The sequence below is a fragment of the Tunturibacter psychrotolerans genome (assembly GCF_040359615.1).
GTDB classification, from domain to species: Bacteria; Acidobacteriota; Terriglobia; order Terriglobales; family Acidobacteriaceae; genus Edaphobacter; species Edaphobacter psychrotolerans.
This window is the reverse complement of sequence record NZ_CP132942.1, coordinates 1383005-1440675: the sequence shown is the minus strand read 5'-3', so window position 1 is coordinate 1440675 and position 57671 is coordinate 1383005. Positions and strand designations below refer to the sequence as shown.

Genomic DNA, 57671 nt, shown 5'->3' with positions numbered 1-57671 from the left:
AACCGAAAGCTCCGGCAATCCGGTCACCGTCTTTCATTAGTCGCGTGATCGCACACTCCATGTACACATCGATGCCTAGGTTCACGCCGCGATCCTGTAAGGTGCGGATCATCTCCAGTCCGGTGCGGTCACCCACATGGCACAGTCGTTTGAAGGAGTGGCCACCAAATGCCCGTTGCAGAATCTCACCATTCTCGGTGCGATCAAAGAGTGCGCCCCACTGTTCCAGTTCCCGCACTCGTTCCGGAGCCTCCTGTGCGTGGAGCTGAGCCATGCGCCAGTTGTTTAGGAATTTACCGCCGCGCATTGTGTCGCGAAAATGCGCTCGCCAGTCGTCCGATGCATCCACGTTCGCCATGGCAGCGGCGATACCGCCTTCGGCCATAACCGTATGCGCTTTGCCGAGCAGCGACTTGCACACAACGCCAACGCGCACACCCTGGGCCAGGGCCTCGATTGCTGCCCGTAGGCCCGCGCCACCCGCGCCAATGATGAGTACGTCGTGTTCGTGAGTTTCATGCGCTAGGGTCACAGGAGCCGAATATCCTTCAGGAGACCTGATGAGACCATGCGTACGTAAAGATCAGCCGCGCCCACTGAAATGAGGCTCATCCATGCATAGAGCATGTGTCGTCCATTCAATCGGCTCAAACATCGCCACGTCGTGTGACGCGCGGGGCCAAACGAGGTGCAGGAGAAGCAATCGAGTTTTCCTCCAGCCAGGTGACGCAGGGAATGACACGAAAGAGTGTAAAGAGTCAGCAGGACGATGTTTGCCGTCAGAACAAGTGAGCCCACCCCAACTCCCAACCCGTCCTTGAAAAAGAAACTGTGAATTGCGTCCCGCCAAAGGAAGGCAAGAAACACAATTGCCACGTAAAAAAACCATCGGTGGAGATTTTGAAGAATGAATGGAAAGGATGTCTCGCCGCGGTAACGCCGCTTGCCCGCTTCGCCTACCGCGCATGCGGGCGGATCCAAAAAGAAAGCGCGATAATACGCTTTTCGATAGTAGTAGCATGTTGCCCGAAATCCGAGTGGCCCTGCCAGTACCAGGAGCGCTGGAGAAAAACGCCACCAATGGTGCTCTGGATCGATCAGCGGAGAATAGAAAGGAGACAAGTAAGGTCCCCAGGCATAAAACTTCCCTTCGAACGCTCGAAAGGTGGCGTAGATGCCAAATGTTCCCAAAAGTACGACGACCGGCACAATTTCAGCCCACCACGCATCCCGCCGCAGCGTGCTGCCGAAACCGCCGATCTGGACCACTTCGGACGACTTTGCCATGGGTTACCCCCACGTCGGTCATATAGTAGCCACAAAAAATACATTTGCAAATCAAAATCTTGTAGTTCCCGCGTCGTTGAAGGGGATGGAGCAATCTTCAAATGCGCAGAAGACGTCGTCAGAGCATTCAGTCACAGAGTTTCACCCCCGCGCGGGTTAGGAGGGTTCCAGTCGCCCGACTAACTTTCGGGTTGGCCTTCAATCGAGAGTTGTTTTGCCGATTGCCACTCAGCGCCGGAACCATATCCGATAGATTGCATGGTCAAGACTTCGAGCAACGAGGGGGGGTGGCCTCATGGATCTTTGCGACAGGCTGACAATACGGGACCTTATATAAATCTCGACACCGGAATAAAATTCGCCTCATGTAAGGCGCGAATGGGCCGGAAAGTGACACTAGTGAGCCTAAACAATTGGTTCGCGCGCAGAGCCTGTTTCTGAAGTTCCTTGGCAGAGTTTCCAAATCAAAGTCCGATACCCCGTCACGAAAGCTAGCGTTTCAAGACCGTCGCGCGGAAGGGTTCCGAAGTAGGTAGGTATCCATCACCCATCCATTTTTTTCCCGTGCCGCGCTGCGGGCCACTTCGATGGTTTCCAGTTTTTCGGTAAGTCTTCCAGACAAGAGAATCTCTTTATCACTACCGACGTATGCTCCCCAATAGATCTCGACATCCTGATCCAGAACTTCCCTGAAAGAACACTTTCCATCCAACATCACAACCACGTTCTCGGAACTCGCGACTAGTCCAGGTGTCAACTGACGACCCGTCGTAATACAAATCGACTCGCCTATGCCGTTCAGAGTTATCTTGTGGCGAGCCGCCAAGGCCTGAATGCTGGTAATTCCAGGAATAACTTCATGATCGAAGTGGACTATTCCACGAGCGATAATGTGATCTATAACTCTAAGAGTGCTGTCATAAAGTGACGGATCACCCCACACGAGAAACGCTCCACACTCATCATCTTTTAGCTCTCTTCCAATCAAGTCTTCGTAGATTACTGCGCGCTCTTGGTGCCACGCCTGAACCCTCAGACTGTAGGAAGCTATCGAAGGGTCCCGCTGAGGATCGACGACCTCGATGGTTCGGTAGGATGGATCGTCTATATATCGCTCGCAGATCTCTTTACGGAGACGTATAAGATCACTTTTCGAGCTTCCTTTGTTCAAAACAAAAAAAACATCTACGTCATTCAACGCCTTGATGGCCTGCACAGTAATGTGTTCCGGATTTCCTGATCCGATTCCAATGATGTACAGCTTCCTCATTTAACATCCTTCCACTGTTTCTCATCCTGTACGGGTCGCGTCAAGAGCTCCGCAAGCTCAGTGACGACTTCGCCTACGGTGTCAACCGTTGGAACTGTATGTTTTGTGGGACGCTCCACCATTACCACCGGAATTTGAAGAAGTCTAGCGGCTTCAATTTTGGTGTAGGTTCCTGAGCCCCCGCTATTTTTGGAAACGATGTGATCAATAGAGTAATCCCGCAACAATTGCAACTCTCCTTTGAGATCGAATGGGCCGCGCTGTAGGAGAATCTCGTGATGCTGAGGTAACTGCCCCGTCGGCGCCTCAATGGCACGGATCAGAAACCATGCGTCATTGCAAGCAGCAAACGAACCTACCTCTTGCCTGCCGATCGAAAGAAAAACCCGTCCTCTCTTTTTATTAACAAATTCGGCCGCGTCCACGTAAGTTATCACTTCATGCCACAGGTCGTCTTTTTGCTTCTGCCAGGTAGGACGAACCAAAGCGACGAGCGGTAATCCTAATCGAGCACAAGCCGCTTCTGTATTTCGACTGATCCCCACGGCGAAGGGATGGGTAGCATCAACAACCACACTAATGCTCTCCATTATCAGATAAGAGATCAGTCCTTCAATCCCGCCGAATCCTCCCACCCTGACGACTCCTATGGGATATTTAGGGCAACTTACCCTTCCAGCGAACGATGAAATGAACTCAAGATCATTTCTGCTTGCGAGTTGCGCGGCGAGCTCAGCTGCCTCTCCTGTTCCACCAAGGATCAGTATCCGCGGAATTGCATCTGGAGATCGACCGAGCCGATCTTCGATGCCATCTGATATGGGATTTAGCTCGCTCAATTCGGTATTCAACCTCCCTGAACACTACTCTTCAGTCACCGATTGCGGGTCAAGCTCAATGGCGACGGGCACGCTTGAGTCACGCTCTCTGGAAGCGGAGTACAGATAACTCTCGCCAAAAGCGGGACCGCTGAGAGATCTTCCAACCAAGATAAGTGCATTTCGGTCTACTCCGGATCTCGCAACAATCTCTCGAATGGTTGATAGAGTCCCTCGCAGAATCATCTCGTCCGGCCAACTTGCTCTAAACACTACAACTACTGGACATCCTGGCCCGTAGAGTGGCAATAACTGCGACGTCACCATGTCGAGGTTCACAATGGATAAATGAATCGCCATTGTTGCACCCGATTGCCCCAGCGTCGCAAGATCTTCTCCAATCGGCATTGCCGTAGACCGCGTTGATGTTCGAGTCAAAATCAAAGTTTGCGCAACATCTGGAAGAGTTAACTCCTGACAGAGAGCAGCGGCAGCACCCGCAAATGACGGAACGCCAGGAGTTACGTCGTACGGAATACCAAGCGGCGCAAGGCGGCGAATCTGTTCCGCCATTGTGCTCCAGATCGACAGATCCCCTGAATGAATTCGGGCGACGTCAAATCCATTCTCGTGGGCCGCAGAGATCTCTGCGATGATCTCATCAAGATTCATCTCTGCTGAGTCGACAATGCGAGCGCCAGGTGGGGCATGTGCGATCACCTCTTTCGGTACCAAAGAACCGGCATACAAACATACAGGGGAACGGCTAATCAGATCCCTTCCCCGCAGCGTAAGAAGGTCGGCAGCTCCGGGCCCAGCACCGATAAAATGAACTGTCATGGCAGCACCGCTACTGCACAAGTGCAGAAACGTCCCGTTTGGCGAGGCAAAATAAGACGCGCCGCAGGCCCGAGTGAAGCCAACGCCGCTGCTTCTGCAACATTGGCGGTCCCCACTGTTGATGCTGCCAGGAGCGAATGACTTTGGATTCCACGAACATGCGAAAGAACGCTTGCCGGAAACAGCACAAGTCGCAGCCCGAGAACTGCTGCAACGGCCTCTGCGATGCTTGAACACCGATCCAGCGTTGCAACCACGCTATCGGGAGCTATTTCACTCACACATCGCTGAATAAGCTCAATCACATCCGAAGCGACCGCGCGAGAGGAGCAGCCAATCCCAATTGAACAAGACATCATGACTTCACCACCGCCCATTGGGTAATCGGCATTAGCTGCCGCCAACCTAACGCACCGCCAACCGGCTCAGCGTGGGCAACGAGAATTCGCACAAGCTCTCCCCCATACGTTTTCTGCCACGTTGCTAAAGCCGCCTCGCTCTCAATCGTCACCGCATTGGCAACAAGCCTTCCGCCCTTGGTAAGTCTATTCCAGCAGGCTTGAAATAGGCCATCCTTGCTGATACCTCCACCGATGAAGATTGCATCTGGTGAAATCAAACCATCGAGAGTTTCCGGAACGCTTCCTGCAATGACCTCCAGCCCTGGCACACCAAGTCGTTTCGCATTCGCCAAAATTCGGGCGATTCTATCGCCGTTCCTTTCAAAGGCAATACAGGAACAGGAAGAGTGAGAGCGCATCCATTCAATTCCTATCGTTCCCGAGCCGGCGCCGATATCCCACAGTAGTTGACCAGGTACTGGGGCAAGACTGGCAAGCGTAACAGCACGAACTTCGCGCTTTGTCATTTGGCCGTCTGTGAAATAGAACTCGTCGGAAAGCCCCGGAACAATCGGCAACGACCTAGTTCCGGAGTCTAGACTGCAACCGACAGCGATCAAGTTCAAGGCACCACATCGCTCTGTAGACCACTGCTTTGCCAAGTCGTCCCGACGCTTCTCCGCAGTACCACCCAGATATTCGAAAACGGTTAGTTGGCTTGACCCATACCCGCTACTAGTTAGCATGCGCGCGACAGCTGCGGGTGTAGTGCCGTCTTCGGAGTAAATCACCAACCGTTGACCCGAGTGGAGATGTCGGTGCAATTGCTCGATAGGACGGTTTACGAGCGATATCAAGACCGTTTCCCAAATTGGCCAGCCGAGGCGCGCGCAAGCAAGGGAGAATGCGGAAACCTGCGGGATAACAAAATATTCCGTTGGCTCCAATTCGCGGGTCAGTGTCACACCAACCCCAAATAACATAGGATCACCGCTAGCTAAAACGGAGACTCTATTTCGCCGACGATGGTGCGTCAGAATCTCGTGCACCGCTGCGGACATAGGAGACGGCCAGGCGACCTTTGTCGCCCGGCCCGTTGATATATGAGCCAGATGTCGAACTCCACCATAAAGAAATTCGGCAGACTCCACCGCTTCCCTCGCAGCCGGGCTGAGGCCCTCCCAGCCATCTTCTCCGATGCCTACAATTGATAGCCAGCGCTCATTCCAATCAAACCTCGCAACTTCAGATGGAGTAGTCAGCATCGGTTTAAGCCTCATAGCTCCGGGGAGTGTAGATCATCTCCCGATCATTCGAAAGCGCAAGACTGCGAGTTGTCGAGGAACCAACGATAATCAGCGTCTGCATATCAGCTGCGGCCGGATCGAATCGTCCGAGATCTGTGATCACAATCCTCTCATCTGACCTACCAACGGCACGGGCGAGTACAACTGGGGTCTCCGCAGCCCTATAGCCGGCGAGAATCGCCTTTGCCTCTGCTAGTTGCCATTTCCGCTCAGACGAGATCGGATTATAGATAGCAAGCGCGAAATCAGCGGAAGCCACCGCGTGCAGTCGTTTCACGATTACTTCCCATGGCTTTAGACGATCGGATAGCGAAAGAACACAAAAATCGTGCCCTAGAGGAGCCCCCATTCTGGCAGCGGCCGCTTGCATCGCTGATACCCCGGGAACAATCCTAATATCGAGAGAACGCCATACCTCCGGCCCTTCATCGACTGTCTCCAGCACGGCAGCAGCCATTGCGAAAATACCTGGATCTCCGGACGAAACGACGCAGACACGCCTGCCAGTCTCCGCAAGAGAGAGGGCATGCCGTGCGCGCTCCGCCTCCACCTTGTTGTCCGAGCCGAAACGTCGTTGGCCAGATCGAATCGGGACACGGTCCAGATATCGCTGGTAGCCCACCAAATCAGTTGCTTCAGCCAGTGCTTGCTGGGCCTCCGGCGTAATCCATTCAGCTGAACCAGGACCCAGTCCAACAACCGTAATCCGACCCGCGTCTTTCACGGGGTTGCTGATCCGGCTCTGCCGCGAATCGGGAACCAGGATAAGCGAAAAGTAAGGAACGCTTGCCGGATCTACGTCGTTCAGTTTGGCTATCCGTTCCTGGCTCATAGTTGCACGTTCAATGTAAAGGGCCTTGTCGAGAACGCCTGCCCTGGACAGCGCATTTTTTACCTTCGAGAAGTTGCGGCCAAGTTTCATGATCGCGAAAGCGTCATATGAATTTAGTCTAGCGGCCAACACATCTTCAGAAAGAGTGGCGGGGAGCAACGTTAGCTCTGAATCCCTTCGGACAAGAGGAGTCGCGAGCCTTGCCGCGGCGGCCATCACCGATGGTATTCCGGGAATTACTTCGGTGGGAAAGCGGTGAGCAAGTCTGTCGTGAAGATACATAAAAGACCCATAGAGAAAGGGGTCGCCCTCACAAAGAACCGCCACATCGCGCCCAATAGAAAGATGAGCGGCAATCTGCTCAGCCATTTCGTCATAGAACTCTGCGATTATTGCCTCATACTCCCCACTCTGATCTGCCGGCTCGGTTGTGAGCGGGTAGATCATCGGCAGCTCAATCTGCTCGATTGTCAACTCTGAGCTCACGATGCAGCGGGCATTGCTTTGGCCACGCTTGGCCATTGGATAAGCAATCACTTGAGCCTGTCTGATGATACGCAGCGCCTTGATAGTGATAAGCTCTGGATCGCCAGGTCCAAGTCCCACACCAAATAGTCGGCCTGGCATCGTGCTCTTGATCATTCTTCCTCACTTGCCAGAGCGTTGACGGCAGCCGCCGCAATGGCACTTCCACCTCGACGACCTCGTATAGTCAAATAAGGAATATTTTGTCTGTTGGTTTCAAGAGCTACTTTGGATTCCGTAGCGCCCACAAAACCAACAGGAACTCCAATGATGAGCGAGGGTTGCTGCGCGCCGTCTTCGAGCATTTCGAGCAAGTGGAACAAAGCGGTCGGTGCATTGCCGATCACAACAACGGAACCGCCTAGTTTCTCGCGCCAGAGTTCCAGCGCCGCCGCACTTCGGGTCGTTCCGAATCTACTCGCTAGTTCGACGGTACGGGGATCATTGAGTGTGCAGATCACTTCATTGTCTTTGGGAAGCCTGGACCGCGTGATCCCATTTGCCACCATATTTGCATCACAATAGATGGGCTTTCCCGCAAGGAGTGCCATCTCCCCGACTTCAATCGCTGTTGGTGACGCGGCGACATACTGTGGCAGGTCCGTCATCCCACACGCATGAATCATCCGCACAACAACGCGGGCAAGACGCGGGGAAAAGGCGGATAGATCTGATTCCGTTCTAATGATCTCAAAGGATTCTCGATAGATCTCTTCGGCACTTTTTTTATAGGTCATCATCGTGAAGAAACCTCAGAGCGCAGTTCGGACCGGCACGCAAGCACCGCATCTAGGGCAGAGTCACGCGAACAATTCGACGCTATAAAACGCCCATTAGTCCGCAAGTCGTAACCCGAAACAGTTGCGATTAACTCGGCTGTCGCACCGTTTCGCATAGCACACTGCTTTTCACATCCTGAGATGTTGACTTTCCATCCGGGCTTCACAACTTGCTCAGACAGCAAGTGCGCCAAGAGAGACGCGTCATTCCTCACATCAGCCAAAGACGCATCACAACCGGTTCCTGCACAGACAAAGACTCCTCCATATCCACTTTTGTTATCGAGCGACAAACCCACGGATTGGAGCCTTGCAGCAACTCGACGAATCGCGCATTCGGGAATGGATCCGATTATGATGCCTCGCCACGGGGCTAGCCGAAGATCTCCATCCCATTCCGTTGCGATTGAGGCAATGCACTGTGTCTGCGCTGACGTCAGCCGTCCGAGAGGAACCAAGGGCACCAGGTTTACGAAACCGGCCTGCTTCGTCAAGTAAACTCCTACAGGCGCCTCGGCCACAAACTTGCGGTCATTCGAACAGGGACAGTCCACCAGAAAGTGAGATAGTTCACTAAGTAGATGGTTCATAGCCTGCGACATTGATGCAATTTTTCTTGCCCTTGCAGGCACGTCAAACTTTTTCGAAATATAGAGGCATACCTGTGCCGCCTCAAGAAGGCAGTCAACTGCCTTATCAATCGTCACGCCGAAGCCAGAAAAAATACCACCGATCACTAGATGAAATAAATGAGAATCGTCGACCGTTATTACTCGCAAGGCCAAATCGTCATCTTCATGGTTAAACCAGCTTCCCCCGCTATCGATAGCAAAGCTGAACTTGGGCGGTAGACCAGCCATCCCTGGGTCTCTGGTAATGCGGCTATCTAGCTCTCGAACAAACGGCCGCGAATCTAAAATCTCGTCGAAGCCTAAGCCGGCGAAGGGGTTTGTCACTACATTGCGAACGCGGTCGTGATTCGGTGAAGGCAAAAAGCCTGCGGAATCAAGTCCCCGAGCCAAATAGTTCAAATTCTCATTTTCAATGCCCCGCATCTGCAGATTTGAACGTGAAGTAATCTCCACATGTCCATCTGAAAATGCGGCGGACAGTTTGGCAATAGCAGAGAGTTGGCTGGGAACAATCATCCCACCCGGAACTCTGATCCGAGTGAGTAGGCCATCCTTTGCCTGAACGGCATGAAGAATTCCAGGGCAGAAATTCTCTCCAACTCTCATCGTAGAACTTTCTTTCTTAACTAGCGGTAAAACGGATCGCTTAGAAATCACGTTTGGCTATCTCGTCGTAGTCCGTCCTGAACGTAAGCCATAATTGCTACTGTCCTCGCAGAGGTCTTAGTTTTTCAAACCTCCACCATCACGCCCATAGCCTGGATGGGAATAACGTTCTTATCGCCACAAGAGGAGTGGGGAAACACAGCCTTGAGAGGTACGCTGTGGTCGCCCGGCCTTCCCCTCGGAGGCGTGTGCAATTCTGCCCATATGGGCAGCGTTTACGGCAGGTTTTCGGACTTACAGGCTGCCTATTCACTCCAGCTTCCCAGTTCACAACCGAACCAGTGCCAATGTGGAGTTTTCGTTCCTGATTACCGCTGCGGGGCAGTTCCGGGATCTCACCGGATTCCCTTTCAGCCTGCTTCTTGGAAGCAGACACCGGAAACATTTTGAGTATAGACCAGATAAATATTCCTAACAACGTGATCCATCACCATTAGGCGATAGATGTCAACGCTTTGTCACGATCGCTATCCCACTCTCGCCTCAGCCGTCTTCCCGCTGTTATCTGTCGTAGCGGATCCTAAGAAGGCCTCTTTATTTTGGTGACAGTTGCCTTAAGTTATCCGATTTACTTTTTCGCTGTTTTAAGAACAGGTGGGTGCCCCACCCGTTCCCGGTGATCAATCTTACTGATCCTCAGCTGCGGGCTCGACCAGTGAAATCGACGGTCGCTTTCCCGCTGCATCATCCGCGGTCTGAAGTGGATGGTGGCCCGGGGCAGAGTCCAACTGCCGACCTTCGCGTTAGGAGTGCGCTGCTCTATGCAACTGAGCTACCGGGCCACGTTTTGCTAGTGTATCGCGTAGGTTGTTGGTGCTGCGGTGGTAAACTTGGGGGTGGAGAGTTTATGCCTGAGATACAGCGTCGACGTGCGGTTACGGTGAATATTGGTGGAATTCGGGTGGGTTCGGATTCACCGGTTGTGGTGCAGTCGATGACGAATACAGATACGGCTGATGTTGAGAGTTCGGTGCAGCAGATTGCGGCGCTGGCGCGCGCCGGCTCCGAGATGGTGCGCGTTACTGTCAACAACGATGAGGCGGCGAAGGCTGTACCTGCGATCGTCGAGGAGCTTGCGAAGAAGGGCTGGTCAACTCCGATCATTGGGGACTTTCACTACAACGGTCACCTGCTGCTGAAGAAGTACCCCGAGACGGCGAAGGCGCTGGCGAAGTACAGGATCAATCCGGGCAATGTGTCGATCGGGCGGAAGGATGATGACAACTTCCGGACGATGGTTGAGGTTGCGGTCGAGCATCAGAAGCCGGTTCGGATCGGCGTGAACTGGGGTTCGCTCGACCAGGCGCTGCTGACGAAGATGATGGACGAAAATTCGAAGAGCACCAATCCCCTGCCCGCTCGCGATGTGATGATGGAGGCGATGGTGGTGTCGGCTCTCGATAATGCTGCGGCTGCGGAGCGTTATGGATTGCGGCGGGATCAGATTATCTTGTCGGCGAAGGTTTCGGGGGTGCGGGACCTGATCGATGTCTATACCGAGTTGGCAAGGCGTTGTGACTATGCGCTGCATCTTGGCTTGACCGAGGCTGGGATGGGGATGAAGGGCATCGTGGCTTCGGCTGCGGGTCTGGCTCCTTTGCTGCTTTCGGGGATCGGGGATACGATCCGGGTTAGTTTGACTCCGACGCCGGGTGGGGACCGGTCGGAGGAGGTTCGTTGCGGGCAGCAGATTCTGCAGTCGCTCGGGATTCGCAGCTTTATGCCGCAGGTGACCAGTTGCCCTGGTTGTGGGCGGACTACCTCGACCTACTTTCAGGAGCTGGCGGAGCGGATTCAGGGTTATCTGGTGGCTTCGATGCCGGAGTGGAAGAAGCAGTATCCGGGAGTCGAGGAGTTGAAGCTGGCTGTGATGGGCTGCATTGTGAACGGGCCCGGTGAGTCGAAGCATGCCAATATCGGGATCTCCCTGCCTGGTACGTTCGAGGAGCCGAAGGCTCCCGTTTATGTTGATGGCAAGCTGTTCACCACGTTGAAGGGTGATCGGATCGTCGAGGAGTTTCAGGTAATTCTCGATGAGTATGTCGAGAAGCGATATGGCCGGGTGCCGGTCGAGGTCTAAACACTTTTTCTCATTGATAGCCGATTGCAACGATGTGCACTACAGCGTCTTGCCTTATGTCGCGGGTACCCCCTCCCCCCTTAGGGGGTATTTTGGACGTAAATTACTTGTATTCAATAGCTTACAGCGTGGCTGTGTCTGCAAAATATTCATAACAAACGAGTTACGCCTAAAATACTTGTTATCAATGAATTAGCCCCGGACCGAATCCCGGGACCAGTTTGTTTGGTTCTTAGTAACAAGTATAGCTTCTGGTGTGGAACTAATGCGCCACGCGGAAGTCACTGTTTTGAAGAGGTTTTGTTCGATTCAAGGGCTTGACAGGTTTTGATACTAGATGCAACGGTATGCCGCCACCCAATGCAACGATATCTCGCCACTAGCGGCATATCAATGCACAGTTGTCCCGCCAGCCACTACATTGGTTTCCCCTGAATTATTGCGGTCGCGGACGCTTCGAATCCTGCTCCAGTGGAATCGGTCGTTTTCAGGCGCAACTCTCTCCCGTATTCGCATCACCCATTGCAGAACAGACGCAAAGTTGCAGGCGTCCTGTGACCCCGAGAAGTGGGCATAAATCCAAATGTGTGACCGTTTGTGAGACGTTTTAGGCCCGCGAGATTGGCTGTGAAAGCAGTTTACATACCATCCTTAGGTCAAAGTACGTGCGAAGATGTGCAGCCCAGTGCATGTGTCTCGGCCGGGCATTTGAAATCCAAGTCATCAAAGTAAGTAAACTTATACCCCGTGAACAAGATCGTTGATGGGATGAATGGGACTTATTTGTCCGTGCTAGGACTGCGAGCAGATTGGTCCTTCAACTATCCGAATTAGAAGAAGTTGCGATAAACGCTCGCGCGTTCCAGCAAAGTAACCTTCGTCAATTACTACTGTGTACACACAGTTGGACTCAAATGCATTACATTTTGCCCTCAACGTGCACTGTGAGTCGGCACGTTAAGGGCCCCGTGTCGCAGGGCGCGAAAGGTCTTGCTGCAGTTCTGTCGTTGAGTCTTGGTTGAAACTCGTTAGGAATTTGGATTCATTCTCCTCTCTCACCACGAATCAACCACGGGACGCTGGAGGTGAGTCGTGTCGCTGGTTAACTCTGTGTCTACTGGTTTGGCCATATCACGTCTTCCACCCTGCATTTCAAGCAGGTTTGAAGCGGCCGCGAAGTCCTTGCTAAGAGCAACGCTTTTTATCTGCGTATTGATTGCTGTGACTAAGTCGGCGTTGGGCCAAATAGCGACTCCGGTAAATGTGCCTACCTGGCGATACGACAATAGTGAGGCGGGAGCAAATACTCAGGAGACACTGCTAACTCCAGCTAATGTGACTGCCTCATCGTTCGGATTGCTTTTTTCAAGATCCGTAGATGGCTATGTCTATGCTCAGCCTCTCTACATCAGTGGCCTTACGATGAGTGATGGGCTAGTACACAACGTTGTTTTTGTAGCGACCGAGCACGACTCCGTTTACGCTTTCGATGCTGATTCGAACGCTGGCACAAATGCGCAGCCACTGTGGCAGATAAGCCTACTCAGCTCAGCTTATGGCGCTGCACCTGGCGCAACCACGGTTCCCAGCGCGGATGTTGACACAAATGACATTGTTCCTGAAATAGGGATCACTAGTACCCCTGCGATCAACGTCGCTGGCAACACGATGTACGTCATTGCCAAGACGAAGGAAGGTGGAGGATATGTACAGCGGCTGCATGCGATCAACATACTCACCGGAGCAGAGCAGCCAAACAGCCCGACCATTATTCAAGCGACAGCGTTGGGCACCGGAGCTGGTAGCTCAGGCGGTCAAATCGCGTTTAGTCCGTTATGGCAGCTGAACCGCCCGGCCTTGGTCTATTACAACGGCATAGTGTATGCCGGCTTCGGTTCTCACGGTGATAGCGGCCCATGGCATGGCTGGTTGCTGGCATATGATGGCACAACACTTGGCCAGACTGGGGCTATCTGTCTATCTCCTAGCGGTTCTGGAGCTGGCATCTGGGCGTCAGGTGCCGGAATGCCAATTGACAATGGAGGGACCAGCGGACGAATGTTCCTTTCAACGGGCAACGGCTTGAACACTACGTACCCTCCGTTCAATCCGAGTGTCAATCTCGGGGACAGCGTCGTGGAAGTTAGTCTGGCAGGCGGCAGTCTTGCTGTGACTGATGCCTTCACAACTTTCAATCAGGCCGCGTTATCCGCGGCAGATCACGATCTGGGGTCCGGCGGGGTTCTTCTGTTGCCCGATCAAGCAGGTCCCAATCCTCATCTGCTGATACAGGCGGGAAAAGAAGGACGCATCGTGGTTTTAGATCGAGATAATCTCGGTGGCTATCTACCCGGAGGTACTTCGAACACAAACGCCTTGCAGGATATTCTGGGCGCAACGAAGGGCATCTTCAGCACTCCCGCCTACTGGAATGGAAGTGTTTATACATGGGGTAGTGGGGACTATCCTAAAGCGTTTAGCCTCACTAATGGTGTACTCGCATCTACCACTTCCAGCCTTGGCACTGTTACCTCCAGCTTTCCGGGGGCCAGTTTCGTCATATCTTCAAGCGGGACACAGAACGGTATAGCGTGGGCTGTACGGCAGACCGGAAGCACTACTCCCGAGACCCTCTACGCCTTCGATGCCACCAACCTGTCGAAGATTTTGTATGAAAGCGATAAGCAGCCGCGCGACAATCCTGGTCTGTCCAACAAATTTGTTGTACCTATCGTCACGAATGGCAAGGTGTACGTCGGAGCGCAGCATCAGCTTGATGTATTTGGCTTACTCAATGGCGAACCAGTCGCTGCAGTACCAACCATTATACCCAACGGGGGTGTCTTCGAGGCGCCCCAGCAGATATGGCTCACTACGGCAACACCTTCTACGAGCATTTTTTATACGTTAGATGGAACGGTTCCTACAACCGGCTCCAATCTCTATACTTCGCCCATCACGCTGACGGCGGCTACAACGGTCAAAGCGATGGCGAGTGGAATCAACTACCTTCAGAGCTCGATAACCTCCGCAGCGTTCACTCCGTCGCCATTGACGCCGCTGCCGGTATTCACCCCAGCTGGAGGCACCTATACCTCAGCGCAGCAGGTTGTGTTGTCCGACAGGGACAGTTCCGCCACGATCTACTACACGCTGGATGGTTCTACTGCTACAACCTCATCTGCGGTCTATTCGAGTCCCATAATGGTGGGAGCAAATACAACCGTAAGCGCCTTGGCAGTAGATCCGGCGCTGCAGACAAATCACGCTGTCTCGGACGCTTATGTCATACAGCCCGGCGGTTCGAGCATAAATTTTGGCAGCGGCTTTGCAACCCCTGCTGGGATTACCTTCAACGGCACAGCTACTACCAGCAGTGACGCGTGCCTTCAGCTCACGAGCGGAGGCATCAATCAGGCGGGGAGCGCCTTCTATAACGTACCCATTGACATACGCGCCTTTACGGCAGACTTTGCATTCCAGATTCTTAATCCGATAGCAGACGGCTTCACGTTCACGATACAGAATGCAAAGGCCACTGCACTGGGAAACAACGGCGCGGCCCTGGGTTATGGAAACACGAAAGCCATGCCTAACAGCGTTGCTGTTAAGTTTGACTTCCACAACAACGCGGGAGAGGGCAACGACTCTACGGGGTTTTATACAAATGGGGCGATGCCCACGATTCCTGCTGTCGATATGACGTCGAGCGGAGTCCTTTTGAATAGTGGCAACATCATGCAGGCCCATCTGTCATATGACGGCACCACTCTAACCTTAACTTTGACCGACATCGTCGCTGCCAAGACATTTACGTACAGTCAGGCGATTAATATTCCCCAGATCGTGGGAGCCAATACGGCATATGTAGGCTTCACAGGCGGATCCGGCGGAAGCACAGCAGTTCAAAAGATCCTGACCTGGACCTACAGTGCCTCGGTGGCCGCAGTTCCTCCTTCATCTCCCACCTTCAGCCCCCCAGGGGGCAGCTATACGACGACGCAAAACGTTGCGCTCAGCGATACCACTTCCGGTGTCGCGATTTATTACACGACGGACGGCACGACTCCAACAACGTCCTCTGCGGTGTACAGCAACCCTATTGCGGTTAGTGCAGGAACGACGACAACCTTCGAAGCATTTGCTGTTGTGCCATCTGGATTGGAAAGCGCAGTGACTACTGCAACCTATGTTATTTCCGCGACGGTACCTAGTGTTACCGCCGCGCCAACGTTCTCCCCCGCGCCAGGCACATACGCGAGTGCGCAAAGCATTACACTCTCCGACTCCACAGGGGGCAGTGTCATCTACTACACAACGGACGGCACAACACCCAGCACCAATTCTTCGGTGTATTCCAACCCCGTTCTGGTTGGGTCAACTGAGACTATTCAAGCGATGGCTATTGCTCCTGGTCTTTCGGTAAGCTCAGTGTCGAGCGGCGGGTACACGATCAATCCGACTCCTGAAGTGATCAATTTCCCAAATGGTTTCGCGGGTGCCGCAAGTAGTTTCGTCTTTAACGGAGTTGGGCTTCTGAGCGGTTCGACGCTGCAGTTGATGACTGCAAGCCAGACATCTTCCAGAAGTTCGATATGGTTTACACCGGCTGTCAACGTTGCTACATTTACGAGCGACTTTGATTTTCAAATTCTCAACGGGGTCGCAGATGGTTTCACCTTCGCCATCCAGACTAAAGGACCCTCGGCCATCGGATCGATAGGAAGTGGACTCGGATTCGGAGGCGGAACTGCTGGAATAGGAAAAAGCCTGGCAATCAAATTTGATATTCACAACAACTCAGGTGAAGGATCAGATTCAACCGGATTTTATACAGATGGAGCACAGCCAACGATACCTGCCATCAACTTGACTACTTCCAATATCGTCTTGGCTAGCGGGCACATCCTGCATGCGCACATCACTTACGACGGTACGAACCTTACGTTAACGCTTACGGACGCTTCAACATCTGCGAGCTTTACCGCGACGGAAGCTGTTAATTTAGCCAGCGTACTTGGTGGCACTACTGCTTATGTGGGCTTTACAGCAGGAACTGGCGGTTCAAGCATGAACGCTAACATCCTTGATTGGACTTATCACAATTAGTAGACGCAAATTTTACATGCTTTCGTTTCTGGTCACGGATCGTCAATTGCATTGTTTGCACGTTCGCCTTGACGAACGGATCGTAACCACCACGCGTGAACGAATTTCCACTACGCGTAGTGCCGATGCGTTGTTGCTGATGATCGGCGCGACCGCGAACACATCCTGGCTTCCGCCGAACCTGGAGCGTGATGCCAAAGGCTATATTTACACGGGAAGAGACCTGACCGCGTGGCCTCTTGATCGAGAGTCGTTTCCCTTGGAGACAAGCCTTCCGGGCGTATTTTGCACTGGCGACGTTCGTCACGGTTCGATCAAACGTGTAGCCAGCGGTGTGGGCGAAGGCAGCATGTCGATCGCGTTCATCCATCAATATCTGGCGCTCACCGGCGGGCCTGATCTTACCCGCGTTTGAAATTCCAAGACCCTTTGAAATTTTCGAACTCAGTCGATACTTGATGCGTGGCCATTTCCGCCGTTGGAAAGTCTGGAGACATTCCCCTGCGCTGGCTCTAATCAGCATCCTTCATTGATGAGAGAATCCATCGAGGGTGAGCTCATGGCCAGGACGAAGAAAGTTGTCATTACTGCGTTCGGCGACGAAAGCAAGCTTGCGATTGTCGAGAGTGATCTGAACGATCCTGCAGCCGGCGAAGTTCAACTGTCGGTCGAGTACACCATCGTTTCAGGTTCCGACGTGAACATGCGTCGCGGCACGTATCCGCTTCAAAAGAAGCCGCCCCTGACTCCTGGTTATAGTGTCATTGGCAAGGTGCGATTGAATGGCCCGGGCTCCGCAAAGTTCGGTATTGGTGACTGCGTTGCATGTCTTTCGAAGTATGAGGGACAGTCGGAACTAATCAACCTTCCGGAACAATTTCTGGTAAGCGTGCCCGAGGCCCTGGACAAAAAGGCTGCTGTCGTCCTCATCCTGGACTGGGTCACCGCGTATCAAATGCTGCACCGGGTGGCGCATGTTACAGCTGGCCAGAAGATCTTCGTTCATGCGTTGAGTGGCGCCGTGGGAGGCGCGCTCCTACGGCTCGCAAAACTACAAGGAGCCCAGGTCTTCGGTACAGCTTCATTGAAAAAGCACGACGAACTGCGGCAACTCGGAGCAATCCCTTTCGATTATTTGAATAAGAGGTGGATCGCCTCCACGCAAGACCTCGGTGGGGTAGACGCGGTCTTCGATCCACTCGGATTTGAGAGTTTCGACGAGTCCTACTCGATCTTGAAAAGGGGAGGGGTTCTAGTGGGGTATGGCATGAACTTGCCGGCATGGACCAATACTCCTGAACGTTCGGTGATCCCTTCAGCTCTCAAACTGTTCTCGAAGAACTTGTTCTTTTGGTCGGGAAAGCGCACCACCTTTTTCGGCGTGAATCGCGGGTCAAAACACTTCGCTTCAGATCTGCAGCAACTTTTTGAATGGCTCAAAGACGGAAGGATCTCCGTACCAATCAAAAACACCTTCAGGCTTAGTGAGATCCAAGAGGCACATCGGGAGTATGCCAGCAGCGAACGCATGGGTTCTATTGTGATTGAGGTTAGCCGATAGCAGCCCACAGGATTTCTTGCTTTATCCGGAGTCGGGTTCAGTCCTGGCAAAAGCTCTTCTCGTCACCTGGCCGCATAGTCGGCATCTCGGACAAGTGACGTCCCGTAGTTCCTCAGAAACGGGGTTATCGGCACTTCACACTGAATCAGCGCTCCTTTCGCGCCCGGTTAGCTCTCAGCAATAAAGCGAGGCCCACTGCAATGGCCATACCACCATAAATCGCCCACTTAGTCTGTCCAGTCATGAAACTACCAGGCAGTACATTAATCCCTTGTAGGAACCAAATGACGCCCGCTAGAACCAGAAGACTAGCAGCGATATTCAGTGTGATCCTCATCATTCCTCCCGTGCCCGCACTTCGGGCCATTGTGGCCGCAGAGCTGTATACAACGAGGCGGCAATTTAGGCTCTCCAAGATGATCGCTTGGAAAACCTGGATTCAGTTAACAAATACCAGTTTTCCGGAACTTTCGGCTTTCGTTTGCGCAACTGGCTTTGCAGTTCTACGGATAGCCGGTCATACACTCAAGTAGTTCTGGCCTTTCGAGTCCGCACGATTTCCATCTGGTCTCCGCTCCGAGTCGGCGGTCGGAAAGTAAAATTACCAAACTAAAGGCGTCGTGTTCTTGGATTAGGAATATGCTGGTTCCGTCAAACTAAGCTCATCAGATGCTGGGTGCCCTTCTTGGATAGAGAGAAGACAATGATCAGAAATTTCCTGAAACAGCTCCTATCGGCTACCTTATCCTTCCTGCTGGTCATCAACGCCGTGCCCTTTGCAGCCCAAGGGCAGGAACCGGCACAAGCTCCGGCAGCGAACGGGTATTCGGGACAAGGCACCCCCCTCTCTGCGGATGATCTGGGGAAACTTGTGGCGCCCATCGCACTGTACCCGGATGCCCTGGTTGCCCAGATTCTTGGGGCCGCAACCTTTCCCGACCAGGTTGCTGCCGCCGCCGGCTGGCTTCAGCAGAACAAGAGTTTGACGGGCACCGCTCTAACCCAGGCCGTCGATAAGGAGCAGTGGGATCCCAGTGTGAAGGCGCTCACGCAGTTTCCTACTGTACTCGACAACCTGGCCGGGAATCTGAGTTGGACCTCTGGCCTCGGAGAGGCATACCACACGCAGGCCGCCGATGTGATGACGGCGATTCAGACATTGCGTGCCCAGGCAAAAGCTGCCGGCAATCTCAAATCCGGCTCACAGATCACGGTGGTGCAACAATCGCCGCAAACGATCGTGATTCAACCTACCAATCCACAGGTGGTCTACGTCCCGCAGTACAACCCGACCGTCGTCTATGGCACTCCGTATGTGACGCCGGGATACAGCACAGCAGCCGTCGTCACGACCGGGCTGCTAGCATTCGGAGCTGGAATCGCGGTGGGCATGGCGATAAACAATTCCGGATGGGGCTACAGCTACTGGAACTGTAACTGGCATGGCGGCGCTGTCGTGTACAGGAGCAATACCTACTACGGAAACAACGCATGGCACGGCGGCTACTATGGTTCCAGCGCAACTGCCTACGGCCCGAATGGCGTCGCGCGCGCTGGGAATGCCTATAATCCGTCGACCGGAACCTATGCCCGTGGCGCATCCACCACGACCGCTTACGGAACGCAAAAAGTCGGTCAAGCGTACAACCCGAACACCGGCGCGTATGCCGCCACGCACCAGGCTTCCAACGCCTACGGGAACTATGGAAGTTCGGTGGTCTCCAAGAACGGCAGCACCGCGTACACCCAACATCAAACTACCGCGCAAGGGTCAGTTGGAACGGTACAGACTTCGAATGGCGGCAAAGGAGTTGCGGCGTCCGGCGCGTACGGCAACAATGTAGCCGCGGGCCAAGCCGCCAATGGAAATAAATATGCCGCAGCAAACGGGAATGTCTACAAGAACACCGGGAGTGGCTGGAACCAAACCCAGGGGACCCCGAAAACTCCCTCAAGCTACTCTGGAGCCAACTCCGCTGCTGCTCGCGGCTATGGATCGCAGGAGCGGTCCGGCGGATCACCGGCCTTTGGCGGCGGCGGAGGAGGTGGTTGGGCATCCCGCCAGGAGAGCGCTCGTGGTTCGGTTAGCCGCGGCGGCGGTGGCGGCTGGGGCGGTCGCAGATGAAGCTATCTTTGGCGAGCAATCTTGGTAAAGAGCTTACAGGCGAAGTTTTGGAGGATGGAATGTCGCTCAAGCCCCGCAGAATTGCGTTGACCACCCCGTTACTGCTTCTGGCGCTACTTCTCCCCCTTGCCTCGTGCAGGAAACCCGAGACGCCCGAGAAACCTTCCATCACTGTATTTGCCACACCCGACGAAGCGGGTAACGCTCTGCTGACGGCGGCAAAATCAGGCGATCAAAATGCGCTGCTGGCGACGTTTGGCCCGGATTCGAAAGCGGTTCTCTATTCCGGCGATCCCGTGCAGGACAAGAATGCCGCCGCAGCCTTCGTGGCCGGGTATGGGGCAATGCACCGCTGGCGCAACATGCCGGATGGCGCCCAGATTCTGCTGGTCGGACCTGACAATTTTCCTTTCCCGATTCCCCTGAAGAAGAATGGCGATGGAAAGTGGTATTTCGATACGGCCGCAGGCAGGGATGAAGTCCTGAACCGCCGCATCGGCCGGAATGAGCTGGCAATTATCGATGTCTGTGGAGCAGTGGCGGACGCTGAGGCTGACTACTTCTCCCACCCTCACGATGGAGAAAAGACGAAGCAATTTGCGGCGAAGTTCATCAGCGACCCGGGCAAGCAAAATGGCTTGTACTGGCAATCGCCGAACGGGATGCCGGCGAGTCCGCTCGGGCCGTTGGCGGCCAACGCAACCGCCGAAGGATATACCGCAAAGCCCGAGGGACACACCCCGTTCCATGGCTACTACTTCCGCATGCTGCAAGGGCAAACCGACAAGGCGCCTGGCGGCGCAAAGAGCTACATGGTCAACGGGAAGATGACAGGCGGATTCGCCTTCATCGCCTATCCGGCGGAGTACGGCAACTCGGGCGTGATGAGCTTCATGATCAACCAGGATGGCGTGCTGCTTGAAAAGGATCTCAGCAAGACCACCACAGAAACAGCAACCGCAATGACCCAGTTCGATCCCGACCCCGGCTGGATCATCGTCCAGCAATAATCGTAATCGTCCGCTCCCGCCAGCAACACGGAGATGTCAGCCATTGTTAGGAGATTCGGCGCTAACAGGTCCCAGGACTTGGGCGGTGGAGAGTTCCTCGGAAGCTTAGCCACAGCTTTATCAAGATTCTTCTGTCTCTTGTCCGGGTCCTTCGGAGGATTCAGCGTCATGGTGGCAGATCCCGCCACAACAGCTGCTTGGTTTGGATCTTCTGAGATGACTGTGGCTGGATAGTTGGTCGGGGCGGAGGGATTCGAACCCCCGACCCTCTGGTCCCAAACCAGATGCGCTACCAGACTGCGCTACGCCCCGACTCTTTTTAGTTTATCGCATCGAGCGGGTTACCGCGATCAGAGCGTGCGAAAGAGGCCGTGGCTACTCGTTCCGAAGAGCGCATGGAAGAGCCCGTCAAAGACCCAGGTGAGCAGAAGCAGCGGCAAAATCACCAGTCCAGCCAACACGAGACACACCATGCCGAGAAAGAGCCAGCTTTGCAGCGTATGTTTTCGCGGCTCATCGACACTGCCAATCAAAAGCGCGTAGTTGCGGCGGTTGGCGCGCCACGCAATGTCGAACATATCGCCGAGAACCGGGATAGAGCCGACCAGCACTTCGATCGCGACGTTCGCCACCATGCGGGTTACAGTGACGTAGGAAACACCGCGCACCCATGCCGCGACAATAATGATGCACGAGGCTATTCCGCCGATCAGATCACCGACGCCTGGGATGAGGCCCACAATACCATCCAGACCGAAGCGGATCGAGGTGCCGGGGATCCTGATGAAATCGTCGAGAACGTGCGACAACAAGTCGAGATTTTCATCATCGAAAGCTCGCCCACCGCGTTTCAAACGGGGCGACAAGACCTCGGGTTTCGCGGTAAATGGCATCGGACCCCTTCCCGCCCCGCCCAGAGATTGCCCTGTTGGCGGCCAGTGCTATAATTCCATTATACGGCGGCTATAGTTCAGTGGCAGAACGCCGCTCTGTGGCAGCGGATGTCGTGGGTTCGAAACCCACTAGCCGCCCCAAACTTCTCAAAATCTTCAGACTGCGGATCAACCTTGTCCCGCGTACCCCAAGCTTCCTCTACGCCCGTCCCGGTCGCCGCTAACAGACTCCCGGTGCGTCTCTATGCTGGCACCTCAGGCTGGGCGTATCCAACCTGGAAGCCGGAGTTTTATCCTGCCGGCACCCCCGCGAAGAAGTTCCTTCAGTTCTACGGAACACAACTGACTTCGGTCGAAGTGAACTACACCTTCCGCGCCCTGCCGACAGCGAAGATGCTGGAAGACTGGCTCGCCGCGACTCCGCCAGACTTTCGCTTCAGCTTCAAAGCGCCGCAACGTATTACTCATCTCAAGCGGTTGCGTGGTTGCGACGAACTCGTATCTCAGTTTGTGGCGACGCTTGAGCCAGTCCGTCAGGCCGGCAAGCTCGGCCTGTTGCTGTTCCAACTTCCCCCTAATTTCAAGGCAGACGCCGAGCTTCTCAGTGCCTTCTTGTTTCTTTCCAAGCTTCACGAAGAAGGCGCTGCACCGATTGCGTTCGAATTCCGCCACGAGTCGTGGTTCAGCGAGAACATCTACACGATCCTGCGCGAGCACAACGCGGCGCTCTGCATTGCCGAAAGCGACGATCTATTGACGCCCGACGTGCATACCGCTGCGACCCACACTTCTTACCGGCTCCGCAGAAGTCAGGGTTATTCGGTGACCGAGCTTGACGCGTTCGCACAACGTTTCTCAGCACTCGCCGAACAACGCGACGTCTATATCTACTTCAAGCATGAGGACGAACCTACCGGCGCACTCAATGCCGTACAATTTCTCGCCCGCATCCAAGCTCAGGCGGCCAAACAGTAATGGAGACAGACGAGATCGAGAGTATCGCGAGCCACGCTGTAGAGTTTCAGCCCCGGCGTTTCATTATCAATGGACATCTTCAAACGATCATGGGCAACTACCTGCCTCGGATAAACGGGCTGCCCACGCCTGAGGCGACGCTGGTCGAAGTATCACCTGCTACCTCCACACAAATTGCAAGCCAGGTCCTCTGCCACTGCCATTGGCAGCCAGAAGAGGTGCGTGCGTCGCGACCGACAGCCATCCTTGTGCATGGACTGGAAGGTTCGTCGAACTCTCAGTATGTCATCGGCAACTCGAACAAGTTGTGGCGCGCCGGCTGCAACATCATCCGCATGAACATGCGCAACTGCGGAGGCACTGAAGCGCTCTCGCCGACGCTTTATCACTCGGGTCTCTCAAACGATGTGCTCGAAGTGATGAATTTCTTCGTCGCCCAACATGGTCTGCAGTCACTGTCACTGATCGGTTACTCGATGGGAGGAAATCTCGTCCTCAAACTCGCTGGCGAACTGGGCACCTCTGCGCCGCCAGAGCTCCGGTCGGTTATTGGCGTATCCCCCGCGCTCGATCTCGGCGCCTCGGCTGACGCTCTTCATCGCCCGCAGAATCGGCTCTACGAGCTGAAGTTCCTTCGCGCTCTTCTACTTCGATATCGCCGCAAGGTCGCGTTGTTTCCGCATGTTTACGATCCAAATCTAGCCACTGGTATACGCTCCCTCCGTGAATTGGACGACCGCATCACCGCCCTCTACTCCGGTTTCACCGGCTCGGATGATTATTACTATCGAGCAGCTGCCGCCCGCGTCATCGACCATATCGCCGTGCCAACGCTCATTCTCCACGCTCTGGACGATCCCTTTGTTCGTATCACCGAAGAGAGTTGCAGCAGACTTGAAGCGAACCCGAATATTCATCTGATTACGACTCACCACGGCGGCCACTGCGCCTTTCTCGCCCAACCCGACGCCGACACTGGCTACGACGGCTATTGGGCCGAGCACACGCTACTTCGTTTTCTGCTTGCCAATGCATCAGTCGCGCTCCCAACGTCTGCCCACCAGTAACGCTAAGATAGTTGCTAATGCTCTCTGACTGGTCCGCCGAATGTTCCTCAGACGATCCCGTGCTTGTCGTTCCCTGGTCTGACCCCTCCGATCCTTCTGGCAATCGCCGTTTCATCGATCTGCGCGAAAACCCTTACGATCTCGACCATCTCCCCGAAGTTGAACAGCATCCGCCGCTGATGCATGCTCTGCGCGCGCTCAACGCTTCCAGATCGCCCGTCTTCACCGCCAAGTGCGATGCGTGGCCGCTCGACGCAGAGCCGCTCGACGACCTCCGCCAAAATCTCGACGTGACGGCCGACGAGGCCCCCGCCGGCTTCGGCAGCTATATCGACATTGTTTGGCGCGACCGATCTCTCTTCGCCTCCTATCATCAGATGGAGCAGATGATGCACCGTCTCACACGCCACTCTTCTCCTCTGGACCATTCCCTTGCCATGCTCGACTGCGTAATCCGCCCAGCGCTGGTTGATCTTACCGGCCCGCAGGAGGGTTTCGCCGTCAGCCTTTACATAAAGGCTCTCGGCCACGATTCTCAAACCGCAGAGCAGAACTGGGCTTCAGCGTTGGACGCGGTAGTCGCCTTGTTGCGCAGCAAGGATCTCGCCTTCGGTTAGGCCTCCGCCAATTTTGAAACCCGAAAGCTCTCGATCCCGCTACAATCAATTCAGGACACTCGCGGGCGAGTAGCTCAATTGGATAGAGCACGAGCCTTCTAAGCTCGGGGTTGTGGGTTCGATCCCCGCCTCGCCCACCACCCGCACCTTGCGTCTGCGGTCCTAAGGCTTCGCTAAGCCTCCAGTAAAAGATCTTCTTCCGACGTCACAAGGTGATCTTCTCCAGCATGCCGGCTACCGATCGCATGCCGCAGGCCAGCCAGCGCGATGAACCCAATCGCCAGGCAGCAGACGCCGTTCCATCTCCAATGCGCCCAGGCCATCGTCGCCAACGCCGACCCAACTGCCGCCCCGGTAAAGTACACCGTCATATAAACCGTGTTGAGCCTGCTGCGCGCCGACGGAACTAACCCGAAGATCCTCGTCTGATTGGCCACCTGCGTCATCTGCGCACCAACATCGAGCACCAGCACTCCGACTACGAGCGCAATAATGTGGAACGTGGTCGAAATCCCCGCAGGCTCCTCCACCCAAAGCAGAATGTACGAGAACGCGAGCAGCCCCATACCCAGCGAGATGACCCAGCGCGATCCGTGACGGTCCGATAACCTGCCTGCCAGTGGCGCGACCAAAGCGCCCGCCGCTCCAACCACGCCAAAGGTTCCGGCGACGCCCGCACCAAGCCCGTAATGGCTCTGGAGCAAAAAAGCCAGCGTGGTCCAGAAGCAACTGAAGGATGCAAATACAAGTGCTCCGACAATCGAAGACTCGCGCAGCAGGGGCTGAGTGCGAAAGAGCGTCCAAAGCGACTTCATCGCGTCGGCATATCTTAGTTGTTGCTTCGGAGGAAGTTTCGGCATGACCTTCCAGATGAGCGGAACAAACGTCGCATTTATTACCGCAGCCACCACGAAGACCCACCGCCAGCCATGAATTCCACTCACCCATCCCGCGAAGGTGCGCGCCAGCAGAATTCCCAGCAACAATCCGGTCATGACTGTGCCAATAGCGCGCCCCCGCTGCTCCTGCGAAACCAGATCCGGCGCGATCGGAAGAACAACATGAGTGACCGAGGCAAAGAGCCCAAGCAGCAAGCTCGCTGCGATAAGCCAGCCCAGTCCGGGAGCAAGCGCGACCAGCAACAGTGCGACTGTCACCGCGCCATACATCCGCATCATCAGTGCGCGTCGTTCCAGCACATCGCCAAGCGGAACGAAGGTAAATAAGCCGATCGCATAGCCTACCTGGGTCGCAACCGCAACGAAACCGACATGTCCGGCTGTGACCCCGTAACTATGGCTCATCTCCAGCAAAAGAGGCTGGTTGAAGTACATCGTTGAAACGCTGACGGCACAGGCAAGCCCGAGAAAAGGCAGAGGTGCTCTTGGTCCGGATTTTGTCGAAGTTATCGAAGTGGTCATACCAATACTCTTCCTCTAGTGTAGAACCAGGGAAGCGATTGGACCAATCGGGGCGGATCGTACGAAGAGGCTAACTCTTCCCTAATGTCAACTTAGCGATCGTGGCCAACTGCATGAACGAGGTTCCCTCGTAGATCTTTCCGATCTTTGCGTCGCGATACAGCTTCTCGACGGGGTAATCTTTCACAAACCCAGACCCCCCATAGACCTCGACCGCGAGGCTGGCGACGCGCTCCGCCACCTGCGACGTGAAATATTTGCACATCGCAGCCTCTTTCAGAAAATCGAGTCCCGCATCCTTGAGTCGCGCCGCGTTATAGACCATCAGCCGTGCCGCCTCGATCTCCGTCGCCATCTCAGCAAGCTGAAACTGCATGGCCTGAAACTCAACCAGTGTTTTGCCAAATTGTTTGCGCTCCTTGGCCCACTTCGCCGCGTGTCCCCACGCGCCCGCCGCCAAACCCAACATTTGCGAGCCGATGCCGATGCGGCCTTCGTTGAGAGTTTCGATCGCTATCTTGTATCCTTTGCCGGGCTCGCCCAGTACCTGAGCAGCCGGCACCACACAATCACTAAAGATAAGCTCGCATGTACTCGAGGCGCGGATGCCGAGTTTGTCTTCCTTTTTGCCCAACGTGAATCCAGGCGCATCTTTTTCGACGAGGAAAGCTGTAATCCCCTTGTACCCCGCCGTTGGATCGATCGTCGCAAAGACGATGAACAGTCCAGCCTCCTTCGCGTTCGTAATCCAGAGTTTTTGTCCGTTGAGAACATAGTCGTCGCCCCGCTTCACCGCCCGCGCCTGTAGAGCAAACGCGTCCGATCCAGAAGAAGCTTCGCTAAGCGCATAAGATCCTATGGTGTCGGTCGCAAGGCGCGTCAGATACTTCTTCTTCTGGTCTTCATTGGCCCATCGCACAAGCGCATTGATGCACAGCGTGTTCTGAACATCAACCATCACCCCAACCGACGGATCAACGGCAGAGACCTCCTCCACCGCCAGGATTGCATTGAAGAACGTCCCACCTGCCCCGCCATATTCTTCGGGAATCTCGATACCCATCAACCCAAGTTCGAAGAGCTTACGGATAAGCCCGGCATCCATCTGCTGCGACTCATCCATCCCGCGTACCAGCGGACCGATCTGCTCCACCGCAAAGCGTCTTATCGTGTCACGAAAGAGCTGTTCGTCTTCCCCCAACTGCGTCAACGCCATCGGACCAACCTGCTGCGACATCCACTCACCTCAAACCGTATTAAGGAACAGGTGAGTCTAGCATCTTGAACACACAACTGAATAGCCATTCACTCAGTCTGAGAGTGTATGGCGAATCCGTCTAAGCCTGCCTCGAAGAAGAATAAATCGCTACCCGGCAATTTTTACTGAGCGCCCACGGCGGCTAACAATCGAAAGCTTCTCGGTGTTCAAAATCTTACGAGCCTGTTCTTTCGCGTGATTGGCCCACGGCCCAATCGGATCGAGCCGCACATAGGCCAGCCAATGCCGCAACGCTCTTCGACGCTGTCCCTGCCGCTCGTACGCTAGTGCCAGATTGTAGTGCGCGTCGGCGTACTGCGGCACCAGTGCGACAGCCTTCTGATAAGCCGTTGTCGCCTCGGCCAGTCGCTGCATCTCGTCCAGCACATTGCCCAGATCGAAGAACGCCAGCGCATACTCCGGATCGGCCAAGGTAGCGCGCCGATAGAGCCCTTCGGCATTTTCAAATCGGCGAAGGTTGTAGTGAATCGTCCCAAGGTTGATCAACGCCGGCGCATGCTGCGGTCGCAGCACCAGAATCGCGTCATAGATCTCAGCCGCCTCTTGGATCGTGGCCGGATTTTCCTCCAGCTGCACCGCCCGCAAGAACATCTCCTGCACCTCAGCGGCCTGCCGTAGAGCAATATCCCCCGCCCCCACTACACGAAGCTGACGAGCCGGCGCAGTCTCAAAGTCGAAAGCAAGCTGCTGCGTAAGCGGATCCATCAACGCGCCGCCGTGCCGAAAGCTAAGACGCGATCCACGACGCACAAAGCTCGCTTCGAGCAGTGGGTTTCGTACCCCTCCGAATCGCTGCATCGCATCGACCGACGCGCGAATACTTTTCGCCGAGATGCGCGTCGTAGCTTGCAGATCGCGCAGCCTGCGCAACTGGCCCAGAGCGTCAAAAGAGTAGTCGTTGTTGGGAGAGATCAATCCCGCTCGCTCCCACGCCACTAACTGGCGTGCCTGCAAGTGAAGGATCCGAATTACGTCTTGACGGCTATATCGGGTCACAGGTGTGTCTCAGTTGGCACCGTCTTAGAGGCTCATCCATCCAACTCTCTCTGGAGTATGCCTACGAACCCCGCGCCAATCAAGACCTAAGTCACCTAACCTTATCAAATAGCAGTGGATAACGCGTACCAAAATGGGTTCTCTCTACTTCAACGAATATTCATACTCACAAACAGTTCTCGATTCACGTAAGTCGGGGTTGGCGGCTTTTGAGATCTTCAAGAAGACGCTCGATCCTATCCTCCTTTTCTAAGCCATTGAGTTGGTCTTCAAGAGACTGGGCTTCGAGGATCATGTGGCTGGCCGAATTCGTTGCCTCGTTGCGCTGGATGGTAGTGCGTAGTCGGTTCAGGACGTTCGATCTCTCGTGCGAGGCGGCAAGCGTGCGGGCGGCATTGGCTTTGCCTGCAGTTCGGGCGCGGCGGTGCTGCGCTATCAACACCTCGCAAGTGGATCGCGTCTCAGACAGTTTCTGTTGAAGGCGCCCGAAGGCGTTGCGAAGAGTCTCTGTCTCGGCATTCTGATCTTCCAGTTGCTGCGCGAAGCTTGCCGCGACCTGCTGGCTGCTCAAACTACGCTCGAGCGCAGCACGGGCCAGATCATCCTGATGCTTCTGAACGGCGAGTTCGGCCTTACGATTCCACTGGTTCATGGCATCCTCATGCTCCTTCAGTTTTTTCTGGAGAAGGTGCTGGTCAGCAATCGCGATGGCAACCTGCGTCTTGACCTGGAGAAGCTGATTTTCCATGTCCAGGACGAGTTGCTTTGCGAGTTTCTCGGGATCTTCAGCCTTCTCGATGAGATCGTTAATGTTCGCTCGTAAGAGCGTTCCTACACGTTCAAGCAGTGCCATGGAATTTCTCCTTTTGCAGCGGATGCTGATTCGGCGCGGAGGAGTTTCCCGCGCCGATTTGTTACTTAAACCTGGGAGCTGTTGCCGTTCTCGCGAGGCTTCATCGCTTTGACGTTGGCCATGAGATCGTGAAGGTTCATTCCCGATAGAGCCTCAAAGAGCGCAGGAACCTGGGCTGCGATCTTAGTCATCTCTCCGGTGACCTTGCTCGCACCCGTCGCACCATCATTTCCGGTAGAGACGATGGTGATCTTGTCGACCTTGCTGAGAGGCTCAGCCATAGCACGCACGACGTCCGCCATATTGGTGATGAGCTTGTCGACGACCGCCGCCTGCGTCCACTCCTGGTAGGCTTCGGCCTTGACGTTCATCGCCTTCGCCTCCGCCTCGCCTTTCTGGAAGATGATGTTCGCCTCCGCCTCACCTTGCAACTTTATAGCCGCGGCCCGGCCTTCAGCCTCCATCGTGATGCGAGCCTTATCCGCCTGAGCAATATTTTCGATTCGCTGACGCTCGATCTCAGAACCCTTGAGAATCGTCGCAATTAGCTCCTTCTCGTGACGCAGGATCTCAGCCTCCTGCACCTTCACCTGCTCCTGTTTCTCAATCTGTTGAACCCTCACCTGTTCAGCGACGACCTTCTGCTGCATCACATTGGTCTGAAGCTCATAAGCCTTATCAGCTTGTGCCTCCTGGCGACGACTCTGCTCGGTGAACTGCGCCTTTTGAATATCGAGGTCGCGCTGAGCTTCGGCCTGTTTCGCCAGCGATGCCGTCTCCGCGATTACCCGATCCTGATCGGCAGACGCCTTAGCAACAGCTGCCTCGCGCAGTGCAATGGCACGTCGAATTGCAGTGTCACGCTCAGCCTCTGCCGCCGCAATCTCCGCATCGCGTCTGATGCGAGCAACGTCGGGACGACCCATATTGGTGATGTACTCATTCTTGTCCCGCACCTCGCGAATCGTGAAAGAAATCACCTCGAGCCCCATCTTGCTCATATCGTCCATACAAGTGGAGCGCATGCGCTCGGCCACCATCTCCGGCTCTTTCACAATCTGCTCCACCGTCAACTGACCGATAATGCCGCGCAGATGGCCCTCCATCACCAGTCGAATAAGTCCTTCACGCTGGTCCGGAGACTTCGTAAGAAACTGCTCCGCCGCCGTAAGGATGGACTCTTTATCAGAGCGAACCTTAATCTGCGCCACTGCCTCGACAGTCACTGCAACACCCTGCTTCGTATAGAGATCCTGCTGCGGCGCAACATCAAAACTCATCAGTTCAAGCGAGAGTTGTCGAGAATTCTCCACGACGGGAAAGATGACGGCGCCGCCGCCCTTGATGACCCGCGGGCCGCGAAATCCGTACACAATAATCGCTTCGTTTGGGCCCGCCTTGCGAAACATCTTGGCCATCAGAAGCGCCAGTGCAAGGGTGGCAAAAACAACCAGACCAACAATAAGGATGACCGAGTTCGGCATATCGTTCCTTTGTCCGCGACGGACGAGAGAGCGTGTTATTTGCTTGCCTCAAGTGATGGGTGGCGGGGGGAGTGCCTCGGCAAGTGGGGCCGCCTGTGTCGAAAAAATTCCAGCGCGTCATGAGTGCGTCACGGTAACCCGTTGGAGAGTTCGTCCCAGCGACGAACGTAGGCCACGCCGCGGTCATAACGAATCACAACAACCTCGGCTCCGCGTTCGATTGCGCTACCGTCCTCGCTACGCGCAGCAGAGGCGCGGCGGGCTCCGGACTGCGAAAAGATGATCTCGCCAATGCCATTGCCGTCCCGAATGGAATCGCTGACTTGAGCCAGCACACCAGCCATCTCAGTCTCCTCAAGCGTCAATACACGCTCGCGCGGGAGAAGCAGCTTGAAGAGAATTGCCCAGATGATCATGGCTCCTGCAAAGCCGCTGACCAGAGCGATAAGCAAAACCAGCAGACCGCTAAAGATACTGGAGTGATGCAACAGATAACCCGCGCCCCCAAACCAGCAAAGAAAGACAGTAAGTGTGAACCCATTCACAGCAGTGAGTCCTGATCCGCGATGTGTCCCGCCGTGGGTCGCGTGACCATGAGCCATATGGCCAATGTGGAAGCGACCGATATGTAGATGCGCAAAACCTCCGACGACAGAGATCAGGCTAAGGACCAGTCCTACACCGAAACAGATGAGATAGAAGGAGTCCATATTATTTGGTGCTCCGTTTGACAGCCTTTGGTGGCAGGGGTTGAGTTGATGCAGCCGCAAGCGAAGACGCATCAGGCCGCAGGACGTGAAAGAGGCGGTCCAGCAACGCGGGCGTCTCGAGAATGCTCTCGATCAAAAGAAAGCAGCGCCGTGAATCGCTATGGTTCGCCAGAGCAAGCAGCGCTTGGCAGAGGGCCGGATCGCGACGAAAGCGCTCCGCGCCGCCGACGAGCCAGAGGTCGAGCTTGTCCTCTGCAGTACGCAAGTCAGAGATTAACTCAGAGTGGTATCCCTCCGGATCATCGACAAGGTAGCCGGGGTGCACCTGGAAGAACTTCGCCAGCATCAATCGCGTCGTGTTTGTCAGATGAGGACGTGCGCCGCTCTCGATCTGCGACAGATACGACTGGCTGATCGTCGCCTTGCCTGCCTTTTTTTTGCCCGCGCCATTCTCCTGCTGAATCGCGCGGACCAACTCCTGCTGAGTCATGGCGCGGTTGAGACCGCGAAGATTGCCTTCGACCTCGCGAAGATAACGGATTTTGTCATTGAGCTTCATGGCGTATTACAAATCGTGATATTTATATAGCAATTTGCAATAAAAATCAAGGACTCAATTTCCACGTGGAATAAGGCTTGGTAAATACCACTTTCTAAAGACAGCCACCGCAAAAAACCGCTTCGCATATATAAGAATCGGCGACCCAGCGTATGCTGACCACATGCTTCCGCCTGGCTGGCGCCCATCGCATTCGCGTTGCCTGTCCGCACTCCTGCTTTACGTCGTCTCCCTTCTGGTAGCTCTCCCCGAGCCATCGGCAGGACAAGCGCCCACGGCATCTTCGCCAACATCTTCAACCGCTACGCTGATCGAAGGACTAGGTAAAGCGGTCGCACCGCTCGACGGTCCCTGGCAGTTCCATCTGGGCGACGATCCGCTCTGGGCCTCGCCCTCCTTCGACGACTCCCAGTGGGAAAAACAAATGGCACAGAGACCCTGGGGCGAGCAAGGGCACCCCAGCTACACCGGCTTCGCCTGGTACCGCCTGCACCTTTCGCTCAACCCAGCCTCGGGCAATCGCAGCGACTTCGGACTCCTCGTACCGCATCTTGACGACATATACGAGGTCTACTGGAATGGACGCTCCATCGGCCGCAGCGGAAGATTTCCTCCTTCTCCCATCTGGTACAGATCTTCCGACGAGCCGACAATCTACACTCTTAGCCCCGGGACCACTCAGTCACCGGAGCGCGAGCTTCAAGGCACCATCGCCATCCGCGTTTGGAAAGCGCCTCTTCTCTCCGACGATTCCGGGCACTCTGGAGGGTTCGAGGGAGCCCCGGTAGTAGGCTCTCCCGACTCCGTCGCCGCCTATAAAACCACATTGGACTACCAGTGGCTCCGCTCCAATCTGGTCTCTTTCAGCGAGTACCTCCTGTACGGAATCGCCGGCTTCCTCAGCTTTCTCTCCTGGCTTCGGGACCGGCAGCAGCGAACTCTCCTATGGATGACCGGCTTCGCCCTGAGCCCGCTGGTCCGGCTAGTCCTCTATGGCTTGCGCATCGCGTGGCCCGTCGGATTATCAAACGCCCTAGGGCCGCCCCTCTCCTCGATTCGCGACATCTCTCTCTGGTTTCTTCTTCTCTGGCTTCTACACCTCGGCGACAACCAATCGCTGATTCGCCTTATCCGTCGCGTCGCCATCGTGAGCATGTCCGTCGCTGTCCTTGACGGCCTCGTCTCCATGCTGGACGCGAGCGTGGGGTGGTTCTGGCTTATTCAGATTGCGGATGCAGTGCTCACCGGGATCTACTTTATTACCGCTGCCATGCCGCTTCTCCTCGTCGCTCTCGCCATCAAACAACGGCGCCGCTTGGATTTAGCTCGCAGGCTGGTGGTTATCGCCGCATTTCTGTCAGGCATGATGCAGGTTGTCCAGGGATTGGCTCCCCAGGGCAGTCGTTTCACGCATTGGACTCTTGCCAACAAGCTGCGCGAGCCCATCTTCCTGATCCGCGGTAGTGCTGTGTCCTTACCCACACTGACCGGAACCTTCCTGCTCGTCGCCCTTGTCTACGCGATCTATCGCACTTCGATGGAGGACCGTCGTCGTCGCAGCCTTCTCGATCATGAGATGAGCAGCGCCCGTGAACTCCAGCAAGTGCTCATCCCCGAGACGGTACCGTCGGTACGTGGCTTCGCGATTACCAGCTCCTATCGTCCCGCACTTGAAGTTGGTGGAGACTTCTTTCAGATCATTCCCCTCGATGACGACTTCACCCTCGTCATCCTTGGCGATGTGAGCGGCAAAGGCATCAAGGCCGCCATCGCGGTCTCACTCATCGTCGGACTCGTGCGAGTCCTGGTTGAAACGACGCAGAGCCCTGCCCAACTGCTCACTGAACTAAATCAACGCCTATGCGGTCGGTTGCGAGGCGGCTTTGCCACGTGTCTAACCCTGCGTGTTGATCCCCACGGTAATTGCCTCATAGCCAGCGCCGGACATCCCCCACCCTATCTCAACGATCAAGAACTCGAGGTCTCCGGCTCTTTCCCACTCGGATTGTTTCCTGCCGTTGCTTATGAGGAGAGCTGGCTGCGCTTGCAGATAAACGATCACCTCGCCCTCTACACCGACGGTTTACTCGAAGCCCGCAACAAGACCGGAGAGATTTACGGCTTCGATCGGGTCCGCGAACTCTTCGCAACGCTCCCCGACGCCGCCAGGGCAACAGAAGCCGCGGTGCTTTTCGGCCAGGACGACGACATCACCGTCGTCACCCTGGTCCATGTACCCAGTGGAGAAAAATCAACCGATCTCTCGGCCATCAGTCTGAACTTTTAAAGTCTGCCCGCACCGAGATCAACGTGTTTAAGTGCCTTTGAGAACATCTTTCTTCTCATCGAAGATCCTCTTCGTATCCTCCCTCACCTTCTGCGCAATATCGGTCCATACGGGATTGATCGTCTTCATATCCACTTCGTCCCTCTCTCTCGCTTCCTCAAACTCCACGGCTTTTTTCACTCCGTTCGTATAACTCGACATCGTCTTCACTATCTCGAAGGCCGATGCAATCACAACACCCATATCATCTTTCAACTCCTCGGGCACTCCCTTGTACACATCAGCTTTGTGCTCTTCGATCCACTGGAAGACGATTGGTATCACAACCTCACTAACCCAACGGTTGTAAGCGTCCAACCCTTCAACTCCTGCTATCCAGGACGGATGCATCGCCCAGTCTGGATGAGCGCCGCAAAGTCCAAATCCATTACCCCGTTTAATTAAGCATTGAGTGGTCCATTTGATTTGCATGACTGTCTCCTCGCCGATGCTGATATAGAAGCTGTCTACAATTGCAGTGAGATCAGGGGGAACACCTACAACCCGATTAGCCACCAGAGCTCTATCCGTCCGATCCCGCACCGCATAAACCCGGCACAGCACGTTCGAGGACAAGCCACGGTGCAGTTTTTAGATGCGCGAAACTTACGCGAAGGATAGCCCGAGTCTTTTGCTGGGAGATTCGGAAGCTGGGGACTGGCAAATACGGCTTCAAGTTCCGAGTAAATCAAGCAACACGTCCTCGCGAAGATAGGCGCTCACTGTTGCGAGAGAAGCAGCAATTCTGACGGCCGCGGGCTCATACGCTGATATTTGAGGAATTGGCACCCGACGGGCCGCAAGCGGTGGATCGGGCGTTTTAGAGAGGTCAACCGTAGTCATGCCGTGAATCTCTTTGAGCACCCACGTGGAGGTGGCGATCGCTTCTGCAACTCGTGGATCATCTGCGCCCGCTTCGCCGACCATGCCGCGCCGTAGGATCGCAAGACGCAACATGAAGATGATGCGTATTAGAGGAGACCATGAACGGACGCGACGGCGTGATGTGAGGTCGAGTTCCCTCTCCCGTCTGAATTCGAGCAATACAGCATCAGCCAGATCGCGGATTCTATCGAAGTTGCGATCAATCGTCTCCTGTAGCAGCTTGACTGTGGGGCCAACTTCAAGGCTGCCCTGGGCTGGAAGCTCTGTGATGAGGTCGAGAGTCTCATCGAATAGCTGCGTCATCGTAGGTGCGGCGGGGCGCGACCAGAGGCGGTCAAAGATCAGCCACATGGCAATCAACCCGAGAAAGATTCCAAAGACGCGATCTCGCACCTGAGTGAGACCAACGTTGTAGTGTGGGTCAGTTAGATGGACAAGCTCATAAGAGAGTGCCATCTGGCGGCCGGCATACGCGATTCGCGGTGAAGCCGTGGAGACCCAGATGGAGCAGAAGACCGCTCCCGCTAACGCCAACGTAAATCCTCCTATGGATTGCACGCGCGGCAGGATGAGTATTTGGGCTACGAAGGCAAAGACTCCGCCAGCCGTTGCTCCAACGAAGCGAAGCATCTGCTTCTGGCGAGAGGCCCCGGCACTCGAGAGCGCCGTCACGATGCAAGTGGTAAGAGAGACGGAGAGGCCCTGCCAATTTACGGCCCAGTAGAACAGGTAGCAGCAGATAGCAGCCAGCGAAGCGCGCAACGCAAACCGCAAAACTTCAGGATCTGTAATTGCGCCAGGCCGGATCAGCCCCTTCGGTCTCTCGTGCTGATCAGGGATGCGTTGAGCGACCAGGTGGCTTGAGTAGACCTCTGTAAGAAGGGCAATCGAGTATTCAAGTCTGTACACCGGAGAGCGACGTAGTTCGCGTGGCTGCGGAGGAGGCAAAGGGCGCGGCTCAGGTGCCCGGCCTGCAATAAAATCCGCTCGCACCTGATCGATGGCATCCACTACCGCACGCAGTCGCGCCCGCTGATTGGGTACTGGCTGTCCAGGCGCCTCCACCAGACTGTGGGTGAATTCAACCATATTGCCGATGAGACCGATGGCCACGGCTTGTTCATCACGAACCCGTCGCGAGTAGTTTAGCCCGAGCAACGTCTGCCGTATTCGTCCGGTACCGATCATGAAATACTGCCGCAATCGTCGGCGAAGCAATGGTCCTGGTGCACGTCCTTCAGAGATCGCCTCAAGACAGTTATGCATGATCAAGAGCCTCGTATCGAGGCCGCGCCGCACTCCGTTCGGCTCCTTGTCGGTGGCAAAGATGTATTGAACGGCAAGGAAGGTCGCAATGCCGATGAGCAAACTCAGCAAAATGTAAAGTATGGTCTCAAAGCGAACATCTGGAGAGATCTGTGCATCAAGCACGTCAATTCCGGTAGCCACATAAAGCCCAAAACTGGTCGCCGCTGCATGATCCTCTCCTGCTTCAATCAACCAGCAAGCAAGAAATAGCGTGCAGACGACCCAGAGAAAGTGCAGCAGAGAGGATCCGAGCACAAAGACAGCAGCGCACAGCACCCAGATGGCGGCAACAAAAAGAAACAAGATACATTTTTTTGCTGCGCGAAAGCTCGCCGCAGGCGTGTCCTGCATCAGCAGGAGCGGATAGTAAACCCCGAGCACAGCGCTCGGCAGCCGAAAGGTCAATACCAGGATGGCTGCGAGGACGGTTGCAACAGTGTATTGGACCGTTTTTTCAAGGCGCCCTGGATACGGCTCTAGTTCGTTGCGCACAAGCTGCCACAGTCCTAACCGATATGACCGCCGCCTCTGTGCCATTATGGAAGCAGAACTAGCGATGATCGCCTCCCTGAATCGCGACAAGGCTCGTGGCACCCACTCGCAGTATTTCGGCAGGCGCGTTAAGAATACGAACGCGAACGGGATAACGTGCCGCCAGATGCACCCAATTGAGCGTGCGATCGGTTGCCGGCAGACCGGGTTTTAAAACCCCAACGACATCAGGGTCGGGTATAACGCCAAAACCGATACTGTCGACGATACCGCTAAACTCCGCGTTTGGGGCCTGCATAATAAACACCCTCGCGTGATCGCCAGGATGAATGTGAACGAGTTGGTCCTCACGGAAGTTTGCGACCGTCCACCAGGTTCGCGCGTCGATCAGAGTGAATAGTTGATCTCCGATATGTGCATAGGCGCCTTCGGCGATCGTCAGGTTGGTGACGCGGGCATCGAAGGGTGCGTAGACGCGACAATGGTCGAGGTTGTAGCGAGCATGCTCCACGGTCGCCAGTCGACCCTCGCGTTGGGTCGTGAGAGGATCGAGTATCCTGACCTCGTGCCCGCGCTGCTCGACCTGCGCGGCATTCTGACCAACCTCGGCGACCGATTGAGTCTGTCCTTCAAGAGCAGCTTTGAGCGACGCCTGTTTGAGCACCAGTTGCGCCTGTGCCTGCCGAAGCTGTTCAGCTCTGGCCTTTGTGTTTGAGCGCAGTTGATCTACTTGATCCGCAGTCACGAACTTTCGGGCCAGCAAAGGCTCGGTGCGCTTGAGGTTGCTCTCCGCATAGTCGTATTCAGCCTGCGCCTGCTTAACAACGGCCTCCGCATGTCCTACGTCGGCCGTCGCCTCATCGATCAACGTTGTAGCACGGTGCATCGCAGCTTCAGAAGCGTTTTGCGCGGCTCTTTGAGCAATGACGGCACTCCTTTGACCGGCGATCTGGCGCGACTGGTCACGAATATTGCCTTCGAGCGCGGCCTGTTCCGACAGAGCTTGCTGAAGGGCATAACGATAGGGCAGATCGTCGATCTCATAGAGCAGATCGCCCTTGTGCACGAACTGATTGTCCTGCACGGCCAGGTGCACTACTGGCCCTTCTATAACTGGTGCAATCCCAATAAAATTTGCGAACACTGTAGCGTCGTCTGTTCGTGGATGAGTCGACGTCAACACAATGACCAAAGTGAGGCAAATAACAGCGCTCGCAATGATTGTCATCGAGATGATTCTCCCCACCGGGTCTACTTCCGGTCGTGCATCAATGGAATCGTCCATATAAGACACCTCCTAGTAAAAGAGAGCCAGCCACAACAGACAGGTGAGAGTAATCGAAAGCGCGATGTACACAAGGCCAAGTGGATTCAAACGAGCTTCATACCCCAGCCGCCTCAGCACGAGATGTATCGCTACGGTGAGTGCGATACCGAGGACAAGGCAAATCAGCCATCCGGGAAAATAAGAGCCGTAGATGCCGATCGACGGTGCCCGACGACAGCCGCAGAGCGTGGCCAACGGCATTAACGTTATCCACAATATTGGACTACGCGGTCTTCGAATATCTATGACTCCGGAACATGTCAAAAGACACGAATGAGGGCGGTTCTTCATGGCGCTGGTCTCCGAGCCGTGGTCTTGAGGAGATCTCCCGTACTGTACGCTAGCTCCGCGAGTGAGTTAAGCACGCTTACCCGAGCCGTAATGTCAGCCGAACGGGCATCGGCCAGATCGCGCTCGGCGGCCAGCAGGTCAACCAGATTGCGTACACCAAGTCTGTAACTCTGCAGCGCGGCTTCATAAGAATCCGTCGAAGCGGTCAACAGCATGGTCGCGGCATCGTGCTGACGGAACGCAGTGTTGACATCGGAATACGCCCTCCACACCTCATCACTCACCTCATCGCGCATTCGATCAACCGCCGATTGCGCTTGCTTCTGCGAAGCATGTGCCTGTTCGACTTCGTTCCTGCGGCGCCCACCATCGAACACGGTCCAGTTCAGCGAAAGTTCGGCATGATAGGTATTTGCGCCAGCATACGCACCAGGAAATGGACTTTGTTCTCCATATGCCCTCAGAAAATCCTCGTCACCCTGAAACGTCAATCGCGGATACCACTCAGAACGAGCGCTCGTAATAGCACCACTGGCCGCGCGAACCCGCTCCATCTGAGCAAGCAGATCGGGCCGTTGCGAGAGCGCTTTATTGATCGCATGCTCAGCAGTTCCATTCAACTCATTCGGAATTGGGAGGCTATCGAGGCTCTGAACTTTGTAGTTGCTAGCCGGAGAGACCGTGAGCACGGTTGCAAGATCGCCCAGAGCGATCAGGCGCGCTCCTCGTACCGACTCGAGACTATAGACAGCACGGGCCTCCGCGCTGCGTGCTTCAAGCAGATCAGGAACCGTGGCCACGCCAAGATCAAGTCGCTGCTCGGCTGCTTCGCGCACAGTCCGCGCTGAAGTTAGATTAGCCTCCGCCGCAGCAACTTCACCTTGAGTCTGCTGAAGCCGGAAGAAGGCCGCAAGTACCCTGCTCACAATCTTCAGGTGAACCTGGTTGAATTCGAAGTTGGCTGCCAGAAGCTGTGCACGGTCCTCGTCGATGTGTCCGCGACGCTCACCGAAATCGAGAAGCGTATAGGAGAGGCTGACGGCAAGATCGTACTCTCCGATCGTTTGCAGCGTAAACTTGTCATTGATCAGCACTCCATCCTTCGACGTTGCCCCTAACGCGCCCGCCACCAGTGTGGGATACAGGTCAGAGCGGGAGATTCCTAGCCGGTCTGCACGGCCTTTGGCGAATGCCCAGGCTTCACGGGTCTCAGGATTATTTAGCTCTGCGAGATCGATCAGCTCCGCGAGTGTATACATATGGGTCGGGTCAAGTTTCAACTCGTTTCCCGGCCCCGCATGCAGACCGCTCTCTGTGCGGTTGCTATCCCACGGGCGGTCAGGAACCTGCGGAGCCCGTTGCGGATGCGCGATAACGGGCAGAAAGATGCAGACGAAGGCAATCCTCCACATTCGTCCACAATTCGACGGGAGTAATCCTTGTATTTTCATCTTCAAGACTCTTCACACTGAACGCAGATTTGTTGAAGACAAGCTGAGCCAGCTTACCTTAGTACGGTTGGATATGACGTTTCGGTGGGAGTCGAGGATGGTGAAGTGCGCTACTAGGCGGGTTGAGACTGGATTGGCGAGCATGGACGGGACCCGGCAATGGGTGGGTGGCGTAAGAAAAAGATGTAGTCCAAGTTCCCTAATCGTCTCCGTTACAACGGACGCGGACCGATTCCCTCGTTGGAGCGCCGAATGACGCCGTCCAGCGTGACGTTTACTTTACGGCCGAAGACATGATTGTTTTCCCACTTGGTCGAATGCCCTAACCTCCCGACCTGTACTGTGGCGATATCTCGAATTTCCACTTTTCTTTCATTATTGTGAAATTCGCCCTGGGCATATGGTCATTATTTAGATCATTATGCTATTGTCCTCCCGTTACATAAAGGATGGTGTTCTCATGCAGCAAACAGTAACTGGCCCGCGCGTCGTCAAACCTCTCCACACCCTTTCAAATCTACTTCTGCTTGCCTCAACTTGCATTGGCGCTGCTCAGGCGCAAGTCGTCCTCGCTCCCTCAACCCCCCAGGTGGGCTCTTCCAATCCTGTCAGCGCGGAACCGTCCGTTACGCGGCCCAACGTCAAACCTTGCACCGTTTCCCTGCTTACCAACGCACCCTTTGACAACTTCAACGCAACTACTTTCAATTACGCCCCGCCCGCAGCTTGTCCCGGCCCCTGGGCCAAGGTCGTCCTTACGGCAGACTTCACCGTCTCCGCAGGAAACCAGTTCGACCGCTCCGCCTGGTTTTATCTCGGCGACGTCAACATCTTCTTCGGCACTACTGCCGAACCCCGCAACAACCTCAGCCCCTCCTGGCACATTGAACGCGACGTCACCGACCTCACCGCGGTTCTCAAAACCGCGCAGCCGGGCTCTGCCACTATCGGCAACATCGTCAACTCCACGGACACGAGCACTATCTTTGCCAACGCCGCGCTGGAGTTCTTTCCTGCTTCGCCGCTCGCCCTCGCTCCTGCCACGCCGGACATCGTCGTAGGGCTCAGCTCCGGCAGCAATCCTGCCGCGCTCAACACCACAGCCGACCAGGTCAGCCAAACCGTCAATCTGCCGCGCAACGTGGAGAAGGTCTATCTCGACGTATTCGCCCAGAGCCAGATCGACGATGAGTTCTGGTACCTCTGCGTGCCCAACGACCAGACCGGCCCGCTCGAGAGCTGCGGCAACACCGCCTTCCGCGAGACTGAGATCAGCATCGACGGCAAGCCCGCCGGTGTCGCGCCTGTCTATCCCTTCATCTTCACCGGCGGCATCGATCCCTTCCTCTGGGAGCCACTCCCCGGTGTCCAGACCCTCGACTTCAAGCCCTACCGCGTCGACCTCACTCCCTTTGCCGGCGTGCTCGGCGATGGTAACCAGCACACCGTCGCTGTCAGCGTCTTCAACGCCGACAACTTCTTCAACGCAACCGCGAACCTGCTCGTATTCACCGACCACGGCAGCCGCGAGGTTAGTGGTGGGCTGATCAGCAACACCCTCAGCGCGGCCCCAACTCCGCACGTCAACGAAAACCTGACAACCAGCTCAACCGGAGTCGTAACGGGCACAGTCTCGGTCGGCTCCAACCGCACCTTCTCCATCAGCGGCTTCGTCAACACCTCGCACGGCCGAGTCGAAACCACGGTCGAACAAAAGGTCGACTTCCTCAACACCCAGACCTTCAATGTCAACCAGAACATCGGAGCCGACGTGCAAAACGTTGTCCAGACCAGCACCGTCGATTCGCAGACCACGACCCGACAGGGCTTCTTGCTGGAGACAGTGAATAAGCATGTGTCGTATCCGCTGACGGTGGACTTTTCCTTCACTCCCAACTCGGGTGGCTCCTTCACCCAGACAACGACGGTGAATCAGCAGAATCAGCAGACCGATTCAAAGGCTCTCAACGGATTCCCTCTATTCGAGAGCAACACCCAGGAGCAGGTCATCTCCAAGGACGCCTTGTCGATCAATGCCGCCGACCAAATCACGGCTGCAGTCGGCAACTCGAGTGCTTCCTTTCAGAGCAATGACTCGCTCGGTAACTGCTTCAGCCGTTCGCTCACAGCCGAGAGCCAGGTGCTGACCTCCGTCACCGACGGCAAGGGTTGTAAACAGCAGAAGCGGTTCTAGACCGCACGTCGCGACGTGAGGAGGTAGTCCTCGCTGCTGCCTCCTCACATTCGACAGGGCCGGTTTCTTAACCGATATCCTGCCCAGCTGGTTTCCGAAAAGCCGTTTAGCCATTGTTAAAGCCGGACTGCCATCCGATCTCTCACTGAGCGTCTCGTCTTCGTTTTTTTCCGCTATTTATTCATTCCAAAAAAATTTAGCCGACAGCTTTTCGTCTATAGCATCATGTACAAGATCACTTGATTATGTACACGATATGGGATACGATTGAAATCGTGAGGATCTTCGAAGATGGACACACTCCTTGGGAAACTGGAACGCACTTCAAATTTGGTTCAAGACCCGGTTCTTCGCAGGCACGCAATGCGTCTACTGGCGGGCTTGGACGATCTTCCAATAGAAGTGCTCGGCGTAGGCAAAATGCGTGAAGTGTTTCCTCAGCTACGCCATCGTGTTCACGCAGGATCGGTAGCTTTAGTCGCCAATCGCGGCGAAGTGAAGGACGAACAAGGGACTACCGTGATGATCTCTCTTGAAAACTTCAATCGGTTTTTCATGTCACTGATTCAAAGATCGGTGGAGTTACAGGTCGAGAGGACTTCGCCTTCCGAGATTCTCATGGGGCTCCATTCGATTCCTGCTCTGTCAAAACTCAATGTTGACTTTGATTCGATAACCCACGGTCATAACGACGAAGAGCTTGCGGATCTGTCCCTCTAGGTCATGCGCCGCTACCTTTTGGGAGTTCAGTGCCTGCTGGATATTGCAAAGCATGCCGATCTGCCTGCAGAACGTTGGATGGAATCCGCGGAAGAACGTGGAATCGACATGACGGATATCTACATAAGTGCCGTGAGTCCGATGATTCTCCTTAGTGCGTTAGACAAGGCACCTGCTTCCGGATATATCCAGCAACTTCGAGAGAACGTAGAGACCATCGTCCAGCGATTTGTTGATCGCAAGCTCATCGCTCCCGTGACCAAGGAGATCGCCGACCGATGGGGCAAGATCCTTCCCCAACCCTTGACCTATAACGATGACGCCGGAGTGACGCACAAGTACACCTTCCATGAGAAGCTGGTCCTCGCGACAGCGCTTGAAGGAATCGAGGGCCGGCCCTTTGTCCTGGTCGATCGACGCCAGGACGCGCATCGCGAGCTGAATCTGGATCTCGAAGATCCCTCCGAAGTAGGCCATGACGAACAACCTTGAGGAAGATCCTCAAGCCGTGGTGTCGGCAATCGACCTGGATCTGCCCAGGGGTAAGGCGCCGAAGCCTCGCAAGCCGAAACGAATCCAGGTTCTCGCCCTTAGCGGCGGAGGATACCGGGGACTTTATGGCGCCACTTTCTTCGAGCATGTTGAGAAGCACTTCGGATGCAGCCTCTCGAGCAAATTCGACCTAATCGCTGGCACCTCGATTGGCGCGCTTCTTGGCGTCTCTCTCGCTTTTGAGATTCCGGCCTCGATCATCGCCCGCAAAATCATCAAGCATGGCCCAAAGATCTTTGACCGTAGGCGCATGATTACCTGGACGAAGAAGACCTTTTTCACCGCGCCCTACTCTCCGAAAATTCTCGAAGACGCGATTGTTGACACGATTGGACGCTCGAATGCCCAGCTCTCATTGAAGGCAGTGGCGAAGCCTCTTGCAGTGGTCGCGGTAAATTACACGACGGGTGCTCCTTACATCTTCCGCTCCAAAGGCCTGGCTGGAGCCGCTGCAACCGATGCGACTGTTCTCGAAGCGGTTCTTTCGAGCGCCGCTGCTCCCACGTATTTCCCGCCTCAGAAGGTCAATGATCAGACTCTGATTGACGGCGGCGTCATCGCAAACGCCCCAGAGGTTCTTGCCGTCAGCGAAGCGTGTGGAACTCTCGGTTGGCCCCTGCGGAATCTTTACGTCCTCGGAATGGGAACAGCCTCGCGGAGCAAAGGTGCAGCTTTGGACACGCCCGGCAGTCCGTCTGCAATCTCGTGGATCTTGAGAAGAGAACTCTTCCAGTCGACTCTATCTGCGCAGGAAGTACTTGCCGAAGCACAGTGCCGCACCCTGCTTAAGGACCGGTACTACCGTGTTAATCGAGAACCATCTGAGGCTCAGGCTTATTCAGTGCGAGAGTTTGATCTCGCAACGAAGGAAGCAACCAAGACGCTGCAGTCTCTCGCGAAGGATTCATGGGAAGAGCACCGGTTGAGGCAATCCTTTCGAACTTACTTTCTGGACTAGCAGTAGTATGCCTGCGCCGATCTCCCGACAAAGCAGGCTGGTGCAGCTAGCAACAAGGTCTGGAATCTTCTCTAAGCACTGTTCCCGAACTGTACCCCGGCACGAAGATTAGACGAAGATGGTCGAGTTTAGACGGCTGCACCCACCAGTGCATGGCCTTCGTAAGTAATATTTGTTCGAGGGTTATATGCGTGATTTGAGGAGGAAAGATATGGAGCCGATGAGCGGAGTTGAACCGCTGACCTACTGATTACGAATCAGTTGCTCTACCAACTGAGCTACATCGGCCTGTCTGTCTATTCTATCGGCTTCGTGGCCATCCGCCAAATCTTCTATTCGACCTGATACTCCGCCCCACCCATCGAGGATCAATCGGCAAGGTGTCGATTCGCAATCTCGATAAAATTTTTGGCAAGCACGCCCTCCGCTCCCACTTTGACCCCCAGATCAATCGAGGTCCGGCATGCAGTCTTCACCTCCCGATACACGGCACCTGGCATCGCAACCCTCGCAACGCAAGCCGGCGCCAGCGACACACCAAGCCCTGCCGCCACCAACCGCACCAGCGTCAGCCATTGCGGCGCATCCTGAACGATGTTTGGGCTAAAACCTCCCCGCTCGCAACACGCAATGGTCCGATCGTAGGCAAGCGGCCCCATTCGCCGCGCAAACATGACGAACGGCTCCCCTGCCAACGCCTTGATGCTTAGAGTTCTTCGCCGTGCCAACGAGTGCGCCTCTGGCAGCACAGCCACATACTTTTCTTTCAACAGCGTTGTAATACGAATCCCCTCAGTCGGATCTCCATCCCGCAGAAACGCAAGATCAATCTGCCCATTGAGCAACGCCGCGATCTGTGCAGAGGTCACAAGCTCACGCAGACGCAGTTCCACCTTCGGATAACGGCGCCGAAAGCTCTGAATCGCGGCAGGCAACTCCGTAAACATCACCGAACCGCTGAACCCAACGGTCAGCGTCCCCTCTTCGCCGCGCCCAAGTCTGCGGACCTGTGCGAGATCTTCGCCCACTTTCTCCATCGTGCTTCGCGCTCGTCTCGCAAGCAGCTGTCCGGCAGGTGTCAGCTTCACTCCACGCGTCGTCCGTTCAAACAGCGCGTGTCCAAGCAACTGTTCCAGCCGTTTGATCTGTTGGCTCAGTGGAGGCTGAGCCATCCCCAACCGCCTGGCCGCCCTGCTGAAATGAAGCGTCTCTGCAACCGCCAGGAAGTAGCGCAGATGTCGCAGCTCGATCTGTTCACTCATACGCCAATGATATAGATTGCGACGTTTCACCTATTGGACATCCTGCCAGACTCCTCGTACCGTTGACTTCAGGGAGGCATTGTTCGTTCCCTTTACGGACAACCCACGTTCCACACCGTGCTCTAGTTGCCACGCCCGGTAAGTCGTACAACAGAACCGTTGGAGGAGGCCCCGTGAACAACACTGCTCTGGACTTCAAAATCCGCGAATTTGAACCAGGGGACGAGACCGCCTTCCGCCTCCTCAACGAAGAGTGGATCACCCGCGAGTTCGTTCTCGAGCCGAAGGACATCTACTCCCTCTCGAACCCCCAGGCGACTATTCTCGATCGCGGCGGCAGAATCTTCTTCGCTATTCAAAACGGCGAGGCTGTCGGATGTTGCGCTCTCGTCGCCATGCAACCCGGAGAGTTCGAAGTTGCCAAGATGGCCGTGACGCAATCCTGTCAGGGCTCAGGAATCGGTCGCCGCCTCCTCGAAAAGGTCGTCGCCGAAGCAAGGATTTCGGGCGCAACTCGCCTCTATCTCGAGACCAACCACAAGCTCACCCCTGCGATTCACCTCTACGAAGCAGTCGGCTTCCGGCGGCTTCCGCCCGACCGCGTAATGCCTTCCCCCTATGCCCGTGCAGACGTCTCGATGGAACTATCCTTCCCCACTCCGTAGAGACACGTCGTCACAAGTCTCGATATCTCAAAATCAAACACACAACACGCGGCTCGCTCCAAAGGTCACGGCGCATCAATCCGGTCATAGTCTCCCTTCCCGCAATCCATTCGTTCTTCCGTACCGGTTGACCACATCAGCATGGCGAGTGCAAGCAAAGCGATCGCTATTTGAAATATCAGATGCAGACCCTGAGACATGAACTCCTCTTCCTTCGAAGAGCCCTCGGTTCCCCGCTCTCTGCATCGACAACGACGCTCTCAGCCCTGAGACAGCACCTCGAACGCCTGCCGTCTTCGTCGGCTTCTCTCCCACTTTGGTAACCTTCCCACCCTTAAAAAATCACCCCGAAAACACCTTCCAGAAAAGCGAAGAGGCCACCCGGCAACGAGGTGGCCTCTTCTTTAGGGAGAATAGTTCCAACGGAGGCAAAGCCATCAGAACTTTCTGGCGAAATACTAAGTTTGGCGATATGACGTGTCAAGGCCAAAACTCATCTACTGTAAGTCCTTGTTAAACAGACGGTTACGGGGGTTACTAACCTGACAACACCACATCTAATGTTCGCCTTACATTCGCTTTCGGTCTGCCCGGAAAATCTCAAACGGCATTCCTATCAGCCGCTTAGCCCATTCCATGCACCATCATCAGTGCAGATATACCAGCCTTCCGTCATCCCCGGGTGGTCGACTTCGGATCCCCAGTCTGAATCCGCGCCGCACTTCCGCTCAGGTCGATCCGAAGGAACTCCGGCTCAGTCGCCGCCGGCTTACCCTGAAGTACCCTAATCGCAGCCCGTCCGCCACCCAGAAACAATGCCAGAATTACCGCGGCCAAAGCCCCCAGTCCACAGAAAACTAGAATGCTGGTCAGCAGGCTGACAGTCTTTCTGATCTCTGCATGGAACTCCGGCGGCACCGGCTTGTTCCACGTCACCTCGCTCCGCAGATGGATCCCCTCCACCAACCTCTGCGCCTCGGCCGCGTTCCAGGCTCCGGTCGTCAGCAGCACCAGCGGCCCCTCACGCCTCAGCTTCACAGTTCCGGCCGCGCCACCCTCCCGGTTCATCTCCGTCTCGATCTGCCGCCCGTGGTCGCCCGCAATCTGCGGCGTCGGATAGAGCAGCATCGTAAGCGTGCCCTTCCCCTCATACTTTGCCGTCACAACCTCCGCAGCCTTATCGAAGCCAACAATCTCCGGCGGCAACACCCCACCCATCGCCTTGTAACCCACCGGCCCAAGCGCATAACGCTGCGAGCCTTTTTCCAACCCCTTCGTCGGCAGATAAGTCGGCAGCAGCGGAGACATCCCCTTAGGCCCTCCCACCTTCGGCAGCCCAGTCTCCACCGTCCGCAACAGCGCCTCAGCCGAAGCCGAACTACCCTTCAGATTCGCGGCCACCACAGACACGCCACTCCGCACGACATAGGGCGCACTCCTGTAGAGGTAGTCATACGCCGCGGCCGCTCCCGTCGCATCCTCAAACTGATAAACCGTAATCGTGCCGGCCGATGCCGCACCGCCAGCCGTCGGAATCTGCGGGCCGCCCCGCTCATACCGCCGAAGCCCATCCTCTATCAGCACCGGACCATCGGCTCCGCTCCATGACGGAACGCCGTTACCCGCTTCATGGTCCGGCCCTTCACGCAGCGACTCCGGCAGCAACGGAGCAGGAGGCTCCGCAAGCATCACCTTCGCCGTCTGTCCCTCCAGCGAAATCGCCGACGCACCCACCATCGCAAACGCCAGCAAAACCGCCGCCACTACCCGCATCCGAGAAGAAAAACCCATACGTGGTCAGACTACACCAGCGCCCGAACGTAAGCCTAGATGTCAAAGCCCGTCGCTCTCCATCGCCCCTCTTCCGCCGGACCCAATCCTCCTTTCCCCACTCACCACCAAAGACAATCGATCGGCATCATTCAGACAGGAAACCTCAACAGAGTCGCAATCCCCTCGGGATCTCCCAACCCTCTGCTCGCAATCAATTGATTGATCTCCTTTAGATAACTCGGGCTATGCTCCACCGTCTTCGAAAACGACTGCACCAGCCTGACAACATGCTCCTCTCCAAACGCCTCTCGCGCATGACCCGCCATCCCGACCAGCAGACCGTAGACCAGCGCATACTGGGTCACCATCAACATGTACTCGTCAAAAATTCCCTGCGGAGTTATATGAGCGCTAGCCTCACGGCCAAACGGGAACAGCGTCCTGTAGACATAGTTCAGCAGATAGTTCTCCAGAACATGAGGATGCGTCGCAAAGAACGGCGCGCAATACTTTCGCTCCGCCTCCACGTAATGGAGCGCATCGCTTGCCGAAGTCGACCCCGCAGAATATCCGATGCCCTGCAAAAACTCGTCGAAGCACTCCAGGAAACGTTGGCCACAAGAGCCCGCACGAATTCGCTGGTCGATCAGCCGAAGCACCACATCGAGCTGCACCGCAGGCTGCGCCGGCACCTTCTCCAGTTTGTCGCGCAGCGCACCCGATTTCACAATCTCCCAATAGCTGCTCAGAATCTCCGGCATCGCATCATCTTCCTGCGCACTCACTAATTCGTTCAGACGCTTCGACAGCATCCCCAGCAAAAACACCCGCTGCCACAGCGGACGCCCACGATCCTGAATCATAGCCACTACCAGATCGCGAACCTCCCAGAAGAAGCGCGTCGGTTTATGAATCGGCCCATCCCCACTCGTCAGCCGCGAAAACTGATCCATTCGAAAGTGACCCGAACTAGCATCTCCCACTGCCCGCGTCGAGTCGGCATCGAGCAACAGCTGCCGCGCCGCCTGCGGACAAGACAGGTAGAGCGAAACCTCAAGCTCATCCTCCACACTGCTCAACGCACGAGGATAAGTGGAACAAGTAGCAGACAGCAGCTCCGAACCATACTCCTTCTGCACCCCACAGAGCCGCTCCGCCGAAAGAAACGGGCAGCGCCCCGAAGCATCCGGCTGAATCTTCGCGTAAAGAGACTCCGTCGCTCCGACAGGAAGAATCGAAACATACTGCTTCACCAGAGCACCCAGCTTCTCCTCCGGAAACGCCTGATACCCCTCATACGTCTTCTTGTCCACGAGAACGCTCATGCCATGACAACAGGAGTCCTCGCACTCAGTCCCGATACAGTGAAAGGCACTCCCGTAAAGCGGTTGAATCTTCTGCGTCTCCGGCCTCATGGACCTCCTCAGGAAGCACGCCGAGTCATCTCGAAAGCACGAGGCTCGCAACGCATCTTCGCGCGAAAAATATCCGCAACGAGGCAATAGCAAACTCCTGGCCATCACCGGGACATCCAGATTGGAAGAATCTAAGAATCAATCAAACCGTCGTGCCACCCAAACCCACCAACAGAAGGCCACCTACAGAAAAATCAGTTCCCGCTAGCCCGCTCAGTTGGTACCTTCGCCCCACTCAACCCACCTGCATACTTCGCGACACCTTTATATAGACTCTCCGCCACCCGCTCCCGATAATCCGGCTGCTGTAGCTGCCGAGCGTCCTTCGCATTCGTGACAAATGAAATCTCCGCCAGAATCGAGGGCATATTCGCCCCAATCAGCACCACAAACGGAGCCTTCTTCACCCCGCGATCCTTCAACCCCGCATTGCCTCGCTGCAACCCGCCATACAAACTCTGCTCTACATCCGCCGCGAACTCACGAGACTCCTCGATCTTGTCCTTCAACGTAATCTTCTTCACCAGATCGCTCAACTGATGAATCGACTGATCCGACACCGCGTTCTCTCGCGCAGCCGTCTCCAGCGCATCCGGCGACGAAGTGAAGTTCAGATAATAAGTCTCCACCCCACGCGCACTTGCATCCGCGGACGAGTTCGCATGAATCGAAAGAAACAGATCCGCCTGTGCCTTATTCGCAATCGCTGTCCGTGTCTCCAGCGGAATAAACGTATCGTCCGACCGCGTATAAATAATCTCCGCCCCCAGCCGGTCATGCAGCAGTTTGCCCAGCCGCAGCGCCACATCCAGCACGACATCCTTCTCTTCAATCCCATCGACGCCCAACGTCCCTGAGTCATGCCCCCCATGACCGGCATCGATCACGATCCGCCCGATCTTCAACCCCAGCGCTCGCACCATCGACGTCTCGCCATCCGCCGTAGGCACCGCCGCCCTCGCCGGCACAGCATCCGCATCCTTCACGGCCTTACCCTTCTTCAACCGTTTCGTCGGCACCGCCAGCGGCACATCAGGAACAGCTCCAACCGCAGCCGCAACGCCACCTTCAGCCACGCCAGCCGGTTCCGCACCCGAATCTTTTTTCCCCGCAACCACCGCCGAGATCGGCTGCGAGGTCGGCTCACTGGTAGCCTCCACTCTTCCCGGCTGCGCACTCAGCGCCGCTACATCAAACGAACTCCCCGACTTCACCGCCGTCGTATTCGGCACTGTCGGAGCAGCAGCCGCCGCCCTCTGCATCGGAACGTTCACCGCCGGCGCACCCGGCTCCGCCTTGCTCCCGCCGTGGATATCTATAATTAAGCGATAGGGATTCGGCAGCAGAAACGCCGAGTACTCGGTCACATCATTTACATCCAGCACCACGCGCGTCATGTCGTTAGAAAACTGCGCCGCCCGGATCCTCTTCAAATATCCATCATCGGTCACCGCAAAGCTCTTCCCCACCAGCTCCTGCGCCAGCCGTGTTCCATGCAGATCGAAATAAATCCGATCCGGATTCGGCACCCTTGCCGCCTCATACGTCACATCATCGCCCAGGTCGATCGCCACCCGCGTATAGTTCGGCGTCGACCAATGCCGAATCCCCGCCACCTGCGCCAAATGCCCTCGCCGCAGCGTCTTCGCAACATGCATCGGCGCAGCACCCTGCGCCCCCGCACCCTGCGCTTCACCAGCCAAAGCCCCACCCGCAGCCGCATCGACGGCCTCATCCATCGGCGACGAAACTCCCGCCGGTACTGCACCCGCCGCCTTCGAATCCCCCGCACCCGAAGCAGTCGCCGAAACCCCACCCGTTCCAATCTCCTTCGTCGCAGAAGGCACAACCGGAGCCGGAGCCGGAGTAACCGCAGCATCCTGTACCCCACGCCCTGCCCCTTGCTCCAACGAAGCCAGCCCAGCTCGCGCCTCCTCCGCCTTTTCGCTTCGCGGATACTGTTTCACCAGCAGCGAATATCTCTCCCGCGCCGCCTCCGCATCATGCAGATCATTCTCATAGATCTGCCCCTCCGCCAGCAGCGCACTCACCCGCAACGAACTCCCCGGATATTGCGTCCGCAAAAACTCATACTGCCCCACCGCCGCCTTCAGACTCTTCGCATCATGCAGTCCGCGCCCCTGCTCAGCCAGTAACTCCGCCACCGCATTCACGCTATCGGGAGCATGCACATCCCTCGGCGACTCGTGGTACACCGCACGAAACCCATCCATCGCCCGCGTATAGTCCGCCTTGGTCCGCGTCCCATCCGGCATCGCCTCCAGCGTCTCGCGTCCCCGCTCCGCCTGCTCCCACGCGCTCAACTCCGCATGTCTCTTCTGCGCCGGCTTCGCAGGCAGAACCTGCACCATCGCGCCGCCCAGCACTACCGCGCAAGCGCCGCCCCACCAAAAACCACGTATTGTCTTCCCTAAGCCCATTGTCTTCTTCAAAATCGACAGACTTGGCTAAGTTTAAGAGAGCCCACCCTAAAACGCGCGTGAAAAGAACAGCCGTACACCCCCCGATACCCCCCGCGATTCCCAAAACACAAGCCGTTGTGTCTCCGCGAACCGGCTACCCAACGCCGATCACTACTTCGAACTCTCCCGTCCCATCCACCCGTGCTGTCAGTTGCATCTCAACCAAAAAACTTCCTGTACACTTTCCCGCATGGTAGATATCGATCTTCTCGTCGAAGCTCTCCGCAAGCGTGGCCATAAGGTAGACGGCATATTCAAAGTCCCCGACAACGCCGGCGACTACGAATTCGTCGTGGACGGAAACACCCTCAACCTCGCAGAGACCCGCAACCTCCTCGAATCCGAAGAACCCAAATAGCCGGGGCAGGCCCGGTGACTGAAGAAGACCTGAACAAACTCGCTGATGCCTGGATTCGCTACTACCACGCGCCCAAGAACTCGAAGGCGTATGAGGAGACCGTTTGGGCGACAGAAGAAGAATTGGATTTGTTATTCGACGGGAAGAGTGAAGAACTGTGGCAAGTCATTCTGAAGGTTCACGAACGCGATCAGTCGATCGCTATTCGTCAGGTCCTTTCGGCAGGAACTATTGAGAATCTCCTATCTCACTTCGGCGAACTCTATATAGAGCGCGTTGAAGAAAAAGCCCGTCAGGATCCTGCATTTGCGAAAGTGCTCGGCGGTGTCTGGCAAGATCAGATGTCAGACGAGATCTGGTCCAGATTACAAGCAGTCTGGGATCGCAGAGGCTGGGACGGGATACCGGAATAGTTCCTACCCCAACAACCCACCCACCACCTCAGCCGCACTCTTCAAGGCCGCATCCAGCGAACCCACATCGCTCCCTCCAGCCTCTGCCAGATCAGGCCGTCCCCCACCCTTCCCTCCAACCTGAGCCGCAAGCTGCCCAACAATCTTCCCCGCCTGTACCCGCGAAGTCAGATCCTTCGTCACGCCCACAATCAACGAAACCTTCCCATCAACAGCAGCGCCTAACACCACTACGCCGCTCCCCAACTTGATACGCAGCGAATCCACCAGCTCCCGCATCTGAGCCTTCTCCACACCATCCACCCGCTGCGCCAGCACCTTCACGCCCTTCACCTCCACAGCCGACGAAGCCGCATCCGACATCGACGAAGCAGCCGCCTTCATCCGCACCGCATCCAGCTCCCGCCGCAGCTTCTTCATCTCCTCTTCCTGCACCGTAATCCGAGCCCGCAGCGCCTCCGCCGGAGTTACGCCATCACCAGAACTCCCCAACATCGCACCCACCACACGAGCCACATCGAAGTCGCGCCTAAACTCATGCAGCGCACCCGTCCCGCTCACCGCCTCCACGCGCCGCACGCCCGAAGACACCGACCCCTCCCCCACCACCTTAATCACACCAATCTCGCCCGTAGCCCCCGTATGAATCCCACCGCAAAGCTCAGTCGAAAAGTCGCCGATCTTCACCACCCTTACCTTCTCGCCATACTTCTCACCAAACAGCGCCATCGCCCCCAGCTCATTCACCGCCACGTCGATCGGCACATCCACCAGCGTCTCCACCTTCGTATTCCCCATCACCTGCCGGTTCACAATCTCCTCAACCTCACGCAACTCCTCCTCAGCCACACCCGTGAAGTGCGAAAAATCAAACCGCAGTCGCGTCGCATCGTTCAACGACCCCGCCTGCTTCACATGCTTCCCCAGCACCTCGCGCAACGCCGCATGCAACAGATGCGTCCCCGTATGATTGCGCGTCGTAGCTGCCCGCACCAAACCATCGACCACCGTATCCACCGTATCGCCCACAGCAATCGTATGGTTCGCCCTCACCCTATGCGCAAACACACCCTGCACCGGCTTGGTCGCGCCACTCACCTCAGCCACCACTAGGTTGTGATCCCCTGAGTACAACCACCCCTGATCTCCAACCTGCCCACCCGAGTCCGCATAGAAACTCGTAGCATCGAGCACCACCTCACCCGACTCGCCACCCTTCAACTCCGGCACACCAACGCCATCCTTCACCAGCGCCAACACCTTCGCGCCATCAACCCGCAGCGTCGAGTACCCTTCAAACTCCGTCTTCGGCAACTCCCGATAAACCGGCGCCGCCGACTTCTGCGACCCACCCTTCCACGAAGCCCGAGCCCGCTGCTGCTCCTCTTCCTTCGCCTTTTCAAAACCTTCATGGTCAAATTTGATTCCGGCATCCCGGGCAGCATCAACCATAAAATCCAGCGGCATGCCGAACGTCTCGTATATGCGAAAAGCTGCTGAGCCATCTAAAATCGGCTTTGCCTCGCGCATTGCCCTGCTCGCAATCTCGAAATAGGCATCAGGAAGAGTGGGGAGGTGATTCTTCCGTACATCTTCTAAAGTCAGCCCTGGATTGCTCTCCACCGTGGTAATCGCTAGTTCGATTAGATCGACTCGAACTGGAGGTTTATTGCTGAGTATCACTGGCCGTTGCGCGTCGCGTCTTGCCGAATAAAAGGCAGTATCCAGCTCCCTTTCTGCTTGGCCAAGAACCCGAGCAAACTGCTCCTCCTCCGCCAGCACCACCTTAGTCACCCGCTCCGCAGTCTCCTTCAACTCCGGATAAGCCACCTGCATCTCATCCCGAACCGCGAACACCATCTCATACATAAACGGCTTTTCCTGCCCCAGCAGCCGTCCATGCCGAATCCCACGCCGCAGAATCTTCCGCAGCACATACCCTCTGCCCTCATTCGCAGGCAGCACCCCATCCGATATCAAAAACGTAGCCGCCCGCGCATGATCCGCAATAATCCTCAAGCTCGCACGCGAGCGCTCATCGACAGCATGCTCGGGTTCCACTTTATGCCCGGTCAGCTCCTCCGCCCGCACAATCAGCGGAGTAAACAGATCCGTCTCAAAGTTCGACAGCACTCCCTGCAGCACCGCAGCAATCCGCTCCAACCCCATCCCCGTATCAATCGACGGTTTAGGCAGCGGAGTCAGCGTCCCATCGCTCGACCGGTCGAACTGCATGAACACCAGATTCCATACCTCGACATATCGCTGATCATCGTGCGGAAACGGCTTATCAACTCCCGCCTCCTCCGCAGCCCCCATCCCCATGTCGTAAAAGATCTCACTACAAGGCCCACAAGGCCCCGTATCTCCCATCTGCCAGAAGTTATCCTTGGCCGACATCCCAAAGATCCTCTCCTTCGGCACCCCAATCTCAATCCAGAACTTCTCCGCCTCATCATCCCGCGGAACCTTCGCATCACCCTCAAAGATCGTCACATAAAGCCGCGAAGGATCGATCCCAAAGCAATGATCATGATTCGAAGTCAGCAGCTCCCAAGCGTAAGCAATCGCATCTTTCTTGAAGTAGTCCCCAAAAGAAAAATTCCCCAACATCTCAAAGAAGGTATGGTGCCGCCGCGTAAACCCAACGTTCTCCAGATCGTTATGCTTGCCTCCGGCCCGCACACACTTCTGCGAACTCACCGCCCGCGTGTAATCCCGCTTCTCGTTCCCAAGAAAAACATCCTTGAACTGATTCATCCCCGCATTGGTAAACAGCAGCGTAGGATCGTTCGCCGGCACCAGCGAAGAAGAGTGCACCCGCCGATGCCCCTTGCCCTCAAAAAACCGCAAAAAATCTTCCCGAATCTGGCTGCCCGAACGATTAATCATAAGCCCAAGTTTATCAGCGGTAAGATGAAACCCGATGAGTTCGACTCCGACTGAAAGCCATCTTGGTTATATCGACCAGATTCTTTGGAACCGAATCGTCTTCGGTGGCTGCGCAGCACTCGGCACACTGCCATTCTTTGGATGGCCCCTTGTACTGTCCGCCTCAGACCCAAATCTGCAAACGATAGTCTCCATCTTGACGTGCGTGACAGTCTTCCCGGCGTGTGTCTTAGCTTTCTGGCACAGAATCATAGCCTCTATCTGGTTGGTTTCAATCGCAACACTCTCGGTATTAACTAATACCGAGACGAGAATCTATCATGGTGATCGATATATGTTGGGTCTTCTCATGGTGCCCGGTCTATTCGGCTTGATCTCCTCCGCTCTCAGCTGGCCGCCACTAGTCGGCAGAAAGAAGTAAAAAGTAAAGGCTCCGCGATCGTCTTAGCTTTTGCACTGCGCATCAATCCAAACAGCCATGATCGTCATTACTACGCCTACAGGTAATATTGGCCAACAGGTCCTCGAGAAGCTTCTGGATAGCGGCGAGACAATCCGCGTGATTGCGCGCGATCCTTCCCGCTTGTCGGCGCGTGCACGCGAGCGGTTGGAAGTGGTGCAGGGATCGCATAGCGACAGAGAGGTCGTCGACCGGGCATTCGAAGGTGCTGATTCCGTGTTCTGGGTGGTCCCTCCGGACTTCCAGGCCAACAACGTCGAAACGCGATATCTGGAATTCATAAGGCCGGCGTGTGAGGCTTTCAAAAACCGAGAGGTGAAACGGGTTGTGGCAGTCTCAGCCCTGGGGCGCGGATGGCCTAAGCCTGCCGGGCTGGTGTCCGCGTCTGTAGCAATGGATGATCTGATTGCAAGCACAGGCGTGAGCTTTCGCGCACTGACAATGCCCTCGTTTATGGACAACTTTCTTCGCCAGGTTGAGCCGATCAAAAATCTGAGTATGTTCTACTCGCCGCTGTCCGGAGACCTGAAGGTTCCAACGTGCGCGACACGCGATATCGCGTCGGTTGCGGCGAAGCTGCTGCTCGATTCTTCGTGGAGCGGGAGTGGCAGTGTGCCGATACTTGGCCCTGAAGATCTGTCGCACAACGACATGGCGCAGATCCTCTCAGAGGTGCTGGAAAAACCGGTTCGTTATCAGCACATTCCGTTCGAGGCCTTCAAGGCAAGTCTGATCAAGTCCGGAGCGTCCGAGTCGATGGCCACAGGCATGGTGGACATGATGATGGCCAAGAATGAAGGTCTCGACAACATGGAACCGCGAACTGCGGAGTCCACCACACCCACCAGTTTTCGCCAGTGGTGCAAAGAGGTGTTGAAGCCTGCCGTTCTGCGCTAATCACTCACCCAAGCGCAGCACCTTCGCCGCGTTCCCTCCCACCAACATCTCCATCTCCGCCCCAGACAACACCCCCGCCACCTTCTCCAAGAAATCCTTCCCCTTCGTATTCGCACTAAACGGATAATCCACCGAATACATCATCCGCTCAATCCCCACTACCTCCAGCGCACACTTCAGCGGTGGCAGCGTGAAATACCCACTCGTCGTCAGATGAATATTCGTCTTGAAGTACTCCGCCACCGTCTGCTTCAGCTTCGCCGCCCCCGACAGCATCCCACTCGACCGAGCCAGCGCAAACGGCAACCCCTCCCCCATATGCCCAATAATTAACTGCAATCCCGGCACCTTATCAAACAGCCCCGACACAATCAGCCGTAGCGTATGCAGAGCCGTCTCCGAGTGCCATCCCCAACCCGCAATCGACAGCATCATTCCCAGCTGTCCGGGCAACCCAGTGTAGTAAGCCTCCCGCACTGGCTCAGGAGGAGGCGCCGGATGCAGATACACCGG

Annotated in this window: 48 protein-coding genes, 5 tRNA genes, 1 pseudogene and 1 riboswitch (2 of these 55 running past the window's edge); of the genes and pseudogenes, 20 read left to right on the top strand and 34 right to left on the bottom strand. The window is 55.7% G+C overall.

Annotated elements, in window-relative coordinates; all coding sequences use genetic code 11:
* The 12 genes and pseudogenes from RBB77_RS05975 to RBB77_RS05920 form a co-directional block, all read right to left on the bottom strand.
* Nucleotides 1-532, bottom strand: partial view of an FAD-binding protein gene (locus RBB77_RS05975; protein WP_353065535.1) — the beginning only. The gene continues 1196 nt to the left of window position 1, outside the view; 532 of the gene's 1728 nt are visible here — the first part of the coding sequence; the start codon lies at nt 530-532; the stop codon falls past the left edge of the window.
* Nucleotides 529-1287, bottom strand: coding sequence for a succinate dehydrogenase (locus RBB77_RS05970; protein WP_353065533.1), 759 nt, complete (start codon nt 1285-1287; stop codon nt 529-531). Before RBB77_RS05970 ends, RBB77_RS05975 begins: the two co-directional genes overlap by 4 nt.
* Nucleotides 1288-1786: 499 nt before the next feature.
* On the bottom strand, nt 1787-2557 hold the full coding sequence (gene cobF / locus RBB77_RS05965) for a precorrin-6A synthase (deacetylating) (protein ID WP_353065531.1): 771 nt from the start codon (nt 2555-2557) through the stop codon (nt 1787-1789).
* Entirely contained in the window at nt 2554-3408 is an 855-nt protein-coding gene (locus RBB77_RS05960; protein ID WP_353065529.1) for a cobalt-precorrin-6A reductase, read from the bottom strand. The genes cobF and RBB77_RS05960 overlap by 4 nt, the downstream gene beginning before the upstream one ends.
* A 12-nt stretch (nt 3409-3420) precedes the next feature.
* The gene (gene cobM / locus RBB77_RS05955) at nt 3421-4215 is read right to left on the bottom strand and encodes a precorrin-4 C(11)-methyltransferase (RefSeq protein ID WP_353065527.1); all 795 of its coding nucleotides are present in this window, start codon (nt 4213-4215) and stop codon (nt 3421-3423) included.
* Nucleotides 4212-4571 (bottom strand): cobalamin biosynthesis protein, encoded by a 360-nt coding sequence (locus tag RBB77_RS05950; RefSeq protein WP_353067583.1) that lies wholly within the window; start codon nt 4569-4571, stop codon nt 4212-4214. Before RBB77_RS05950 ends, cobM begins: the two co-directional genes overlap by 4 nt.
* Nucleotides 4571-5134 (bottom strand): precorrin-6Y C5,15-methyltransferase (decarboxylating) subunit CbiT, encoded by a 564-nt coding sequence (gene cbiT / locus RBB77_RS05945; protein WP_353067582.1) that lies wholly within the window; start codon nt 5132-5134, stop codon nt 4571-4573. The genes RBB77_RS05950 and cbiT overlap by 1 nt, the downstream gene beginning before the upstream one ends.
* Before the next feature lie 48 nt (nt 5135-5182).
* Nucleotides 5183-5821, bottom strand: a pseudogene (gene cbiE / locus RBB77_RS05940) (precorrin-6y C5,15-methyltransferase (decarboxylating) subunit CbiE); the annotation flags it as partial.
* A 4-nt stretch (nt 5822-5825) separates the two neighbouring features.
* Entirely contained in the window at nt 5826-7337 is a 1512-nt protein-coding gene (locus tag RBB77_RS05935; protein ID WP_353065525.1) for a precorrin-2 C(20)-methyltransferase, read from the bottom strand.
* On the bottom strand, nt 7334-7960 hold the full coding sequence (locus RBB77_RS05930) for a precorrin-8X methylmutase (protein WP_353065523.1): 627 nt from the start codon (nt 7958-7960) through the stop codon (nt 7334-7336). Before RBB77_RS05930 ends, RBB77_RS05935 begins: the two co-directional genes overlap by 4 nt.
* Nucleotides 7957-9237 carry a precorrin-3B synthase gene (cobG, locus tag RBB77_RS05925; RefSeq protein ID WP_353065521.1) on the bottom strand — a complete coding sequence of 427 codons (1281 nt, stop codon included), beginning with the start codon at nt 9235-9237 and terminating at the stop codon, nt 7957-7959. The genes RBB77_RS05930 and cobG overlap by 4 nt, the downstream gene beginning before the upstream one ends.
* Before the next feature lie 262 nt (nt 9238-9499).
* Nucleotides 9500-9692: riboswitch (cobalamin riboswitch) on the bottom strand.
* A gap of 310 nt (nt 9693-10002) precedes the next feature.
* Nucleotides 10003-10079: transfer RNA gene (locus tag RBB77_RS05920), tRNA-Arg, on the bottom strand.
* 65 nt (nt 10080-10144) lie between these two features.
* Between RBB77_RS05920 and ispG the strand changes: the two genes are divergently transcribed.
* The 6 genes from ispG (at nt 10145) to RBB77_RS05890 (ending at nt 21182) form a co-directional block, all read left to right on the top strand.
* Nucleotides 10145-11377, top strand: a complete 1233-nt coding sequence (ispG, locus tag RBB77_RS05915; RefSeq protein ID WP_353065519.1) for a flavodoxin-dependent (E)-4-hydroxy-3-methylbut-2-enyl-diphosphate synthase — start codon at nt 10145-10147, stop codon at nt 11375-11377.
* A gap of 1182 nt (nt 11378-12559) precedes the next feature.
* On the top strand, nt 12560-16486 hold the full coding sequence (locus RBB77_RS05910) for a chitobiase/beta-hexosaminidase C-terminal domain-containing protein (protein ID WP_353065517.1): 3927 nt from the start codon (nt 12560-12562) through the stop codon (nt 16484-16486).
* A gap of 16 nt (nt 16487-16502) precedes the next feature.
* Nucleotides 16503-16901, top strand: coding sequence for a hypothetical protein (locus RBB77_RS05905; RefSeq protein ID WP_353065514.1), 399 nt, complete (start codon nt 16503-16505; stop codon nt 16899-16901).
* Between the two features lie 144 nt (nt 16902-17045).
* Nucleotides 17046-18047 carry a medium chain dehydrogenase/reductase family protein gene (locus RBB77_RS05900; protein WP_353065512.1) on the top strand — a complete coding sequence of 334 codons (1002 nt, stop codon included), beginning with the start codon at nt 17046-17048 and terminating at the stop codon, nt 18045-18047.
* Between the two features lie 703 nt (nt 18048-18750).
* Complete coding sequence (locus tag RBB77_RS05895) at nt 18751-20172, top strand: DUF3300 domain-containing protein (protein WP_353065510.1); 1422 nt, start codon at nt 18751-18753, stop codon at nt 20170-20172.
* Nucleotides 20169-21182, top strand: coding sequence for a DUF2950 domain-containing protein (locus RBB77_RS05890; protein ID WP_353065508.1), 1014 nt, complete (start codon nt 20169-20171; stop codon nt 21180-21182). Before RBB77_RS05895 ends, RBB77_RS05890 begins: the two co-directional genes overlap by 4 nt.
* Before the next feature lie 235 nt (nt 21183-21417).
* On the opposite strand, the gene RBB77_RS05885 is transcribed toward RBB77_RS05890, so the two are convergent.
* Nucleotides 21418-21494: transfer RNA gene (locus RBB77_RS05885), tRNA-Pro, on the bottom strand.
* A gap of 38 nt (nt 21495-21532) precedes the next feature.
* Complete coding sequence (locus RBB77_RS05880; RefSeq protein ID WP_353065506.1) at nt 21533-22075, bottom strand: DUF4112 domain-containing protein; 543 nt, start codon at nt 22073-22075, stop codon at nt 21533-21535.
* Between the two features lie 66 nt (nt 22076-22141).
* Here RBB77_RS05880 and RBB77_RS05875 point away from each other — a divergent pair.
* The 5 genes from RBB77_RS05875 (at nt 22142) to RBB77_RS05855 (ending at nt 24874) form a co-directional block, all read left to right on the top strand.
* Nucleotides 22142-22216, top strand: a tRNA-His gene (locus RBB77_RS05875).
* Nucleotides 22217-22249: 33 nt separating this feature from the next.
* Nucleotides 22250-23050, top strand: coding sequence for a DUF72 domain-containing protein (locus tag RBB77_RS05870; RefSeq protein WP_353065504.1), 801 nt, complete (start codon nt 22250-22252; stop codon nt 23048-23050).
* A complete protein-coding gene (locus RBB77_RS05865; protein WP_353065502.1) occupies nt 23050-24117 on the top strand; it encodes a YheT family hydrolase in 1068 nt (355 codons plus the stop codon). Before RBB77_RS05870 ends, RBB77_RS05865 begins: the two co-directional genes overlap by 1 nt.
* A 17-nt stretch (nt 24118-24134) precedes the next feature.
* Nucleotides 24135-24734, top strand: coding sequence for a hypothetical protein (locus tag RBB77_RS05860; RefSeq protein ID WP_353065499.1), 600 nt, complete (start codon nt 24135-24137; stop codon nt 24732-24734).
* 63 nt (nt 24735-24797) lie between these two features.
* Nucleotides 24798-24874: transfer RNA gene (locus RBB77_RS05855), tRNA-Arg, on the top strand.
* A 33-nt stretch (nt 24875-24907) separates the two neighbouring features.
* Here the strand turns inward: RBB77_RS05855 and RBB77_RS05850 are convergent.
* The 7 genes from RBB77_RS05850 to RBB77_RS05820 form a co-directional block, all read right to left on the bottom strand.
* Nucleotides 24908-26155 (bottom strand): MFS transporter, encoded by a 1248-nt coding sequence (locus RBB77_RS05850; RefSeq protein ID WP_353065497.1) that lies wholly within the window; start codon nt 26153-26155, stop codon nt 24908-24910.
* A 70-nt stretch (nt 26156-26225) separates the two neighbouring features.
* Nucleotides 26226-27392, bottom strand: a complete 1167-nt coding sequence (locus RBB77_RS05845) for an acyl-CoA dehydrogenase (RefSeq protein ID WP_353065495.1) — start codon at nt 27390-27392, stop codon at nt 26226-26228.
* Nucleotides 27393-27521: 129 nt separating this feature from the next.
* The gene (locus RBB77_RS05840) at nt 27522-28388 is read right to left on the bottom strand and encodes a tetratricopeptide repeat protein (protein ID WP_353065493.1); all 867 of its coding nucleotides are present in this window, start codon (nt 28386-28388) and stop codon (nt 27522-27524) included.
* Between the two features lie 226 nt (nt 28389-28614).
* The gene (locus tag RBB77_RS05835) at nt 28615-29283 is read right to left on the bottom strand and encodes a PspA/IM30 family protein (RefSeq protein WP_353065491.1); all 669 of its coding nucleotides are present in this window, start codon (nt 29281-29283) and stop codon (nt 28615-28617) included.
* A gap of 65 nt (nt 29284-29348) precedes the next feature.
* Nucleotides 29349-30767, bottom strand: a complete 1419-nt coding sequence (locus RBB77_RS05830; protein WP_353065489.1) for a flotillin family protein — start codon at nt 30765-30767, stop codon at nt 29349-29351.
* Between the two features lie 128 nt (nt 30768-30895).
* The gene (locus tag RBB77_RS05825; protein WP_353065487.1) at nt 30896-31477 is read right to left on the bottom strand and encodes a hypothetical protein; all 582 of its coding nucleotides are present in this window, start codon (nt 31475-31477) and stop codon (nt 30896-30898) included.
* Nucleotide 31478: 1 nt separating this feature from the next.
* Complete coding sequence (locus RBB77_RS05820) at nt 31479-32036, bottom strand: helix-turn-helix domain-containing protein (RefSeq protein ID WP_353065485.1); 558 nt, start codon at nt 32034-32036, stop codon at nt 31479-31481.
* 424 nt (nt 32037-32460) lie between these two features.
* On the opposite strand from RBB77_RS05820, the gene RBB77_RS05815 reads away from it, so the two are divergent.
* The gene (locus RBB77_RS05815; RefSeq protein WP_434557104.1) at nt 32461-34323 is read left to right on the top strand and encodes a PP2C family protein-serine/threonine phosphatase; all 1863 of its coding nucleotides are present in this window, start codon (nt 32461-32463) and stop codon (nt 34321-34323) included.
* A gap of 27 nt (nt 34324-34350) precedes the next feature.
* Here RBB77_RS05815 and RBB77_RS05810 read toward each other — a convergent pair whose 3' ends face one another.
* The 5 genes from RBB77_RS05810 to RBB77_RS05790 all read right to left on the bottom strand — a co-directional run bounded on the left by RBB77_RS05810 (nt 34351) and on the right by RBB77_RS05790 (nt 40077).
* Entirely contained in the window at nt 34351-34878 is a 528-nt protein-coding gene (locus tag RBB77_RS05810; protein ID WP_353065481.1) for a hypothetical protein, read from the bottom strand.
* A 156-nt stretch (nt 34879-35034) separates the two neighbouring features.
* A complete protein-coding gene (locus RBB77_RS05805) occupies nt 35035-37047 on the bottom strand; it encodes an FUSC family protein (RefSeq protein WP_353065479.1) in 2013 nt (670 codons plus the stop codon).
* A 58-nt stretch (nt 37048-37105) separates the two neighbouring features.
* The gene (locus RBB77_RS05800; RefSeq protein WP_353065477.1) at nt 37106-38332 is read right to left on the bottom strand and encodes a biotin/lipoyl-binding protein; all 1227 of its coding nucleotides are present in this window, start codon (nt 38330-38332) and stop codon (nt 37106-37108) included.
* A gap of 12 nt (nt 38333-38344) precedes the next feature.
* Nucleotides 38345-38575 (bottom strand): YtcA family lipoprotein, encoded by a 231-nt coding sequence (locus tag RBB77_RS05795; protein ID WP_183972915.1) that lies wholly within the window; start codon nt 38573-38575, stop codon nt 38345-38347.
* A gap of 86 nt (nt 38576-38661) precedes the next feature.
* On the bottom strand, nt 38662-40077 hold the full coding sequence (locus RBB77_RS05790) for a TolC family protein (protein WP_353065475.1): 1416 nt from the start codon (nt 40075-40077) through the stop codon (nt 38662-38664).
* 499 nt (nt 40078-40576) lie between these two features.
* Between RBB77_RS05790 and RBB77_RS05785 the strand changes: the two genes are divergently transcribed.
* From RBB77_RS05785 to RBB77_RS05770, 4 genes are all read left to right on the top strand, one after another.
* Nucleotides 40577-42310: a peptide-N4-asparagine amidase gene (locus RBB77_RS05785; protein WP_353065472.1), complete on the top strand. Its 1734-nt coding sequence runs from the start codon at nt 40577-40579 to the stop codon at nt 42308-42310.
* Nucleotides 42311-42691: 381 nt separating this feature from the next.
* On the top strand, nt 42692-43030 hold the full coding sequence (locus tag RBB77_RS05780) for a hypothetical protein (RefSeq protein WP_353065470.1): 339 nt from the start codon (nt 42692-42694) through the stop codon (nt 43028-43030).
* Between the two features lie 3 nt (nt 43031-43033).
* Nucleotides 43034-43522 (top strand): hypothetical protein, encoded by a 489-nt coding sequence (locus RBB77_RS05775; protein ID WP_353065467.1) that lies wholly within the window; start codon nt 43034-43036, stop codon nt 43520-43522.
* Entirely contained in the window at nt 43506-44540 is a 1035-nt protein-coding gene (locus tag RBB77_RS05770) for a CBASS cGAMP-activated phospholipase (protein ID WP_353065465.1), read from the top strand. The genes RBB77_RS05775 and RBB77_RS05770 overlap by 17 nt, the downstream gene beginning before the upstream one ends.
* 212 nt (nt 44541-44752) lie before the next feature.
* Here RBB77_RS05770 and RBB77_RS05765 read toward each other — a convergent pair.
* Together RBB77_RS05765 and RBB77_RS05760 are read right to left on the bottom strand one after the other, a co-directional pair.
* A tRNA-Thr gene (locus RBB77_RS05765) sits at nt 44753-44828 on the bottom strand.
* A gap of 80 nt (nt 44829-44908) precedes the next feature.
* On the bottom strand, nt 44909-45832 hold the full coding sequence (locus RBB77_RS05760) for a LysR substrate-binding domain-containing protein (protein ID WP_353065463.1): 924 nt from the start codon (nt 45830-45832) through the stop codon (nt 44909-44911).
* A 143-nt stretch (nt 45833-45975) separates the two neighbouring features.
* On the opposite strand from RBB77_RS05760, the gene RBB77_RS05755 reads away from it, so the two are divergent.
* Nucleotides 45976-46467: a GNAT family N-acetyltransferase gene (locus tag RBB77_RS05755; RefSeq protein WP_353065461.1), complete on the top strand. Its 492-nt coding sequence runs from the start codon at nt 45976-45978 to the stop codon at nt 46465-46467.
* 65 nt (nt 46468-46532) lie between these two features.
* On the opposite strand, the gene RBB77_RS05750 is transcribed toward RBB77_RS05755, so the two are convergent.
* From RBB77_RS05750 to RBB77_RS05735, 4 genes are all read right to left on the bottom strand, one after another.
* Nucleotides 46533-46667: a hypothetical protein gene (locus tag RBB77_RS05750; RefSeq protein ID WP_353065459.1), complete on the bottom strand. Its 135-nt coding sequence runs from the start codon at nt 46665-46667 to the stop codon at nt 46533-46535.
* A 472-nt stretch (nt 46668-47139) separates the two neighbouring features.
* A complete protein-coding gene (locus RBB77_RS05745; protein WP_353065457.1) occupies nt 47140-48258 on the bottom strand; it encodes a DUF6599 family protein in 1119 nt (372 codons plus the stop codon).
* Nucleotides 48259-48389: 131 nt separating this feature from the next.
* A complete protein-coding gene (fliB, locus tag RBB77_RS05740) occupies nt 48390-49655 on the bottom strand; it encodes a flagellin lysine-N-methylase (protein ID WP_353065455.1) in 1266 nt (421 codons plus the stop codon).
* A gap of 194 nt (nt 49656-49849) precedes the next feature.
* Complete coding sequence (locus tag RBB77_RS05735) at nt 49850-52096, bottom strand: N-acetylmuramoyl-L-alanine amidase (RefSeq protein ID WP_353065453.1); 2247 nt, start codon at nt 52094-52096, stop codon at nt 49850-49852.
* A gap of 232 nt (nt 52097-52328) precedes the next feature.
* On the opposite strand from RBB77_RS05735, the gene RBB77_RS05730 reads away from it, so the two are divergent.
* Together RBB77_RS05730 and RBB77_RS05725 are read left to right on the top strand one after the other, a co-directional pair.
* Nucleotides 52329-52496 (top strand): hypothetical protein, encoded by a 168-nt coding sequence (locus RBB77_RS05730; protein ID WP_353065451.1) that lies wholly within the window; start codon nt 52329-52331, stop codon nt 52494-52496.
* 14 nt (nt 52497-52510) lie between these two features.
* A complete protein-coding gene (locus RBB77_RS05725) occupies nt 52511-52909 on the top strand; it encodes a DUF6869 domain-containing protein (RefSeq protein ID WP_353065449.1) in 399 nt (132 codons plus the stop codon).
* Between the two features lie 3 nt (nt 52910-52912).
* On the opposite strand, the gene alaS is transcribed toward RBB77_RS05725, so the two are convergent.
* Entirely contained in the window at nt 52913-55801 is a 2889-nt protein-coding gene (gene alaS, locus RBB77_RS05720) for an alanine--tRNA ligase (RefSeq protein ID WP_353065447.1), read from the bottom strand.
* A gap of 478 nt (nt 55802-56279) precedes the next feature.
* On the opposite strand from alaS, the gene RBB77_RS05715 reads away from it, so the two are divergent.
* Complete coding sequence (locus RBB77_RS05715; protein ID WP_353065445.1) at nt 56280-57158, top strand: NmrA family NAD(P)-binding protein; 879 nt, start codon at nt 56280-56282, stop codon at nt 57156-57158.
* Here the strand turns inward: RBB77_RS05715 and RBB77_RS05710 are convergent, their stop codons facing one another.
* Nucleotides 57159-57671 carry the 3' portion of an amidohydrolase family protein gene (locus RBB77_RS05710; protein WP_353065443.1) on the bottom strand. It continues 459 nt past the right edge of the window, so only the last 513 of its 972 coding nucleotides appear in the window; its start codon lies off the right edge, out of view; the stop codon is at nt 57159-57161. It lies immediately after the preceding gene.

Excerpts from the sequence above, each read along its gene's own strand:
- RBB77_RS05790 (WP_353065475.1), bottom strand. The coding sequence starts at position 40,077 with ATGTGGAGGATTGCCTTCGTCTGCATCTTTCTGCCCGTTATCGCGCAT.
- RBB77_RS05820 (WP_353065485.1), bottom strand. The coding sequence starts at position 32,036 with ATGAAGCTCAATGACAAAATCCGTTATCTTCGCGAGGTCGAAGGCAAT.
- RBB77_RS05930 (WP_353065523.1), bottom strand. The coding sequence starts at position 7,960 with ATGATGACCTATAAAAAAAGTGCCGAAGAGATCTATCGAGAATCCTTT.
- alaS (WP_353065447.1), bottom strand. The coding sequence starts at position 55,801 with ATGATTAATCGTTCGGGCAGCCAGATTCGGGAAGATTTTTTGCGGTTT.
- fliB (WP_353065455.1), bottom strand. The coding sequence starts at position 49,655 with ATGAGGCCGGAGACGCAGAAGATTCAACCGCTTTACGGGAGTGCCTTT.
- RBB77_RS05880 (WP_353065506.1), bottom strand. The coding sequence starts at position 22,075 with ATGCCATTTACCGCGAAACCCGAGGTCTTGTCGCCCCGTTTGAAACGC.
- RBB77_RS05895 (WP_353065510.1), top strand. The coding sequence starts at position 18,751 with ATGATCAGAAATTTCCTGAAACAGCTCCTATCGGCTACCTTATCCTTC.
- RBB77_RS05745 (WP_353065457.1), bottom strand. The coding sequence starts at position 48,258 with ATGGGTTTTTCTTCTCGGATGCGGGTAGTGGCGGCGGTTTTGCTGGCG.
- RBB77_RS05825 (WP_353065487.1), bottom strand. The coding sequence starts at position 31,477 with ATGGACTCCTTCTATCTCATCTGTTTCGGTGTAGGACTGGTCCTTAGC.
- RBB77_RS05815 (WP_434557104.1), top strand. The coding sequence starts at position 32,461 with ATGGCACAGAGACCCTGGGGCGAGCAAGGGCACCCCAGCTACACCGGC.
- RBB77_RS05865 (WP_353065502.1), top strand. The coding sequence starts at position 23,050 with ATGGAGACAGACGAGATCGAGAGTATCGCGAGCCACGCTGTAGAGTTT.
- cobF (WP_353065531.1), bottom strand. The coding sequence starts at position 2,557 with ATGAGGAAGCTGTACATCATTGGAATCGGATCAGGAAATCCGGAACAC.
- cobM (WP_353065527.1), bottom strand. The coding sequence starts at position 4,215 with ATGACAGTTCATTTTATCGGTGCTGGGCCCGGAGCTGCCGACCTTCTT.
- RBB77_RS05775 (WP_353065467.1), top strand. The coding sequence starts at position 43,034 with ATGCGCCGCTACCTTTTGGGAGTTCAGTGCCTGCTGGATATTGCAAAG.
- ispG (WP_353065519.1), top strand. The coding sequence starts at position 10,145 with ATGCCTGAGATACAGCGTCGACGTGCGGTTACGGTGAATATTGGTGGA.
- RBB77_RS05900 (WP_353065512.1), top strand. The coding sequence starts at position 17,046 with ATGGCCAGGACGAAGAAAGTTGTCATTACTGCGTTCGGCGACGAAAGC.
- RBB77_RS05890 (WP_353065508.1), top strand. The coding sequence starts at position 20,169 with ATGAAGCTATCTTTGGCGAGCAATCTTGGTAAAGAGCTTACAGGCGAA.
- RBB77_RS05845 (WP_353065495.1), bottom strand. The coding sequence starts at position 27,392 with ATGTCGCAGCAGGTTGGTCCGATGGCGTTGACGCAGTTGGGGGAAGAC.
- RBB77_RS05795 (WP_183972915.1), bottom strand. The coding sequence starts at position 38,575 with ATGCCGTTGGCCACGCTCTGCGGCTGTCGTCGGGCACCGTCGATCGGC.
- RBB77_RS05715 (WP_353065445.1), top strand. The coding sequence starts at position 56,280 with ATGATCGTCATTACTACGCCTACAGGTAATATTGGCCAACAGGTCCTC.
- RBB77_RS05800 (WP_353065477.1), bottom strand. The coding sequence starts at position 38,332 with ATGGACGATTCCATTGATGCACGACCGGAAGTAGACCCGGTGGGGAGA.
- RBB77_RS05850 (WP_353065497.1), bottom strand. The coding sequence starts at position 26,155 with ATGACCACTTCGATAACTTCGACAAAATCCGGACCAAGAGCACCTCTG.
- RBB77_RS05750 (WP_353065459.1), bottom strand. The coding sequence starts at position 46,667 with ATGTCTCAGGGTCTGCATCTGATATTTCAAATAGCGATCGCTTTGCTT.
- RBB77_RS05835 (WP_353065491.1), bottom strand. The coding sequence starts at position 29,283 with ATGGCACTGCTTGAACGTGTAGGAACGCTCTTACGAGCGAACATTAAC.
- RBB77_RS05950 (WP_353067583.1), bottom strand. The coding sequence starts at position 4,571 with ATGTCTTGTTCAATTGGGATTGGCTGCTCCTCTCGCGCGGTCGCTTCG.
- RBB77_RS05905 (WP_353065514.1), top strand. The coding sequence starts at position 16,503 with ATGCTTTCGTTTCTGGTCACGGATCGTCAATTGCATTGTTTGCACGTT.
- RBB77_RS05860 (WP_353065499.1), top strand. The coding sequence starts at position 24,135 with ATGCTCTCTGACTGGTCCGCCGAATGTTCCTCAGACGATCCCGTGCTT.
- RBB77_RS05735 (WP_353065453.1), bottom strand. The coding sequence starts at position 52,096 with ATGGGCTTAGGGAAGACAATACGTGGTTTTTGGTGGGGCGGCGCTTGC.
- cobG (WP_353065521.1), bottom strand. The coding sequence starts at position 9,237 with ATGAGAGTTGGAGAGAATTTCTGCCCTGGAATTCTTCATGCCGTTCAG.
- RBB77_RS05770 (WP_353065465.1), top strand. The coding sequence starts at position 43,506 with ATGACGAACAACCTTGAGGAAGATCCTCAAGCCGTGGTGTCGGCAATC.
- RBB77_RS05970 (WP_353065533.1), bottom strand. The coding sequence starts at position 1,287 with ATGGCAAAGTCGTCCGAAGTGGTCCAGATCGGCGGTTTCGGCAGCACG.
- RBB77_RS05785 (WP_353065472.1), top strand. The coding sequence starts at position 40,577 with ATGCAGCAAACAGTAACTGGCCCGCGCGTCGTCAAACCTCTCCACACC.
- RBB77_RS05830 (WP_353065489.1), bottom strand. The coding sequence starts at position 30,767 with ATGCCGAACTCGGTCATCCTTATTGTTGGTCTGGTTGTTTTTGCCACC.
- RBB77_RS05935 (WP_353065525.1), bottom strand. The coding sequence starts at position 7,337 with ATGATCAAGAGCACGATGCCAGGCCGACTATTTGGTGTGGGACTTGGA.
- RBB77_RS05730 (WP_353065451.1), top strand. The coding sequence starts at position 52,329 with ATGGTAGATATCGATCTTCTCGTCGAAGCTCTCCGCAAGCGTGGCCAT.